Below are 57671 nucleotides of genomic sequence, written 5' to 3'. Positions count from 1 at the left end.
ACGAACCAAACGTATAGTGATATTTACCAGTACGACATCAACAGTCATAAAAATATAAAAATAACCAACCACAGTAGGATTCTATCCTTCGATCACCATCCAGCAACTGGACAGTTCGCAGCTGTTCTAGGAGATGAAAGGGGAGAGAATCAACTTGTACTCCTCGATGCAAACGGTGAAAAACAGGATACGCTATTACAAATACCAGGTGCAATAATGGCCTATCCCAGTTTTAATGATTCTGGAGACAAGATAGTTTTTACTGTTCGCCGAGAAGGCAGAATGTCATTGCAAACATATGACCTTCGGAGTCGAGAACTCAATTCAATCATACCGCCAATTGATGCCACAATTGCCCGCCCCTACCACCATAAGGAGGGGGTATTGTTTTCCTCATCCATTTCGGGCAGAGACCAGATATATTATTATAGATTTTCAGAGAAACAAATATACAGCATCAGCCAATCTCCTACTGGAGATTACAATCCCACCTATAATCGAGAAAAGGACATGATCTATTTTAGCCGTAAAACTGCTTATGGGCAAAGGCTGTATTCCTCAGCCATGAATTTAGAAACTTCAGCCAACGCATTGTTTGTATCTCAAAAAACAGAAAATAATCACAGCTTTTTAAATCAACAAACTAAGCAAAGAAAGCTAGATCTATCTAATCAAGCTATGGTAACAGAAAGTGATTACAAGCCTCTTAAACACATGTTTAAATTTCATTCCCTGTATTTGAATCCATCCTTATCCACTCCAAAACTCTCCATTATTTCCAATGATTATCTCAACACTACAGAAGCAGAAATTTTTGGACAATACTACGATAGCGATGGCACTTATGCTTTAGGTGGCCAAGTAACTTATGGACAGAGTTTTACACAGTTTTCTCTGGAAGCACAACATCGTCTTAATAGAAAGTTATATATCAGGTACAATAATGAAATCCTGAGTTTGCCAAAGTCAGAGACCACATTGGAAGGGTCCATCATTTTGCCATTGAATTTTTCAAAAAGAAATTATGGTGAATACTTAACCACAGAATTAACGCATTCTATAGTCCAAGAACATTTCGATCCATCATCATTAGAACTGCCAAGTAATGTGATTTTGGAGCCTAGCCAATTTCAAAAAACCAATCTCAGCATTCAATGGCAGAGATCAGCTATGATGGCCTATCGGGATATTATACCGCGTTGGGGCTGGAACACCTACCACAATTACTTTCGCAGCTGGGATGATAGTCAGCCCTATTTATATTATAATTATACCCATATTTATCTGCCAGGCTTCTTTAAAAACGATGGATTCAAAATCAATCTTCAAAGTCAATGGAATTCCAGACTGGCGAATAATTATCTGCCATTCTATATCCAATCCGCCATATTGCCGGATTACGATGTGACGACTTTTACTCGAGGTGGAGTCTTGGCTGCCAACTATATATTTCCGATATGCTATCCCGAAGTATCGATTCCCCACATCATGTACACCAAAAGACTGGCTGGCAATCTGTTTGGTGAATATTTCATTCACAATCCCAATACAAAAATCTGGCAATACGGGGCTGACTTATTGTTGACAGCGCGGTATTTAAACTTATTCGAATTCACCATTGGATTAAGGGGGTATTACCGACATAATACCAAACAATTCAATATGAATCTAGTGTTTTTGTCCGACTTATAGGGCTGAATGTCTTCCAAACTTAAGAAAAACACCTATGATAAAACCAAATAGATTCGCTTCCCAGACGGTCTATTTTTCTACGGCTGCAAAATTATCGACAATGGTTCCCAAAGCTTCTCCGTTGACTATTTTTTGTAGGTTGCCTTTTTCATAAATATTGAAAACAATAATGGGCAGATTGTTCTCTTGACAAAGGGTAAAGGCAGTTCTATCCATTACTTTTAGTCCTTTATCAATAGCTTCCTCAAAATTAATTTTATCGTACTTAACTGCTTTTGGATTGATCATGGGATCTTCAGAATAAATGCCGTCAACCTTCGTCCCTTTTAAGATTACATCTGCACTTATTTCATTGGCTCTGAGGGCGGCTGCCGAATCCGTAGTAAAATATGGATTACCGGTACCGGCTGAGAAAAGGACGACCCGCCCTTTTTCCAAATGTCTAATGGCTCTGCGTCTAATATAGGGTTCAGCTATTTCTTTCATTTCTATAGCAGAGATCAATCGCGTATAAACACCGATGGATTCCAATGAAGATTGCAAGGCCATACCATTGATCACAGTAGCCAGCATTCCCATGTAATCACCTTGAACCCTTTCTATAACAGACTGGTCATTGGACACACCTCTATAGATGTTTCCGCCACCGATAACTACGGCTACTTCTGCTCCCAATCTTTGAATAGATTTGATTTCTTCGGCATAATGCAGCAAAATTTGGTTGTCAATACCAAACTCTTTTTTGCCCATCAAAGCTTCCCCACTTAACTTTAATAATACTCTACTATACATCAATGATTTTATATTAAATTCTTTGCAAAAAAAAAGCGACTGAATTTTCAGTCGCTTAATTTAATTAATTTTTATCCAAGCATCAAATGTTTGAAATCTGTAATGGTCAGATTTTTATCAACACTTTGTAGATATTGTTTTACTGTTGAACCGTTGTCTTTCACAAAACCTTGATTTAGTAAGGTATTTTCTTGGAAAAACTTGTTCAATTTCCCTAAGGCAATTTTTTCAATAATTTGTTCTGGCTTACCTTCTTGGCGAGCTTGTTCTTTACCGATTTCAATTTCTTTTTCGATAATAGAAGGATCTACTGCATCTTTATCCAAAGCTATTGGTCTCATAGCAGCTACTTGCATAGCAACATCTTTTCCAGCTTCTTCAACAGAACCACCATCTTGATTCAATCCAACGATAACCCCTGCTCTGTATCCCATATGGATATATGGTACAACGAGTTCGGATTCAAGCAATTCATAATCGGCCAATTCGATTTTTTCGCCAATCACACCTACTTGCTCGATAATCTTATCTTGAATAGTGATAGGTCCAAGAGGAAGAGCTCCCAATTCATCTTTAGTTTTGGGAAGGTTTTCCAATGCAATGCTTGCAATTTGATCAGCAAAGTTGATAAAGTCTTGATTTTTGGCAACAAAGTCGGTCTCACAACTCAAACGAATGACTACGCCACTCTTTTTGTCATCAGATACTTTGGCAATAACCACTCCTTCTTTGGCTTCGCGCTCGGCTCTTTTCAAAGACAATTTTTGTCCTTTAGTTCGAAGGATTTCGATGGCTTTTTCATAATCGCCATCGGCTTCTACCAATGCTTTCTTACAATCCATCATACCGGCACCGGTCTGATCTCTTAATTTCTTAACATCTGCTGCAGTTATATTGCTCATTATGCAATTATTTTTTCTGATTTGATAATAAAACTTAAAAAGGAAAGCTAATTCCTTTGATTAAAACCTAGGCTTCAGTCCCTTCTCCACTTTCAGAATCACCACTACCTGTTCGTCGCTCATCCAATCCTTCTTTGATACAAGCTACCAAATAATCAGTTATGATTTGGATAGATTTGGTTGCATCATCATTAGCAGGAACTGCATAATCTACAGACTTAGGATTACAGTTGGTATCTACGATACCGAATGTTTTAAGACCCAGTTTTTTAGCTTCTGCCAACGCAATATGCTCATGATCTATGTCAACGATAAAGATGGCGTGAGGCAATCGGTTCAACTTAGCAATACCACCAAGTACTCGTTCGATCTTATCTCTTTCTCTGGTCAAAGTCAAACGCTCTTTCTTAGTAACTGAAGTCAATGAACCATCGCTCAACATACGATCGATATTATTCATTTTTTTAACTGAACGTCTTACTGTGGCAAAGTTGGTCATCATACCCCCCAACCAACGATCAGTTACAAAAGGCATATCTACTGATCTGGCAGCATCTGCCACGATATGTCTAGCTTGCTTTTTAGTGGCAACGAAAAGAATTTTCCGACCTGATTTCGCCAACAATTTCATGGCCAAACCAGCGTCTTCCAATCTTTCAGCTGTCCGATGTAAGTCTATTATATGAATACCTTTATGTTCAGTAAAGATATATGGTTTCATTTTAGGGTTCCACTTGCGTTTCAAGTGACCGAAGTGGACTCCGGCATTTAATAACTCATTATATTTTGGTGCATTTATCATTTTGCTCGAAATTTTCTCAATAAAAAATGGAATAAATTAACGCTTACTAAACTGGAAGCTCTTTCTCGCTTTTGGTTTACCGTATTTCTTACGTTCAACAACACGAGAATCTCTAGTAAGATATTTCTTGTCTTTCAACGGCTTCTTAAAGTCTTCATTCAACTTCACTAAAGCTCTTGAAATACCCAATCTTACTGCTTCAGCTTGGCCTTTAAATCCACCACCATCAACATTGATTTTAAAATCAAGCTCTGGACCTAATTCTACGGTTTGGAGTGGTTCCAACACCTTATTCTGAACATGTTTTTGCGGAAAATATACTTCCAATGATTTTCCGTTAATAACCAATTTGCCACTTCCTTTTTTCATAAAGATTCGAGCAACTGATGCTTTTCTTCTGCCAACTGCATTTATGATTTCCATAGATTAAAATTTAAACGCTTGAGGTTTTTGTGCTGAATGAGCGTGCTCAGTACCAGCATAAACAAATAATTTTTTGTACATTTTTCTTCCCAATTTAGTTTTAGGAAGCATCCCTTTCACAGCACTCTCAATGATACGATCTGGAAATTTAGCCAACATTTCTTGAGCTGGTCTTCTTTTTTGACCTCCGGTGTAGCCCGAATAAGTAATATATTCTTTTTGAGCCCATTTGCTCCCTGTGAATTTAACTTTATCGGCGTTCAGTACAATTACAAAGTCCCCAGCATCCATGTGCGGAGAATATGTCGGTTTGTGCTTACCGCGCAATACTGTCGCTATCTTAGTGGCCAACCGACCCACGGTTTCGCCTTCTGCATCCACTACAAACCATTCTCTCTGAATGTTTTCGTTGGTTGGATATTGTGTTTTGTAACTTACTTTACTCATTTTTATACTTTTGATAAAAGGTAATATGCCTTTGTTTTTGCGCTGCAAATGTATTTTTTTATTTTGACAATTTCAAATTATTTGAAAAATATTTTCTACGTCAATCTACATAACAAATTGAAATACAGTATAATTTTCGCACTACTTGCTAGGATACCTGATATTTACATGTCAATACAAAGTGGTAGTTTTGGCCTATTGACACCGTATACATCCTCTATTTACTACTATCTATACTCTTGATTGACAACTACATATTGACAGAGGTCTTAATTTCTTCATTTTACATCCATTGGCTCAAGAAGATAGGACTTCGCTGCGAGGTATTAAAATTAAGTTTTTCCAATATAAATTTGAAATTACAGTACTTTTATCTTTTTTTACCTAATATTATTTAAGTACTGCATTGGAAGACAGAAAAAAAGACCATATCGCCTTAGCCTTCGAATCTCAATTGGGCATTAACCAATTGGACAACAGATTTTATTATGAACCTCTGTTAGCGGCACATCCTGGCGACATAGATTTTCAACTCAATGTAGGAGGTAAAAAAGTTCGCTCCCCATTCTGGGTATCCAGTATGACAGGGGGCACTCAAAAAGCTGGATATATTAATCGAAACCTCGCAAAAGCCTGCGCCCAATACGGTATGGGAATGGGATTGGGCAGTTGTCGAATATTACTGGATAGTCCGGAATATTTTGAAGATTTCAATCTCCGCCCCATCATAGGTAATGACCTCCCTTTGTTTGCCAATATCGGTATAGCCCAATTAGAAAATGCCCTCGAGGAACCCATTTTATCTGATTGGCTGAATTTATTGGACAAGCTGGACGTAGACGGATTAATAGTCCATGTCAACCCATTGCAAGAATGGATGCAACCGGAGGGAGACTTTATAAAACATCCACCGATAGAGACCATTGAAGCAGCACTAGGTCTGTATCCATATCCCATTATTGTTAAGGAAGTAGGTCAGGGTTTTGGTTTACAAAGCATCCAAAAACTGTGTAAACTTCCATTGGAAGCCATTGATTTTGGAGCCAATGGAGGCACAAATTTTACCTTATTAGAACTTTTAAGAGCTGACGAATTGCGGGCTAAAATCTTTGGCCCCGTAGCACAAATAGGGCATAGTGCAGAGGAAATGGTAGATATGGTCAACAGTATTGCCGATCAAGATTCAAATGACATCGCCTTCGATAAAATCATCATTTCCGGTGGGATCAAACATTTTTTGGATGGGTATTATTTACATGAAAAATCCATTCTTCCAGCCCTAATCGGTCAAGCATCAACGATGTTGACCTATGCATTGGATTCTTTTGAAGAACTGGATCGTTTTTTACATCTCCAACACCAAGGTTGGACATTATGTAAAAGTTATCTAACTTTAAAAAAATAACTTAGACTTGACACAAGCTATTCCACATACGGTTCAAGGATTCTCTAAAATGAGTAAAGAGAAAAAACTGAAATGGTTAGAAAACCACTTCTTGTCAGAATATCCTGAATCGATAGAAATATTGAAGAAATACACATTGGCCGATGCCAATGATCAGATAATATACGATCGGATTGCCGAAAATCCTGTGGCCAACTACACACTGCCCTATGGCATAGCTCCCAATTTTGTCATCAATGACAAGGCCTATGCCATTCCCATGGTTACCGAAGAAAGTTCAGTCATAGCGGCGGCTGCAGGTGCGGCCAAATTTTGGATGAACAGGGGTGGGTTTCAGTGCAAGGTAATCGATAGTGTCAAGCTAGGACAGATCCATTTTTATTGGAATGGGGATTATGAGACTCTCTTTTCTTTAAAATCAATCTTTTTAGAAAAATTAAAAACTCTGTCGAAATCCCTGACTGAGAATATGGAGAAAAGAGGAGGTGGTATTCTTGATTTGGAATTAAAACGCTTCCCTGAAGAACCGGGGTATTACCAATTTTTAATACATTTCAATACCTGTAATTCAATGGGAGCTAATTTCATCAACAGTATTTTGGAAAATTATGCTCAAAATCTAAAGGATATTTTTTTGGACTTACTTCCGCAATCGACTTCTTCTCCTGAAATCGTCATGTCAATACTGTCCAACTACACGCCAGATTGCTTGGTTCGAGCAGAAGTATCCTGTCCGATTGACGAGCTGCAGTCGAAACACTTATCGGGGAAAGAATTTTGTGAAAAATTCTCCAGAGCTATTAAAATTGCCGAAATAGATACCTATAGAGCGACCACACATAATAAAGGTATCATGAATGGCATCGACGCCGTAGTGATGGCCACGGGAAACGATTTCCGAGCTATAGAGGCCTCGGCTCATGCCTATGCTGCCAAAGAGGGAAAATACCAAAGTCTCAGCCATTGTAGGATTGAGGATGGACATTTCTATTTCTGGATGGACATTCCCATTGCAGTGGGCACGGTAGGAGGATTGACCAACATCCATCCTTTGGCTCATATTTCCTTGCAAATATTGGGACAACCCAGTGCGGAGAACCTCATGCAAATCATTGCCAGTGCAGGACTTGCCCAAAATTTTGCCGCTGTAAAATCTCTGATTACTACCGGCATTCAACAAGGCCATATGAAGATGCATCTATTAAACATTCTTAACCATATTAAGAGCAGTAACGAAGAAACCCAACAGGCCGTGGCCTATTTCAAAGATAAGGTTGTGTCATTTTCCGCGGTGAGAAATTACATACTCGCTATTCGAAATGATTAAATAAATAGGATATCCCAATAAGTAAGCACAAATTGTCAAAGATCAAAGAATAAATCTTAAATTTGACTACAGTTAATAAATTGGAAACTTTTCCATCAATTTTAGCTCACAATACCGATATTCTAATAAAATAACGGCTAGACTAAAGGAGATTTTTGCAGAAAATAACCATGCAATGGGATTCAATGGACTTAACTTACTTAATAAAACAAATTGAAGTAAAAAGACTTCGATTAAACTAGCGTAATCAAGAGCATTAAGGTATCTTTTTATCTTTACTGTGGAATCGTTTTATCGGATTCACCATATAAAGTTTTATTCAAAGGGTAACTTTTAGATTTTTTTTACGTCTAAATTATAGTATTTTTGCTGGTGATCTTGAATATTAATTTATTGAGTTCGCCGTAAGAAACTGAACAGCCCTGGAAAGTATAAAACAACATAGTGATGAAGAACTAGTTGCTGCCTATATTAAAACTAAGCAGCAAATCTACTTTAATGATATCTACAACAGATACTCTAACAAGATATATGCTAAATGCTTATTCTTGCTAAAAAATGAAGACCTTGCTGAGAATGCAACTCATGATATATTTATTAAATTACTCCTTAAGATATCCAACTTCTCCAACAAATCTCGATTTTCGACTTGGGTATATTCAATAACATACAACTATTGTATTGACCAAATTCGAAAAAAAGACAAAATGAGGACGGTTGAAATTGAGGATTTTATGCTAGACTCTAGCAATGGTAGTGACGACGTAGAAATTTCAGACGCTGAAATTTTGGAATTGGAGATTGAAAAACTGGAAGTACTTCTCGATAAAATTAGTCAAAATGACAAAATAATTTTACTAATGAAATATCAAGATGAAATGTCTGTGAAAGAGATCGCTGAATATTACAATGCCAGTGAGAGTGCAATTAAAATGAGAATCAAAAGAAGTAAAGAGCGTGTGCGGAATATGGCCAAAGATTATGAAAAAGTAAATTTCATAAGTGATGAATAATTTCAAATTACTCGAAAAGAAAACCCTAGAAAATCATAGACCACTGTCTAATGATCTAAAAAGAAAAATTTCATCAGAAATTAGTCTCATGAAATTTATGGCCGAAACTATCGATTTACTATTACCTAAAACCTTACAAACCATCACTACCTTCCTTGTCGGAGAAAAACCACTAGACAAAAAAACAAACGATAAAAAATAATAAATACTCTACCCATGAAAGAAACTAACTTTGGCTTAGGGCAAACTCAAATATTCGACATATTCGGGGAGTCCTTAAGATCTATTGCCGCGATTTTGCCTAGTCTGGCTGCCGTAATCCTCATCCTCCTCTTCGGCTATTTATTTGCAAAAATGTTTTCTAAATTAGTTGCCAAAGCCATCTCTAAATCGGGTATTGACCGACAAGCGGAAAAACTCAATAACATTGAGTTGTTTTCTTCCACCAATATCAAAGTAGTCCCCAGTATCCTGTTGAGCAAGTTGTTTTACTATCTCTGTATGCTTTTTGTAATCATTGCTGCGGCCGACTTAATCAACATGCCCACGATTACCCAGATTATTCGAGATGTAATCAATCTAATCCCTCAGTTGCTGACTGCATTGTTTATTATCTTGTTCGGTATTTTTGTCAGTGATGCCCTCCGAAAAATTGTTCAATCCACCTGTGAGTCATTGGGCATACCGTCTTCAAAATTAATTAGTGGATTTGTATTTTACTTTTTGATCATCAATATTTTGTTGACAGCTCTAGAACAAGCAGGTATTGAGACTCAATCGCTTTCACAAAACATTAGCCTCCTTATCGGTGGTCTAATTTTGGCATTTGCCATTGGTTATGGATTGGCCTCTAAAGATATATTTGCGAATATTCTTAATAGTTATTATAATCGTGAACTTTTTCAAATCGGCGACGTCATTCGTTGGAAAGAATATCAGGGAACTGTTATAGATCTCGATCGATCTCGAATAACTCTCGAAATAGATCAAAGTGAATCTGTAATTATTCCTATGAATAAACTTTCAAGAGAAGAAATCGTCGTTATAAAATCAATAAATTATACAAATGATCTTAAGAATTAGTTTTGCTTTATTATTCTTTGTCGGATTGAGTCAGATTTCGAACGCTCAAATGGACAATGGTAAAAGAATGGCCGAATTACAAAATGCCGTAAATACGAAAAACGATACTATGGGCTGGCTTATTGGTGGGGGTATCGGCCTCGACATTGGACAGCTGGCTTTTGTCAACCCCAAATTGGGTTCTGGAGAAAACAGATTTGGTCTAGGTGGAGCGTTGACCTACTTCGCCAACCTTACCGACAAAAGATTGACATGGTCCAACAATATTTCCTTTAATATGGCCATGCAAAAACTGGGTACCGGACTGATTAGAGCCAATTCAGATGAAAAAATACCATTCCAAAAAAGTATCGATGAATTGAGATTAAATTCGAAATTGGGCTTTTCTGTGTCAGAAAAATCTAAATTTAACTACGCCATCGACTTCGGGTTTTTATCTCAATTAACGCCTACCCACATTAGTTCTGTCGATGGGGGTAATTACGTTAAAAACATAGACATCTTAGAAACCAGACTCAGTGCAAAATTATTTTCTCCAGCCACAATAACCTTAGGGGTAGGTATCGATTACAAACCCAATAAGAGTTGGTCTATCTACCTATCTCCCATCACTTACAAAGGAGTAATCGTAGCCGATGACGAAATCGCAGCCCTAGGTATCCATGGTAACCCTTGGACCAGTGCCACAGATTTCCAAAATGCCGACAATCAAATGGGGGGATTGCTAAAAGTGGGTTATTCCGGTAGCCTAATCCCCAAACGAATATCTTATTCCTCGACTCTGGCCCTGTTCTCCAACTACCTTAACAATCCTCAAAACATTGATGTAGACTGGGTAAATGAATTGTCCTTCAACATCTACAAAGGACTACAACTCAGCGTATTGGCCAACGTATTCTACGATGACGATGTCAATGTACAATTTTCTGACAAGAATGCTGTAGGAGGTATTGAAAGAGATGACGAAGGGAATCCTGTAATCGGTCAAAGAGTGAGTTTTACTCAACAAATTCTGCTAAAATATATTTATACCTTCTAAGATTCAAAATCTATTTTTCAAATCTTATTCCAAAAAAAGGGATGGAAATCTATACTTTCCATCCCTTTTTTCATTTACATTAGTATATTGATAATTCGGTAATACGAAATACATTTTATAATGACGGGTAAGATTTTGAAAATATTTGAAGTTAGACGAGGCTACGACTGAACAAAATTGCTCTTTGAGCAATCAAAGGTCGTAAATCGACCTTTGACGAAGATGACCGAACAAAATGCGCAGCATCATTGATCCTTAATGGATCAATGGTGAGGGAACCGAAACCTCAGTGTTTCGGGTGGGTAGGCCACTGTGCCGAGGCGTGATTGCCCTGGAATTCCTTGTTAAGATACTACTACTGGTATAGCATTACGTCTTAATCCACAATATTTAAGCCGCAATGCATTGCGACTCTACAATAAATCGAAAGATTACCGTTAATTATAAATGTAATTCGTATAAAAAATAGATTTACCAAAATTCACTGTGGACAACACATATTAAGATATAATATCATGAAAAATTCAGGAGACAAAGTTTTATATATTTTAGATGGACATGCATTGGTTTTTAGAGCCCATTACGCCTTTATTAATCGCCCCCTCATCAATTCCAAAGGTCTGAATACTTCGGCCATTACCGGTTTTGTTCGATCACTATGGGATATCATCGTACACAGACAACCCACCCATCTGGCGGTTTCCTTTGATGTGAGTAATGTCACCTTTCGAAACGAACTTTACCCTGAATACAAAGCCAATCGAGATGCCACACCAGAAGATATAAGAATTGCCTTCCCCTATATCAAGGATATAGTAGATGCTTTCAATATTCCCATCCTTTCCCTTGACAACTATGAAGCAGATGACGTCATAGGAACCATCTCTAAACAAGCGGAGAAAGAGGGCTTTCAAGTATATATGGTTACTCCAGATAAAGATTTTGGTCAGTTGGTCAGTGAAAACATTAAAATTTTCAAACCCTCAAGACAAGGCAATGGCGTGGAAATAATGGGTATTCAAGAAGTCCTCGACAAATGGGACATCAATCGAGTAGACCAAGTCATTGATATGATAGGTCTGCAAGGAGATAGCGTGGACAACATTCCAGGAATACCAGGTGTGGGGCCTAAGACCGCAGCAAAACTACTCAAAGAATACGATACCGTTGAAAATCTACTCCAAAGTACCGATCAATTAAAAGGAAAATTGAAGCAAAATCTAGAAAATTTTGCCGAGCAAGGACTGCTTTCCAAAAAATTGGCCGTTATAGACATCAACGCCCCAATTGAATTTAACGCTGAAGCGACTAAAATACAAAACGCCAACAAATCTAAATTGTCTAAGTTATTCGCCGAACTCGAGTTTAGAACCTTGGCCAATTCCGTTCTCGGAGAACAACCGGCCGGTGTACAACAAGCTCTGTTCAACGAAACTACAGCACCAAAGGTATCTGCATCGCCCATCATGCACACCATGGCTCCCAATGACATCAGTAATACCGAACATCAATACGACCTCGTATCAGCAGATGAGATTTCATCATTATTGGAAGTTTTAAATAAAGCGACCATTGTGTGTTTTGATACTGAAACCACATCAGTGAATGCCATGGAGGCCGAAATGGTTGGCTTGAGTTTTTGTGTGGAATCAAATAAGGCCTATTATGTCTCTGCACCTGTAGGATTCAAAGCCTGCCAAGCATTCCTCGCCGCATTTAAACCCATGTTTGAAAACAAAGCCATTTCCAAGATTGGCCAAAACATAAAATACGACCTCCTCATTCTCAAAAAATACGGAATCGAAGTAGAAGGCGTGCTGCTAGATACCATGGTCATGCACTATCTTGTCCATCCTGAACTGAGACACAACATGGATTTTTTAGCCCAAACCTATTTGGCCTATGATACTATTTCCTATGATGAATTAACAGAAAAAAAAGGTAGAAAACAGCTTAAACTAAGAGACGTCGACATCAATAAACTCACCGATTATGCCGCTGAAGATGCCGATATAACCTTTCAATTAGAGGAAAAAATTCGTCCCGAACTCGAAGAATCAGGAATGTTAAAACTATACATGGATATTGAGCAACCCCTCATCCAAGTTTTAGCCCAAATGGAATACAATGGAATCAGGTTGGACGGTCCTTTTTTAAACGAGTATTCAAAAAAATTAAATATTGAAATTTTACAAACCGAAGAAGCCATATACAAAGCGGCTGAAGCCCAGTTTAATATCGGCAGTCCCAAGCAAGTAGGAGAAATTCTATTCGACAAACTTTCCATTCCCTACCGTTGGAAAAAAACCAAAACAGGTCAATATTCTACAGATGAAGACAAATTATCTGAACTGGCCGTAGAACACGACATCGTCAATAAAATACTAGAATACAGAGGATTGGCCAAACTAAAATCCACATATGTAGATGCATTACCCAAATTAATCAACAAACAAACTGGACGTATCCACAGTAGCTTCAACCAAGCCCTAGCGGCCACGGGTAGGCTGAGTTCAAACAATCCCAATCTACAGAATATCCCCATTAAGACTGAAGCGGGCAGAAAAGTCCGTCAAGCCTTTATTCCTCAAAATAAGGACTACGTATTGCTTGCTGCGGATTATTCTCAAATCGAATTGAGACTGATTGCCCATATGAGCAATGATGAAGCCATGTTGGAAGCCTTCCAAAACAATTTGGATATTCACAGAGCAACTGCTGCCAAGGTATATGAAGTGCCCTATGAAGAAGTTACAGCAACCCAAAGAAGAAATGCCAAAACCGTCAATTTTAGTATTATTTATGGAGCCGGAGCCACGAATTTATCTAGACAACTAGGCATTAAAAGAACCGAAGCCACCTCACTGATCAATGCCTATTTCAATCAATATCAAGGGCTAAAAACCTATATGGACAAAACGGTTGAATTCGCTAGAGAACACGGTTATGTGGAAACCTTATTAGGACGTAAAAGAACACTGAGAGATATTAATTCAAAGAATGGCATGGCCAAAAGTGGAGCTGAGCGGGTAGCCATCAACACTCCGATTCAAGGGACGGCAGCCGATATGATCAAAATAGCTATGATAAATATTCATGCTGAAATGGGACGATTAAATTTAAAATCCAAATTGGTCCTTCAGGTGCATGATGAATTGGTATTTGATGTATACAAACCAGAATTGGAAACTTTACAGGCTATGGTTATTGAAAAAATGAAGTCGGCTATCCCCGATCTCAATGTGCCTATTTTGGTAGAAGCTGGTATCGGTGAAAATTGGTTGCAAGCCCATTAGCCTCCCACTTTTACCAAATGAAAATAAATTAGTCGGTTAGATTTCGATGGACCATAACTAAAACAAATCATTTGTAAGCATGTAAACCTATTCGATATTCGAAAGAAAGAGTCATCATATATCCATGACTATTCAACTATTTCCAAAATAGCCCGCCGATAACTGGTCAATGAAGGACTCCCTGAGTCCCTTACCCGCAAAACAACGTGGATGTCACTGCCTTGCTCGGGAATCCAAATCTTTATTGATTTATCATTCTTGGCTATCTTATAACGGATGTTAAGGTGGCCATTAATCTCACTGTATACCTTCCAGTCGAAGAATAAATCCTGACCATCAGGCTCTTTTTCCTTTAATTCTGGGTGAACTTTCAACACCAACTTTGATCCAGCGGCCACCTTTCGACGATATATCTGGCCACCATTGTCATCGTTAAATGAGGCAATAGGATGGCGATTCACTTCATTGGGCAATTTAATACAGCGTTGTAAGCGAACTAAGAAGTCATTTTGAAAATCTAATCTCCATTGGGAAACCGAATGTCTTTCATTAGCTACACCATCCACGAAATCAGGGGCATCGATATATAAATTCGGTCTAATCGAACGGTATCGGCCACCCCAGCCCCCCCAATCAGGACGAATATCAACATTTAACCCATTGGGGATCAAGCCCAAAAATGCAGGACTATCTCCTTCTTTCATCCCAATAGTACCATGTCCATTCACAGGATAAGTCTCACTGAGCGCACCATGACCATGAATATACTTTTTCACCCATTCATTGTCTTGCATGGATTGATCGCCCGTCATATACATCCCTCTAAATGAAGCTAATTCACGAACACCATAAGGGCCCATATAAGCAAATCCATCGGCGACAAAATGAATTTTGGGAAAGTTCTTTAATATGTATTCTCTATGACCATCTTGATCCCCAATAGCATGAACTTGAATTTTATCACAAAAATTATTTAATTCACTTTCACTTCTATTTTCTTTTACCTTCCACAGTGCTTGAGCCAATTCTCGTTGACCTCCCCATATTGCAACATGGATGATGTCATCTGTATTGTCTACCACTTCGATAATATGATTGGAAGCTGGAGTATCGAATCCTTGCCCTAACGGCTGTGGATTGCCTAGCCCATTTCTGACAAGGGACAACAAATGTTCTGGATGTGGATAATCTATAGAATGCTTTAGCAACATTGAATAATCACGGCCATAGGCCTGCAATTGCTTATTTAAAATTTCTGGTTTAACATCGTGACCGTGTCCCAAACGACTGGTAATGCAAAATCCTTTGATGTCTATTACATCGGAATACAACAGAAGTCTCACCATGGATTGTTCATCATCGGTATCTCCTCCAATGTCGGTCAACACTATCAATTGGGGTTTGGATTGACCATTTGCTTGATTAGCAAATACAAGGATCGCAGTCATCCACATCAAAACGAAGATAGACTTTATCATATTTATTGTTATTTATACATCCATACTTCCATTTTGGAAGGTCCATGAGCACCTCGAACCAAAACCTGAGCTATATCAGCCGTTGCAGACGGTCCAGCGATAAATACACCAAATCCATGATTAGCAATATCTAACTGAGCATAGGCTTGATGCATATTGTAGCATAAGTTTGACTGGGGAAGCACCACTATCAACCTAAATCCCAAAAATGGAATAGCTCTATCGGGCAACAAATCGGTGTTGACATAAACCGCTGCATTTTCTGCTACCGCAATTTCTCCTCGAACAATGGTAGTATGTGGTTCTACTTCAGATGTCTGGAGATTAGTATTTGACAAATAAGATCGATTGTTGTTATCCTCTAGGCATTGACCTACTTCTTCGATCACCGAATCGTAATTGGGAAACAATTTTAATTCACCACCTATATTGGACAAGGCTACCCCAAATCTTTCTATTAGATCTTCAGGAAGGTCAAATGATGGAATACCAGGATGAGGACTAGAAATGGGTTGGTTTTTCTTAACCTTATTTAAAATTGCTGTTCTATTATCCATTCTTTTTATTTTTAATATACCATTCTCTAAAACTCTCTTTTGGAGGGTTAGGTAGTTCTCTACCTTTAGTCCATTTAGGGACCATGGCATTAGCGAGTTTGGGAAAATAGTTTAAAAACTTACGTGCCCCCCACCCTGACAAACGATACCATTGACCTTTTGACAAAACAGTACTTCCTATTTTCATAGGCAAGGATTTGGACTTAGCAACTTGACCACTTTCCACAATAACCTCCCTCCATTTAAGCAGTTGGCCATGAATGTCTATTTTTACGGGACAAACATCAGAACATGATCCACACAAAGATGAAGCAAAGGGCAGGTCGTCATATTGAGTTATGTCTCGGGCTGGAGTGATAATACTCCCTATGGGTCCAGGAACGGTGTAACCATAGCTATGTCCTCCTCCAGAACGATACACAGGACAGGTATTCATACAAGCGCCACAACGAATACATTTTAATGCCGTCCAAAAATCTTCCATTCCCAAATGATCGGAGCGCCCATTGTCAACAATGACAATATGCATTTCCCCCTCTGGCTTGGGTTTGTGATAATGACTCGAATAAGTAGTAATGGGTTGACCAGTAGCACTGCGCCCCAACAATCTCAAAAAAACAGAAAGATCATTCAATTTGGGAATTAACTTTTCAATGCCCATACAATGAATCTGAAGCTTGGCTTTATTGACTCCCAAATCTGCATTGCCTTCGTTGGTGACTATGGTAACCGTACCCGTTTCTGCCACACCAAAATTGACCCCGGTTAAGGCAGCTTCAGCATTCATGAACTTCGTTCTAAGATCCTTCCTCGCTGCCAAAGTCAGGTATTTAGCATCTACATTGTCTTTTTCCGTATTCATGGTTTTGTGAAACAAATCCGATATCTCTTCTTTGGTCTTATGCATGGCAGGAACCACAATATGACTTGGTGGCTCTTTGGCCAACTGTACGATTCGTTCTCCCAAATCCGTGTCGTAAACATCAATTCCGCGTTCCTCCAGATATTGATTCATATGACATTCCTCAGTCAACATCGATTTACTTTTGACGAGGTAGGGTACATTGCGTTCATCTAAGAGTTCATAGACTATTTTATTGAGGTCATCACCGGTCTGAGCCCAGTGAATAATTACCCCATTGGCTTTTGCATTGGCTTCGAATTCTTCCAGATATCCATGAAGATTGGACAGGGTATGCAACTTGATTTTCGAGGCTGTCTCTCTAAGCTCTTCCCATTCATCAATGACGGTGACGGCTCTATCTCGCTTATTCCTCAAATGGATGGCGGCCACATGTTGGGCTTTGGGATGGGCTGACTTATGAATATATTGATCGGCTGCTTTTGCGTGTTTTATTCTCTTCATCAAATTACCATTGCTATTAATTCCGCTAAATGTAAAAATTTCAATCCATCTTTTTGTTTCCTAGAAACCCCTTCCAAATGCATTAGACAAGAGCTATCTATAGAGACCAAATATTCCGCACCATGACTTTGGTGATCGGCCAACCGACGCTGTCCCATATTGACTGAAACTGCATCTTCGAATACTGAAAAGGTACCTCCGAAACCACAACATTCATCCACTTGATCCAATGGCACCCATTCTGCTTGGGGGATGGCATCTATGAAGGGTTGGATAACTGAAAAACCTTCGCCTACGAGTTCGCTCGATTTCCCCAATCTCAATCCCCTTAAAGCGTGACATGAAAAATGAAAACCCACTTTATGGGGAAATGGTTTGGTCATGGTAGGCATCACGTCTTGTTCCGATAAAAACGAAAAAAGCTCATATACTTTTGGATCATTTTCTGTCTTTCCGATACCTGCATGATGGATTAAATGGTGAACACAGCTACCGCTGGGACCTACTACGACATCGTAGTCTTGAAAAACCGATCTAAAGTGATCGGTAACCTTTTCGCCTTCTTTTACAAAACCAGAATTGACCATGGGTTGACCACAGCAAGTCTGATTGAGTGGGAAATCAACTTCATAGCCCAGATTTTCCAATATAGCCAAACTGGCTTTGGCTACACCTGGATAAAATTGATCTACATAACAAGGCACAAATAATGCAATTTTCATTTTATGTTTTTCGATGTTGCTAATTAACTCCTTTTTTCAACTATTTGGAGGTGATATTTCCAAACATAGAACTAATTTACACTTATATTCGATATTAGCTTTCCTATACTGACATAATTGACCAATGATAATTCTGAGATTTTCCAGCAAATTGGAGAAGAATTACAATATAATTTAAGAATCTTAATCTACTAACCGAATTAATTCATCGATAAAAACAAGGCACTTATAGTAAATAATCTATATCTATTGATGTTAATGAAACTTTTACACCTATTTTCGTATTTGTATTGATGAATAATTAATAAAACATAAATGAAAAAATCAAGTTTAATCCTCATTGGAATTGTTGTTGTATTAGGTCTTATCATGTATCAAACCTTTTCTGGTAGTTACAATAAGATGGTAACGATGAATGAAGGTGTTGAAGCCGCCTGGTCGACTGTTGAGACTCAGTACCAAAGACGTACCGATCTATACAGTAGCGTAGTAAGCACTATCAAGGGATCAAAAGATTTTGAGCAAGAGACTTTGACCCAGGTGATTGAAGCTCGTAGTAAAGCCAGTAGTGTTCAAGTGGATGCCAGCAATTTAAGTGCTGAAAAATTGGCAGAATTTCAAAATGCACAAACACAATTGAGCAGTGCCTTTAGTCGATTGATGGTTACCGTGGAGAGATATCCAGATCTCAAAACCACCCAAGCATTCAATGATTTCCAGACTCAAATAGAGGGGACTGAAAATAGGATCAACAAAGCGCGTAATGATTTCAACACAGAAGTAAGGGCTTACAACACATACATTAAAAAGTTTCCTACCAATCTAACGGCCAGCATATTTGGTTTCGATGACAAAGCATATTTTGAAGCCGATGCGGGATCAGAAAAGGCACCTGAAATCAAGTTTTAATGAAGAATCCTTTACTTAGCAGCTACTTTAATAAAGAAGAGAAGAAGGACATTGTAGACGCCATTCGAAAAGCGGAGAAAAACACCTCGGGTGAGATTAGGGTTTATTTTGAAAAGTCGACCAAGGGACAACCGGTATTAGACCGGGCTCTGAAAGCATTTCGAAAATTAAAAATGGACCAGACCGAGCTCAAGAACGGTATTTTATTCTATATCGCTTTTCACGATCATCAATGTGCCATTATTGGAGATAGTGGAATACATTCCATAGTTGGTGATGAATTTTGGGAGAAGGAATTAAAGATAATGCAAACCCACTTTAAGGAAGATCAATATGTACTTGGTCTAACTAAAGCCATTATTCTTGCTGGTGATCGTCTGGCAGAGTATTTTCCTTGGCAAAAAGACGATATAAATGAATTAAGTGATGATATATATTTCGAGGAGGACGAGAAGTAACCATGGATGGGGTATAATTTTGGGGAAGGTATTTTCCTTGGCTATGATACTCTGGTTTATTGGACTATCGACTCCTACTTTTGCGCAGATTCCCAGTCCGCCGAATCCCCCTAGACTGGTCAATGATTTTGAGTCGATACTAAATACAGGACAGGTTCAGCAGTTGGAAAATAAATTGCGGCAATATGCTGATACCACGTCGACGCAAATCGTTGTGGTAACCAGTGGTGATTTGGGAGGATATGACATATCGGAATTTGCCATTGAAATCGGTGATCAATGGGGTGTGGGAAGCAATGACCAAGACAATGGTTTGGTCATCGTTATATCAGATCAAATGCGCAAGGTCTTCATCGCCACCGGTTGGGGGCTAGAAGGCAGTATTCCAGATGTATTGGCAAAACGAATCATCGATCAAAAGATGATTCCCCATTTCAGAAATGGTGATTATTATAGCGGTTTGCAATCGGGCACTGATTTTATCATACAGGTGTTATCCGGCGAATTTGATGCCGATGCTTTGAAAAGCGAAGAAAAGGGACTGCCTATAGGAGCCATTATTTTCATTGTTTTTATTATCCTAATCATTCTGAGTTCATCGGGCAATGGCAATAACAGAGGCGGCAATATCAATCGCAGAGGTTGGAGTGGACCTATCATTATCGGCAACGGCGGTTTCGGCGGCGGTGGCGGATTTGGTGGAGGCGGCTTCGGCGGAGGCGGTGGTGGATTTGGCGGCTTCGGTGGAGGTGGCTTCGGTGGAGGCGGTGCTGGAGGGGGATGGTAATAGTCTCCGATATAAAGATTTTTTATAGCGGCATGTTGATGTAGGAATACGATTATAGCAGCCCAGATGAAATCATCTGGGCAGGCTGAATATATAAGGTGAGGTGGTTTTCTGATACACTGAGGAACTTGGGTAAAAATTACGGATTAGGGAGATAGGTGATAATACCCAATGAATATATAATTGACGATCATATTTTGATTTTGTTTGACATTTTACTTCGTTTAAAACAACCATAATTTAAGCTTTTATCAATAGCTAATCTAGCCTCGATGAATGATCAAACAAATTGTGACACTATCAGCCTCGAACCGTAAACAGTATCAATCTCTGGATTTTATATTATCTCATCACACCTCGCTTTTGAAAAGTCCTGAAAGGACGATATATGTCGGACCAAGACAAAGTCCTATTTAAAGATTTGTAATACGAAATGTATGTGATATCAATTATAAATCCATTTTTATGATTTCTTGAATGCTATTTTAGTTCCAATTAAACGTCTGATTTCCGTGATAGCTAACAATATCCTTATAAGTCCTTGGTTTGTGCTCAACCATACGGTTTAATAAATGATCAAATATCTCCTCTCGCATCCTATTTCGATTGAATCGATAACTGTATTCATTTAAATAATACTGAAGTAATTCTGCATGACCATGCATTCCCCGCAACCAAGCCTTTAAGCTCGATAACATTCTTTTTGACAATCCCATTTGATTTTTTTTGCCATGTTTTTTGGAAAACAAGACATCATATTCTAAACGTAAAGGCTTGTAACTCGACCAATTAGGACAAATAATCCTAGATTTACTCCTAATATAATTTTTTACAAACTTCTTAATTTCAAGACTACTCTTATCCTTACCATAGTAAGCATACATATGGGACACCCCTTTACCTTTTTTTTCAATAGCAATGAATACTCGCTTTTTGACATACTCCACCTTCCCTTTCTTTTCAATTTTCAACTTACCCAAGGTAAAATCCAACAATTCTAAATTCCCCTCCAGTCCCACGGTCTGTTTGCTCTCCATAGCCTGTAAAACTTTCAACCGAAATAACCAACAAGTTTTTTGTTGAATTTGAAGTTTTCGACTCAATTCAGTAGATGAAATACCTTTTTTATTCGTCGATACTAAATAGACTATGAAAAATGCATGAACTAAACTAAACTTAACTTTGTGAAATAACGTATTTGCGGTTACCGATTCTTTGTAACGACAGGACGTACACTGCCTCATATAAGGTTTTCCGCCGCTACAATAATGATGATGATTACATCGCCGACATTTATATGCCTTGCCCCACTTTTTTTCGGCCAAATACTTCTTACAACTTTCCACATCTGGAAATCGCTTTTGAAAGTCTGCAAGTGAGAGGCTTTTAAATTTACCCTCCATGACTTTTGATTTACTTATCGTAAGGTACTGATTTTTAGCTTATCATCAAAATACCTAATCCGTAAATCATCACTCACAACCATCTTCCATCCTCATTCTCCTCCCCTCTCTATATATTTACTTTCCTATTAACTCATCTCAGCACCAACATACCTCCTATATCCCATAACTCACTATCCATCCCAATCCAAACAATACGACCAAACCCAAAGTAGACAATGACAATTGCTTCAACAATGGATCCAAATCCCCACCAATTCGCCCCTGAACTGCCTTAATATGCTTAATAAATACCGGCACCATCAAGACAAACAAGAATTGCCATACCCCTACAAAATGTAAAAATGAATATATAATCAAACACATCCATGAAATCAATATTAATGCGTAATGATATTGTTTGGCACGGGAAATTCCAAGGTGTACAGGCAGAGTATTCTTGCCACTCCTTTTATCGGCTTCCAAATCCCTCATGTTGTTCAAATTCAAAACTCCAACTGCAAGACTGCCTATAGCTATAGCCGGCCAAATATTCCGCCACAAAAAACCATCGTATATTAAATAATGTGTGCCCAATACTCCGACTAATCCGAAAAATATAAAAACAAACAAATCTCCTAACCCCCGATATCCATAGGGATTTTTACCCATGGTATATGTAATGGCTGCTACTATAGCTAGAAAACCGATTCCTAAAAGCACATAAAAAGCCGTCTGACTTAAACCGCTCGCCATCAACAAATATATTCCGCTCAGTAGTGAAAGAACTGCCGTAATACCTATGCCCATCTTCATCTGAGATTGATTAATCTGCCCACTTTGCATAGCCCGTTCCGGCCCAATCCTACCTTGTAAATCTACACCAGAAGTATAATCTCCGTAATCATTGGCGAAGTTGGACAAGACCTGTAGCAAAACCGTTGTCAATATGGTCAACAAAAAAACTCTAAAATCGAAGGATTGATCTGCATAGGCCAATATCCCCCCTAGAGAAACACAGGACAAAGAAAGTGCCAATGTCCTCGGTCTAGCCGCATGCAGCCAGGACTTCAAAGTACTCATTATGGAAACTTTGGAAATTTGTCAAAATCGGGATCTCTCTTCTCCATAAAGGCCTGTCTTCCCTCCTGAGCTTCGTCCATTAAATAATACATCAAAGTCGCATCTCCAGCAAATTCCATCAATCCTCGCTGACCGTCCAGTTCAGCATTGAGACCGCGCTTTATCATACGCAATGCCATAGGACTTCTCATCTTCATTATTTCACACCACTCAACTACCGTATCTTCTAATTTTTCCAATGGAACAACCTTGTTGACCATACCCATATCCTCTGCCTCTGCAGCCGAATATTGATTGCACAAAAACCATATCTCACGAGCCTTCTTTTGACCTACCTGTCTAGCTAAATAAGAAGAACCAAATCCCGCATCAAAACTCCCTACCTTCGGTCCAGTTTGACCAAAAATGGCATTCTCAGATGCTATGGTCAAATCACATACTACGTGCAATACATGACCTCCTCCGATAGCATAACCATTGACCATGGCAACTACCGGCTTGGGTAATGACCTAATCTGCTTGTGCACGTCCAATATATTTAATCGAGGTACACCGTCCTTTCCAACATATCCACCCAATCCTTTTACATTTTGATCCCCTCCAGAACAAAACGCCTTATCACCTATTCCCGTCAATACCACAATACGCAAGTCCGTTCTTTCCTTACATATATCCATAGCCTTTATAATCTCATTCACGGTTTGAGGTCTGAAAGCATTGTACACTTCTGGTCGGTTAATGGTAATCTTAGCGATTTGCTGGTATTCTTCAAATAAGATATCCTCAAATTTTTCAATTGTCGTCCAATTTCTAGTGGCCATTACTATGTTTTAGATAGATTATTAAAATATTCTTTCAGTATTTTGTCATTTTCCTTTCGAGGAGTATTGATTTCCAATACTGCTAAGGAAGGACAAAGTACAAAATTTTGAAAAATCTCTTGCAAGTCATCATTAGATCTTGCTTGAAATGTTTTTATTCCAAAAGATTTCACCAATGGGAGAACACTGTTTTCGTGACTCGTCTCCAAGAATTTATCCAATACATCGGTCTTTTGCGGTCCTGGAATAAATCGAAAAATTCCTCCTCCATTATTATTAACAACAACGATTTTTAAATTTTTCGGCCTCGGAGTATGCCAAAAAGCATTGCTATCATACATAAATGATATATCCCCGGTGATTAGAAATACAGGCTCTGAATCAGCCGCTTGACTAAATCCAACCGCAGTACTCGTACACCCATCAATACCACTTACTCCCCTGTTCGAATAAAATAGCTGGTTGGGCTTGCTGTCAAACAACAAACTATATCGAATCGACGCACTATTGCCCAAGTGAATATGACTATTATCGGGCAGGGCATTCATTAAATATGACCAGACCTTTAAATCTGACCAATTTATCTTTTGAACGAATTCATTGTGCTGAACAGCCACAGTAGTCTTGCGTTTTTGCCATCGCTCATAATAACTGCTATCCACTGGATCAAATTTATCGCTATAATCCCACAAGGTGTGAACCGTCGCATCGATAATCTGAGTCAAAGACCCAAAAGTATCTCTCTGCTCTAATTTAGAACCAAAATGCCAATGCTCCTCCACCCGAGTGCGAAGCAAGATCTTCTTAATTTTTTTGGAAACAATCTCCTTTCCAAAAGTTATCAGTAAATCGGGATGGTAATCCAACCATTGCTCATCGGACAATGAATATATAGCTCTGTCAATTTGATGAATAAACTGATTGTAATCAAATAGATTGGAAGTGTGCTCACATAATACAACTACATTTTTATCCTTTGAAAATTGGGATAGTAATCGATTAAATTCATCAGTAGGACTCATTTGACCGACCAGTATCATGACCCTATTCGAACGATTCCATATTTCTGTCAACCTACTTAGGCCGGCTTTATCCAAAACCTTCAACCTCTTGGGATATTCGATTAACCGAACCTCCTCCTCCATTTCGGATTGAAACTGATACAATGGTTCGTCCAATGGTACATTAATATGAACTGGACCTAAGGTTTCTCCATGTGCTTTTTCAATGATTTCATTGATCTTGGAATCCACAAACCAAGGCTGGCTCTGCATGGATTCTGTCAATGTCAAACTCCCGCGGATATAATTATTAAAAACCCCATCCTGTCTCATACTTTGACCGTGACCTTGATCAATATAATAGGCAGGCCTATCGGCGGAAATCACAATCAATGGAATGTTTTGATAATAAGCTTCTACTACCGCTGGCCCATAATTGACTACGGCAGAACCAGAAGTACACAGTAGCACAACCGGCATCTTAGACTTCATAGCCAAGCCCAAGGCAAAAAAACCCGCCACTCTCTCGTCTGGAATTGAGTACATTTCCATATCCCCGACTCCGTAAAAAGTCTGAATTATCGGTGCATTTCTCGATCCAGGACTGGTTACAATTTGAAATATTCCTTTGGCTTGAATAATTTTTACCAGTCTTCTTATGATTGCTTTATCTGAAAACATGAATTTTTTCTATGGTTTTATCTGCATTCTGGTTTGCAAAGTACTGAATTTAAATTGCAACTCCTGCCATTCTTGTTCAGGGTTGGAATCTTTTGTTATCCCCCCGCCGGCATACAATACTATGTCATTTTTCAACACCTCCATACACCGTATATTTATATACAATTGATAATCAGTGTCGGATAATACCGGCCCTAAAAATCCAGAATAATACCTTCTAGGCCGCTTTTCCAGACGTTTTATCCATTCTATAGCATTGGGAACTGGTGTACCACTCAGAGCAGGACCAGGATGTAAGCTAAAAGGTGAAATCTCAACTCGATTGACATTCAACGTATAGGTAGAAGACAAGTGAAAAATAGGTCCTGCATTAATCGGCTTCGGTCCTAGTTTTTGATATTCCTTGCCTTGGAGACATTCTTCAATATAGGCTTCTACGAATCGGTGTTCCTCCAATTCCTTTTCTCCCCAATCTTCTATTGAAGGCGCATCTTTTAATGTTCCGGCGAGTGCGACCGTCGATATTTCATCCTTTGATCTCTGCATCAACAATTCCGGACTAGCTCCTACCCATGTCCCTGTCTCTTCAGCTGAAAACAAATAAACAAATGCTTGTGGATAAGCCTCTCGAAGTTTTTGTAATACTATGGCGTAGTCCTGTCCACTATTGGAACTTATTTTAGAGATTGAAAAAACCAATTTTTGAATCTCTCCCTTTTTAATACTTTGAATAATAGATGTAATGGTATCGCGATACTCTTCCCATTGCATTGCGAATGGAATAACTGATGTATAATGTAAATCATCAGTGGAAAAAGATAAATTAGAAGGTTGGCTTTCCCCAACAATTTTCAGCATAGCCCCATCAACACTGTCAAAAGGGGCAAATACAAATCCGCTAGTCTGACCTATATCTGTGCTTAACACCCATTGAGTGGGTCCACTAATTTCAAAAAAATCCTCTTCTCCAGGCAAAGAATAAAAGACTACTGCCTTTGTCCTGCTCACTGTATTGGTCATTATTACTATTTACTCAATTATTGTATCGACGATTGATTCTCCAAAAAAGTCCGCCGTCTATCCAATTTACCACTTTTTGTAAAAATCATTCTACTTACAAATATAATTTCTTTAGGTCGTTCTAATTTACTTAAATGTTCATAAAGGATATTTTTAAGATTCTTCATATCAAAATTTTCTTTCGACTCCATTACTAATACCAATCGCTGGCCCAGAGTCTGATCAGGAGCACCATAAAAATAGAACGGTTCTTCGATATAGGGATTTAGTTTATCTTCCAATACCTCTGGCGACAATTTCACCCCCCCACTATTGATGACAAAATCAAATCTCCCAATCCAAACAAATCTTGTGTCCGACAACAAATCCACCCTATCATTGGTCAACAAATCGGGCTGATTAATATGTGGCGCATGAATCTTTAATCGCTGATCAACTACAGTAAAATTCACCCCAGGAACTGCTTCAAAATAGGATTGACTACTGGGATAGATGGCTTTGATTGCAACGTGACTATAAGTCTCTGTCATGCCAAAAGTTTCATAAATATTGGCTGAAGATTTTGGGATTTGATCAATGAGTTCTCGAGATACCGGGGCACCTCCGAGTAGAACAACACTCATCGTATGAGGAATCGGAAATTGTCCTGTCGATATCATATTGGAAAACTGATGGGGAGTGAAAGCAGTCAAATCCAATGTTCTATTAGGTAATATGGGACAACTACTGACAGTGGTGGTCAATAGGTTTAGCCCTCCGACAATTGCACGTACTACCATCATTCGACCAGCAATGTATTGAGCTGGCATACTCAATAATGCAGTCTGTCCTTCTTTTAATGAAAAATAGGTTAAAGTAGCCATCGCACTTGCCCTGCAATCCGCCTTGGCTATCTTCATCTTCTTTGGAATCCCTGTTGAGCCCGAAGTCTGCCCCCAAAATGAATCCTCATCATCAAACCACATCTCTATAAAATCTACCAATGCAGTATCCTGAATGGACTTCGATCTGGACAATTCTCCATCTCTTATTGAAGCTCGACTCCAATACAAGTCATTTATTATGATCCCTTTATCAGCATCCTTCATACATTGTGCATTTTCTATCCGGGTAATTCCCCCCATGTTCTTTCGGGATTACAAAATATTTGTCCTCCATTTTCCTGTAACGGAGAGTCTATATTATTGGTAAACAATTGTCCTGTTCCCAAACCCTGTGGCAAGGTTACAGACCAATGATCAGACAATTGAGCCAGGACATTTAAACCGACATTGGACTCGAGTGCCGACGTCATCCACCATCCAATATTATTCTTATTGCATAAATCTATATAGGCAGCCGTCTCTTCAATACCTCCAATAAGGCTGGGTTTAAAAATCAAATATTGGGGTTTTATGGCTTCTACCAAATCCTTTTTTTCTTTATTGCTTCTCCATCCGATCAATTCTTCATCGAGGGCAATAGGAATAATATTCTTTGAACACAATTGAGCCATGATCTCAGACTGTCCCGCTTTGATGGGTTGTTCAATGGAATGAATACCAAAGACAGACAACTGTTTCAATCTTTCTTCTGCTTGATCTGGGGCAAATGATCCGTTGGCATCCAACCTCAATTCCAAATCCTCTACAGAAAAAGACTGTCGAATGTATTTCAACAAATCCAATTCTTGCGCAAAATCAATTCCTCCTATCTTCAACTTAAGACAGCGATTCCCCAATTCCAATTTCGATTTAATTCGATCGTACATCTCTTGTTTAGTCCCCATCCATATCAGACCATTGATAGCGATGGACTGATTGCCGCGAGCGAACTCTCCGTCATACCAAATTCGACGACCACCATTTTCCCAATCCAATAGTGCAGATTCCAAGGCAAAACGAGTAGATGGGTACTTTTGAAATTCATCGATTACGGATGCTAAGGCTTGCTTCTCAGTTTGTGACGACATCCATTGGTGAAACGAATCGTCCTCAATACTCAGTCCATCTAAAGGCCCTGCTTCACCCCAACCACAACGCTGATCTTCTTCATCAGATGAAGTCAGAATCATAAAATAGGTCTTTCGTTGGTGTAATACGGAACGAGATGTACCGGCTGGAAATTTAAAGATTAGCTGGTGGGGGATGATCTTAACTTTTATATCTTTGTCCAAAGTCAAATTTAAATTTATGCGTTTTAAAATATTCCTATTTATACCGCTCTTATTCATTATGTTTTGCAGCTGTAATTCAGAAAATTCAAAACAAAATGGATCCAATACTGATACTGATTCCAAGGTCAACTACCAAAACATAGTGGGTCAATATAAAGCTGATATCATTACCGACAGCAATGACCCTGAAATATTAACGATGTCCAAGTCGGCAAACATCAAATTTACATTTAATGATGATAAGACTGTGGTTTATGAGGCAAAAATAATGACAAATGATATCCAAACCACGGGAAAGTTTAGATTGAGTAACGACAGTATTTTCCTTTATGAATTGGGCAATGTCCCCGATGGTTACTTTAAAGTAACCCCATTAGACCAAGGCAAATGGCAACTCAATGGAAGTGGTAATTTCATACTAAATCCAGTGAATTAAAGATAAAAAAAGTTGTAGCCCGATAAACCGGATTCTGTCGTGCCCTATCATTTATCTAGTCCCATCGTCACCAATGGGATCAAGCTGCCTACCCCTTGCGACCCGAAGCCCCAGCGAGCAGCCAGGTATGTTCCAAAGAACAAATCACAATATATTTGGCATTTCAACCCACAAGGTTTACCTCAAAATATTATTACTAATATTCTGCGTGCGCTCTTACCGCACGTTTTCACCCTTACTCCAGTCTTCTGATTTGACTCAAGACGACGGAAGCGGTATATTTTCTGTGGCACTATTCTGTATCTGAATTCCAAAGAAATCAAACCCCACCCGTTAGGTGGTGTGGTGCTCTACGTTGTCCGGATTTTCCTTTCCATATACAGTGATTGCTCACTATGGAACGATAGAGTGGACTACAACTTAATCTTTGTTCTCGTTTGCTTTTAAACAAGATTTATATTTTTTATACGTTGACTCAATGACTCAAAATCCTTGCAGTCATATAAAATATATTAATTATTTTAATGATATCTTTACCGCAAAACCAGACTATTGAAAGTTCAAAAAAGTAATATATTCATCGGTTCCTTGGCTGCCGTATTTTTTTTACTGGCTTTAGTAGTATCCTTATACAAAGGTAGTCATTTCCTTTTTGAAAATAAGATAAATTTAGCTCAAAGCAAAGTAGCCAGAGCTCACAACGAATTGCTAAAACTCATTGATTCCGATGAAGTCTGGAAAGAACTCCAGTATCGACAACCAGACGTCAATCTGCAGTTTATTGAAACACTGAATAAGGAATATGATTTAGGTGAAAATTTCGACCTTCGTATATGGCAGGATGGTCGACAAGTATATTGGCAAAATAATTTACAATACCCACTTTTTGAAGTTCAACCCGAGGAATCTAAGGTCGACATTGTTTTTCGTCAACAAAGCCCTTATCTCAAAGTCCAAATTTTAGGAAGTCAAAACAGGGCTTTAGAATATACTTGTGCTATTGACAACCTCCCATTGTCGGCACTAAAATCTACAGAGAATCAAGTTCCTATCCTAGAACATCATTTCGAAGAAGAACTCAACCAATGGATGGATTGGAAATCCACCCAAAGTAGAGATAGTTTCAAAGCTTGGCTTTTTCTCTTTGGTTATATATTTACCATCCTATTTGTATTCAATACTGCAAGGGCCATGCTTCCAGCATTCGGTCCCCAAATCGTCTACCCCATTCTTACCTTCGTCCTCATTGCCCTGCGATTACCCAGCATTTTCTACCCGTTGATTTCTTCATCGGAAACCCTACTCTTTCAACCCCATTTTTTAGACATAGGAAGTCCCATTAGCATGGCCGACATCTTGATCAACATATTTACCTTCCTTATTTTTGCGATTTTTTACTTTCGCGATTTTAAGGATCAAAAAATTGCTGGATTCTCCTTGCCCAAAAAATATCTTTACACCTTGTTGGGATATTTAATTTTCACCCTGTTCTGTTTATTCTACTTATTCTATATCAAGGCCATCATCGGCAATCGATTTATCGCTCTCAATATCAAGGTAATTCCCAATTTAAGTGCCACCCACTTCCTAGTATTATTGGCTACCTTCCTACTGTTAATCGGTATTTTCATAGTGACCATTAAGATATTTCTGTCCATCAGAACCTTTAATTTGGACTGGGCCAAAAAACTAGGACTCTTTACCATTGCCGTACTCACCAGCTTGATTTTTTTCTTTTTCACCCATATTGAAGTCAATATATGGTTGTGGATCTTGAGCTTATTTATCATAATGTTGCTCTTTGACCTATTTCTGGATTCCACCATGAGGGACTTTACTTGGATATCAGTGTGGCTTCTTATTCTCTGCCTATTTACCACCGTATTATTCTATCATTTTTACAAAGTCAAGGTACATAAAATGGCTATCGATGTGCTTTCTCAAAAAATTGCCTATCCCGACACAGCCTTGTTAAATCTCCTTGATGTTGATCCAAATAACACCACCATAGATTCTTCGAATCAAATAAAAACACAACTCAACAACCTCGTATTTGAACACCCCGACATCCTCGACAAATATCAGATATCCCTAACCCATACCCTACCTCAAAAAATAGAAATTAGTCAACCGAACCTATATAAAACCCTTGAATATTATAGTCCTGTTGCCCTGCCCAAGACCTATTATATCAATTATCCACCAATGGATACCTCTTTAGTAACCTTTTTACAATTTAAAGAGAGAAACAGTGGGCTGTACTTTCAGAATCCCGGCAATTTTGAAAAACAAAAAATCTTCGAAGCCGGTGATTGGACCATCTATCACGGACTTAACAATTTGAATAAAGATGACTTGTTTTTCCCTGAAAAACTGCAAAGTCAAAAAGATGAATCCGACCATCTGGGTTTTGTCAACTCCGAATTGATTCAATATACCATAGCCAAGAAAAACGAACTAACCATTATCGGTAGACAAGAGTTCGACGGTTTACTTCAGCCGCTATCTTTTTTCTCATTTTTATTTATACTCGCCCTCCTCATCCTTTTATTTATTATAGGACTTCACAGTATCTACAGTTTTCTTCCCGAGGAGTTTAACAATTACTTCCTCGAAAGTCTAACCATCAGAAATAAAATTCAATTTTCTGTATTGAGTTTACTTGTAGTTGCCTTTACTATAGTAGGGATAGTCAGTGCCAATTTTTACAAGCGTACCTTCAAGGAAAGTTTGAAAGATTCGGTAAATGACTACTATCAATCCATCCACAAAACCCCACACCAGGCCGGCGATCTGGCCAATCTATTGGCTGAACTACCCAGCCCCTACATACTATATGATGAAGACGGCAAATACATCGCTTCTTCTGCCATCTCTCAAAAACTGCCACAACGCATAGATTATCAACGCTTAATAGAGCTGAGAACTACTACAAAACCAATAGACAGTTATTCATGGAATTACGACCAATTGTATTTCCCTTTGTTTACTGCAGATGAAAAAAAGGTTTATTTATCCTATTACCAATTTGAACCCGTTCCTGCTGGTTTTTATAATTTCTTAAATCTGTTGCTCAATGCCTTTGTATTTTTATTATTGATCTCATCGGCCTTATCGTTCTCGATTTCCAATTCCATCATTAGTCCTTTAACCGAATTGGGGATGAAATTAAAGGAATTTGCCTTGGGTCAACAAAACGAACCATTAAAATGGAATCAAAGTGATGAGTTAGGCGCACTGATACAGGCCTACAATGAAATGGTCGAAAAACTGGAACAAAGCGCAGAATTATTGGCTCGTACCGAACGCGAAGTGGCTTGGCGCGAAATGGCCAAACAAGTAGCTCACGAAATCAAGAATCCCCTCACTCCCATGAAACTCAGTATTCAACATATGGATATGAGGATCCAAAGAACCGAGGAAGAAGAAGCCAAAGCCATTGTAAAAGATGTCTCAAAGGTATTGATTGAACAAATCGACAACTTAAGTCGAATCGCTAGTGAATTTTCATCCTTTGCCAAATTGCCCAAACCCGAATACGAAGAAATCCTACTCAACGATTTGGTGACTTCTGTTCACGATCTTTTTCGAACTCGATCTGATATCAAATTCAACTTATACGTTCCAATCGATGAAATCGTGGTACTTGCAGACCGCAGCCATTTGGTAAGGGTCTTAAATAATTTGGTAAAAAATGCGGTCCAATCCATTCCCGATGACACTTCTGGCTATATTTTTATTCGGCTAAAAGAAGAAGACAATAGGGCTATTGTCCAGATCGAAGACAATGGGAAAGGTATTCCCGACGAACTTAAAGAAAAGGTATTCTTCCCCAATTTCACTACAAAAACGTCAGGAACCGGTCTCGGCTTGGCCATTTGTAAAAATATTATTGGCACCTTTAATGGAAACATTTACTTCAGTTCCAAAAAACCCCATGGCACCATATTCACATTTGAATTGCCAATTTTAAATAAAAATGAAAATTAAAAGGTTTTTGACAACTTTTTGCCCTGTGCATTATTCTTATAAAATCAAACAAATAATAGAATTATGAAACCACTAGAAAACAAAGTTGCCTATATCACAGGCGGAAGCAAAGGCATAGGTCTTGGAGTAGCGAAATCTTTACTCAATTTGGGAATGAGAGTAGCCATTTCTGGTAGGGATTATGCGGCAGTTAGTAAAACCGCCGAATCTTTAGCCGAGGGCGATGACCGGGTTTTGCCCATTGCTTCAGACGTCAGAAAATATGAAGATGAGACAGCTGCTATTCAAACTATTTTAGACAAATGGGGGCAATTGGATGTATTGATCGCCAATGCTGGTGTGGGGAAATTTAGCAATATCAGCGATATGTCATTAGAAGATTGGAATGCTACTATAGACACCAATCTCACTGGTGTTTTCCACAGTCTAAAAGCTGCGATTCCATCACTTAAGATCAGCAAGGGCTATATTTTCACCATAGCCAGTTTAGCGGGCACCAATTTCTTCCCTCACGGAACGGCCTACAACGCCAGCAAATTTGGTCTTGTAGGATTTACTCAAGCCGCCATGTTGGACTTGCGACAAGACGACATCAAAGTTTCCACCATTATGCCTGGATCGGTGGCTACCTATTTCAACGACCACATACCTAGCGATGCCGACGACTGGAAAATTCAACCAGAAGATATCGGACAAATTATAGCCGATATGCTACAACTCAATCCTAGAACCCTACCGAGCAAGGTAGAAGTGAGACCGTCCAAACCCCCTAGTAAATAAAAAAACTAAAAAAGAGCCCTAAACATGAAATGATAATGTTTGGGCTCTTTTAGCTTTGACTTATTGCAAAGTTTATTGATAGAAGTGGCCTTAAATTGGAAAAGAATAATTATATTTTCATAAAATATTTTTAAATCTTTGACATGTCTACAGCGACCTTATCACAAAACAGCCAAATATATATTCCATTTCTTTATTTGATATGGGCCGATGGTCTTTTGACCCATTCTGAGCTAGCTATCGTAAGGCGAGTAGTCATGGCAGACTCAGAATTGCCCGAGGTTGAAAAAGAACAACTATTGCTTTGGCTAGATGCCGACCAACCTCCTACAGAAGATATATTCGAAGAGTGGAAACAGTGGTTGTATAATCATCCAGTAAAAATCAATCCTCAATCCAATTTCCCCTTAACCGAATACGCTACCGGCCTTATTTCGACTCAAAAAGAGATAAACACCACCGGACTACAAGATATCGAATACAATCTAGGCATGCAGGTGCAACAATACAAACACCTGTTCAAAATTCAAACCATTGAAAAACAGGCAGGCCCTAGTTTTGATATAGAGGTAATGAAGACAATAGTCAATGGAGATACTTCTGAAATACAGCCCAAACTCGATCACCTATGGCAAGAATCCCTTCTCGATTGGCAATACTTACCAGACAACAAGGCCCATCGCAGAAAGGTAAAAGCCCAATTGGATTTTATCGCTCAACAAGGACTGGGTGCCCTAGCTTATCCAAAATCCTATGGTGGAGAAAATAGTATCAAGACCTATGGGCAAATATTTGAACAATTAATCTATGCCGATCCCAGTTTATCGATAAAATTCGGGGTTCAATTCGGTCTCTTTGGTGGCAGCATTGCCAATCTAGGCAGTAAAAAACACCACGATCGATGGCTTACCGACATCGGCAAGGGAAAAATTCTAGGTTGTTTTGCCATGACGGAAGAAAACCATGGCTCCAATGTAAGAGGACTTAAAACGACGGCCACCTATATCCCTGAGTCCGACACTATAGAAATCAACACCCCCAGCGATGTCGATTACAAAGTCTATATAGGCAACACCTTAGATGCCCAACTGGCTACGGTTTTTGCTCAATTGTTAGTCAACGGCAACAATTGTGGTGTTCATGCTATTGTCGTTCCTTTACGCGATACCACTGGCAACTTACTCCCTGGTATTCAAGTAGCCGACAATGGCTACAAAGGAGGACTAAACGGAGTAGACAATGGCAAAATATGGTTCCACCAAGTACAAGTTCCCGCCTTTAATCTACTGGATCGCTTTGGAGGAATCGACCAAAACGGTGAATACCAATCAGAGATTAAAAACAGATCCAAAAGATTCTTTGTCACCTTGAGTACTTTGATAGGAGGAAGAATTTGTGTGGGCCAAGCTGCCAATGCCAGCAATAAACTCGGGCTTTCAATCGCCATCCAATATGGTCATAGTCGACGTCAGTTTGGTGCGGAAAATCAAATAGCGGAAACTATATTAATGGATTACCCCAGCCATCAAATGAGACTAATCCCTAGACTGGCCAAAACCTACGCCCTACACTTTGCACTCAAAGATTTAATGGAAGAATATAGTACTTCTCTTGAACAACTAGATAAAAGAAAAATAGAAACCCAGGCGGCGGCATTAAAAGTTATGGCCAGCAACCACGCCAATGACAGTCTTCAAGAATGTAGAGAAGCTTGTGGAGGGAAAGGCTTTATGAGCGAAAATCGATTGACCCAACTGCGATCTGATATCGATATATTTTCCACCTTTGAAGGGGACAATCACGTCTTATTGCAACTGGCCGCCAAAGGGATCTTATCCGAATTTCAAACCGAATTTAATGCCAATAGCTTTCTAGGTGTCATCAAATACCTAAAAAGTAATTGGACCGACTCCATAGTCAACTACAACCCACTGTTTACCAACAAAATAGACGCCAACCATCTGTTTAGTCGTGAATTTCACAGAGAGGCATTCACCTACCGTCGTAGGCGATTAACCTTTTCATTAGCTGGACGGATGCAGCGTTTATTTAAAAAGAGAATCAAACCCTATCAAGCTTTCTTAAAAACCCAAACTCATATGCTAACCTTGGCAGAGGCCTACGCTGAAGAACTGGTGCTAAATGCCATTCAAAGAGCCATTGCCAATACCAGCCAAGAAAAAGAGAAAATGATGCTCAAAAAAATCAGTGCTATGTATGCCCTACATACGATTTTGGAACACAAGGCTTGGTATTTAGAACAAGGTTATATCAGTGCCAACAAATCAAAAGCCATTAGACAATTGGTGCATCGACAAGCTCAGTTATTGACACCAGATGCATTGGCATTAATCGAAGTTTTTGATATCCCCAAAAAATATCTAGATCTACCCATTCTCCAATCTTAGTCTGTCATAATGACTCATAGACCATGGGGATAATCATTGAATGTAAACAGAGGTAAAAGATTGCTTTACGACTTAACCTTTATTCAATCTATAAGAATTATAATTCCCCATAATAAAAATTACATTTGCGATTTTTAATCCATATCATTTCGATCTTATTTTATGAAACCACTCTCCTTTTACTACCAGCGCTACAAGACTATTTCTCGAGGACTCACTTTCCTTATTATAATGTATTTATACACCATGGCTACCATTAGTGCTCAACCTAAGATATCACAAGAAGATGAGGATTTATTTACCATCCAATTGGATCGGACCTCATCTCCCATAGTAATATTACAGGTAACCGATATGCACCTTGGCAGTACAGAGGAGGGAAAATGGAAACGCGATATGGAGACATTTCGCAGAATAAAAAAGTTAGTAGATACCTACGATGTCGATATGATAGCTGTCACTGGTGACTTGTTTACTGGAGAAAAACCCTTTGGTGCTTTACTGGTAGCCCATGCCGTTCAGTTTTTCGATCACCTAGAACGTCCTTGGCTCTATGTATTTGGCAATCATGACCCTCAAGGTGGCTTTGGCAGAGCAGCTATTGCCGAAGTAATGGCCGAATCCAAATGGGCAATTCTCGGCAAACACAGTGTGGATAACGAATGGAAAGAAAAATACGACTACCTAGTAAATATCAATTTTAAAAATGAACCCAAACCAGCTTGGCAAATATTTGGATTTGACTCTGGTTCCGAAAAAGGCTACAAATCAATAAAAGACGATCAGCTCGACTGGTATAAAGAGCGATCCTCTCAATCCTTTAAAAAATATAAAGAATCCACTAGAGCCATTTCTATATTTCATATACCACTGATTCAATACCAATACCTTCAAGATGACAAAACTTATTCCTACCAAGGGATAGCCGACGAAAAAGTATACTATGAAGAGGATGATGGTCGGGTATATGATACTTTTTTAGAGGTCGGCAATATTGAAGCCACCTTTTGTGGCCATGACCATTACAACAACTATTGGGGAAAATACAAAGGAGGTATTATTTTGGGCTATGGATTCATTAGTGGAGTATCCACCAAATATGCATGGCCTCCAGGCGGCAAACTCATTACCCTACCCATCGATGGAGGAGAAATAAAAATTGAAAATGTTTCTCCCAAGATGGATTAAAAAAATAGAAGGGAGGCCAATGAGCTTCCCTTTACTTATGGATGGTTTTACACTTTCTAATTCTATCAATTGACTTCTACCAAAGGCATTTGGTATTACTTTTGTTCTATCTATAACAAAATGAAAACATCTTTGAATCTTTCCATAAAAACAAATATTGGTATAATAGTAATACTGAGATGTAAATCATAAAGGACTGCGCCTTTTACGGTCACAGCCCTTTATGTATCAATATATAGCGAACAAAAACTCACTTCTCTATTTCATATATTTCTTATATCTTTTTATATCCAATAATACGATTTACATTTTATGATGACGGAAAAGATTTCGAAAATATTTGGAGTTAGACGAGGCTAAAAACACAGACATAGCCGTAGCTACGGCGAGTATTTTAAACGATGTAAAACTTCAAATAAATCGAAAGATTTCCGTTAATTATAAATGTAATTCGTATAAATAGATATTGTTTCAATCTATGGTAAAAGACAATCTCGCAAAGGCAAACCGACCATTGGTTCCAAATTGAGGAGATCTTCTTGAATAAATAAATCGACCATCTGACAAATATTCATCTCGAGACTTATCTGGGTATACATCGAGTAAGTTATTAGCCCCTACGGTCAAATTTACATTTGCTGCTATGGCATAACCAATACTGAGGTCTGTGACCACTTTCCCTGAATACACTTGAGGATTTTCCTCATTCGTCGCTTCGGTTGTCTCACCAAAGAAGGTGTTTCTCAAATAGAAATGCCATTTATCCACAGATAGACCATTGTTCAATGAAAGTTTCACTCTAGGCACTGCTTCCTCTAGGTATATCCGACTCGCTTCATCAAAATAAGTAGATACTAAGCCCTTTTCTCTTAACAATTCGGAAGCCTTAATATCTCCCTCTTGGGTAGTTTTACTAAAAGTGGCAGCCAAGTCATTGGACAGTGAAACACCTGACGGAAAGTACACTTTATGAGATACTACTACATCCAATCCAGTAGTTTTGGTATCGATAGCATTGGTAAAGAATGCTGCTCTATCCGCCCCTGCTTGAGCAAATATAGAACGCAGTTCTTCATCATCACCTGCCGAAAACTGACCGGTGTATACTACCCGATCATCAATATTGATGAGATAACCATCTACGGTAAATTTCAATCCAAGATCTGGTGCCTTAGCGGTAAAGCCCAAACTAAAATTCTGAGAAGTTTCTTCTTTCAATTCGGGAATTCCCAAAAGCTTAGCAGCCCGCGAAGTATTGGCAAAAGTCCCGACTTCCTGTGCAGTATTCACACCTCCTACTTGTTCGAAAATAGTAGAAGTTCTACTAAAATAGATTTGGTGAAGGGATGGAGCTCTAAAACCAGTTGATATTGCACCGCGAATACTTATATTATCAGATGCCTTCAATCGTGAGGCCACCTTGTAGTTGAAGGTCGAACCAAAATCACTATAATCCTCTGTCCGGATAGCACCAGTAATCAAGAACGCATCTGACACATCCAATTCAACATCTACATATCCCGCAACAGAAGAACGGTTGGCATCAATAAAATTGTCGGGCAAAAAGCCGGCAAAGCATTGACATCCCGCAGATCTAGTGGATCCAAAAAAATTAGTAACCAATAATGAATTGTCAGTAGTAGGATTCACTAAATTTCCATTGACATCGTAATTGCCCCAAGACAATTCAGTACCAGAATTTAACAGGTAATTTTCCCATCGATACTCCGCACCTATGGCAATATTGATACCCTTCATACTTTCTAACTCCAAGTATCGGGACAAATCTATATTGGCGGTATTTTGGCTAAAGGTATGACCTCCAGCATTAAATTCAGATGGAGAACCCGATTCCAAAGTTGCGTTGTGGGTATTGGTTATCTCGTACTCAAAAGTATTGGCTCCATAAGTATTAGAGATATCAACATTCCACCCTCCAGTAACTCCTCGAATTCCTGTGGATATGGATTTATCAATGATATTGGAATTGATCAATGGCAAATATCCATTGACAAAAGATGGAGTGTAAACATTGACATTATTGGGTAGCCTAAAAAAACAGCCAGACTCTCCTCTTCTATATCCGATCCCTCCAAAGGAATAAAAGGCAAAATCGTCACCTACCGGCAATTCCAAATTGGCAAAGAACTTTCCTCCTCTCAAAGCCGACTGACCGACTCTCATATTGTAATCACTGCGTACCTGGCCTCTAGTTGCCAATTCTGCGTCCGTCACATCTGCACTCAACAGTGATTGTAAATCGCCAATAGAGGTTGCAGAACTAATTCCATTTTTAAGAACGGTACTAAAATGACTGACCTGACTTCCAAACTGCTGAATAGCAGATATATCATTGGGCAATTGGGTCAAATCATATCCATCGTTGTATGCTTGCCATTCGATAGCATTGTAAGCATTTAATATATTCCCCTCAAATTCTTGCATTCTATTCGTCCATCCTCTTTGATCAAAACTTCCGGTAAAATTTATAAATCCTCCATCCTTTGTCAGTGGTACACCATAGTTGATCCCAATCCCAAATGTTTCTCCATCTATGTCCTTTGCAGGACTAGATTCACTGGTAAAATTAGCTCCGGTATTCACCCGAACTGCCAATTTATTAACTGTGCGCTTTAGATTTAAATTGATCACTCCTGCGATGGCATCCGACCCATATTGAGCAGCTGCTCCATCTCGCAGCACCTCTATGGTACTGAGGGCATCAGAGGGAATGGCATTCAAATCGGTGCCTACGTTCCCTCGTCCAAAGGTTCCGTTGACATTGATCAGCGATGAGGTATGTCTCCTTTTTCCGTTGAGCAAAACCAATACCTGATCCGGCCCCAATCCTCGCAGGGAAGCTGGGTCTACATGATCTGTTCCATCGGAAATGGTTTGAGTATTGGAATTGAATGAAGGCGCGGAATAGTGTAACAATTGATTGAGTTCAGATTGAGGTGCAGATAAGGAAAGATCTGCTACATTTAAAATATCTACTGGGACTGGAGACTCAGTATTGGTTCGAGCAGGTGCTCTAGTACCGAGGACTACTATCTGATCCAGGGTTTGACCTTGAACCATGACCACATCTATATTCGCATTTCCATCAATAGCCACTTCTTGCATTTGATAGCCGATATAACTAAAGACGAGAACTCCTTGCAAGCTTTCCACCTCGATGGAAAATTTACCATCAAAGTCTGTAGTACTTCCCTTCGATGTACCTTTTAACTGAACCGTGGCTCCAATCAATGGGCCATCTTCTACAGAACTGACACTTCCAGATACGGTCACCTGGGCTTGTGCATAGGTAATCATCGTAATCATACTAATTAAAAGTATCCATTTTTTCATATCCTATCTTTTTTAAGTTAAATAAATTTGATCTATAACAAGACCTCAGAAAAACTAATTAGCCCCATCAAAAAAGACCTAATTAGCGAGTTAATAGTTAGATTATATGTAATATAGTAAATTTATATTGAAAATAGCAACATATAATTAGCATAACAAACTACAACCTTTTGTATTTATTAACAATTAATCATATTTAAACAGAAATAATCGGCCACTTACAACCTCTATATTGCGCTATCACTACCAGTATTGTAACAACTAACCGCTTAAAATTACAGCCATGGATATCAATTTAATTAATACTAAATACATAAATACAGGGGTATAAAAATATGATATTTAGACCAATACACATTTCATCAATCCTCTCCCTTAAAATATCCACTTCAATAAGATACCGCAGTAAAACAAGGAACATACTTTTAATTATCAGAAATACTTATTCAACTCTATTGATTTAATTATTCATTTATGTAAATTAATTTACACTTTAATGTAATTAATTCCATAACATAATGTATTTTCACTAAAAATATAACTACATTCAGCTATTCTTACAGATGCTGAACATGAATTCACGATACAACAAACGACTATAATGAAACCATTATACATCACTGCCATTCTTTTGATCAGTTGTAAGCTAGACAATCTACAAGGTCAAATCATCAACGTTGAAAATGCCCGAAAAACAACTGATACTACAGGACTCGCTGGAGGAGCTAGTGTAATGGGATCGTATTTTAACAATACCAATGCGGTTTGGAATATTAAGACGGCCACCGACATTCAATGGAAAACTGATAAAAAAATCTATTACTTCCTCACGGATTGGACCATGTTAAAAACGGACCAAACCGACCTCCAAAATCTTCTATATCTACATTTGCGGTATAATTACAAGTTCAATCAGAGGTGGCGATTAGAATCCTTTCTACAATATCAATACAACAAGATCCAGCTCATCAACAATCGAATACTGTCGGGCATAGGACCGAGAATTAAATTGTTAGAAAATGAAACGTCAAAAATTTACTTTGGCAGTCTCCTTATGGCCGAGTGGGAGGATCAAGACGACGAAATAGATGATTGGGTATACCATACGAGGCTGAGTAATTATTTATCCTTTACCATTGGCCAATCCGATGTTTTTTCCTTTCGAAGTACCACATATTACCAACCGAGTTTACACCTATGGAAAAACTTTAGGATTCACAACGAAGAGAAATTTGAATTTTATATGACAGAAATTCTCAGTTTAATCTCCACACTTAGATATAGCTACGATCGCTTCCCTGTTCTCGATGCACCAAAGTTTACTTTTCAGATGGTATTCGGTTTAAAATTTAGTTTTTAACTCGACAACAGCAGTCAAACTATCGCAGAATACGAGCTTTACACTTCTACCACAAAGACATTTTGAGTAAATTTTTCAGAGACTCGATGCACCTTAGAGTTCACTTCTATCTCCATAGAATTGTCAAAATCTTGCTTGCTAATTATTTTTATCCGTGTTTTCAAATTCATTCCCAACTCACTTACATATTGTAAGAATGCTGCCGAATTATCCAACACCGATATAATTTTACACAGTTTACCTTCCTCCATTTTGGCCAAGGTTGTCTTTTTAATCATAGGCACATTGCCTTCTTTATCGGGAATGGGATCACCGTGGGGATCTACAGTAGGCTGTCCCAAATATTGATCTAGCTTCACAATCAATTTATCGGAGTGAATATGTTCCAATTGTTCAGCCACTTCATGAACCTCATCCCATTTAAAATCCAACTTTTCATAGAGAAAAGTTTCCCAAAGTCTGTGTTTGCGTATTAAATAAATTGCTATTTTTTTACCTTCAGAAGTTAGACTTAAACTTCCATATTTTTGATAATTCACCCAATTCTTTTCTTTTAACTTCTTCAGCATGCTATTGGCGGTTGCTGGTGTAACCCCCACACTATCAGCCAATTGATTGGTTCCAATTTTTGAATCTGGGTTTTGCCACAACAGGTACATCAATCCTTTCAAATAATCCTCCTCTTTTTTTGTAATCTTTTTTTCCATTGTACCTTTATATTAGAAAGATGAAATTATATAAAAATTTAAAATTGTAGGCCAGTTGGATTAAACTATTCCCATTTTTATGCATCTAAAATCGACTGGTTCTTTGTCGAGGTCATAGATTAAGCTTGATTTGCTTATTTTCACACCTTATTCGAACACGCGCCAAACTATAATATTAAAACTTAGAGACAATACTTTATTAAATGAAAAAGACTTTAATTTTGTTTTCCCTGTTGTGCTTTCTTTCGATTAGCTATAGTCAAAATCAATTAGAAACTCTAGTAGTCGATGGAGCCGTGCTTGATCCAGACTCAGAACCCTTGCCCTTTGCCGCATTAATGGTTTATGAAAATGATTCCGTCATGATCAAGGGCTTGACCACTGATGAGAATGGATTATTCGAGACCGAACTACCCAAAGGCAAGTATTTTATTAAAATTCAATATTTGTCCTTCAGCGATTACACTACTCCAGTTTTTGACTTAACCGAAAAAAATGTATCCCTAGGTCAACTTAAAATGGAGACGGGAGATTTGGTATTACAAGAAATTGAAATCACCGCCCAGAAGAGCCAAATGGAATTTAAACTCGACAAACGCGTAGTCAATGTCGGCTCAGATTTGGCCAATTCATCTACCAATGTCTCGGAATTGCTAGACAATATCCCATCGGTATCACTCGACATAGAAGGAAATGTTGAATTGAGAGGTAGTCAGAATGTACGAATACTTATCGATGGCAAACCTTCCGGTTTATTGGGCAACAATGTAGCTGATGCGTTGAGACAATTGCAGAGCTCTATGGTTGAAAAAGTAGAAATCATCACCAATCCATCGGCCCGATACGATGCAGAAGGGGAAGTTGGGATTATCAATATCGTCATGAAAAAAGAAAGCCAAAAGGGCTTCAACGGATCTATAAATTCTAGGATAGGCCATCCTCAAGACTACGGCTTGGGAATCAATTTCAACCTACGCCGAAACTGGATCAACTTCTTTTTAAATAGCGGGATTTACTACCAAAAATCACCAGGAGAAGGAGGCGAATACCAAGAATATTATGGAGCAAATGGATTGGAGATATACGAAAGTGAATCGGAGAGATCTAGAGGTGGATTATCTAATAAACACCAATTTGGTGCCGACTTCTTTCTCAATGATTACAACACCATTACTGTATCGGGAATTTACCGATTTGCCGACGGAAAAAATCGTTCAGAAATAAACTATACCGATTACGACAGCAATCATGAATTTATAAAATCTAGTAGACGTATCGACATGGAAAATGAGGACGGAGAAGATATTGAAACATCGATCAGTTACGTCAAAACATTTGACAAAAAAGATCGAAAATTCACAGCTGATTTTAAATGGTTAAAAAACGAAGACCTTGAACTTTCTGACATTTCAGAATTCGATTTACAATCCAGCGCATCACCCAGCCTTCAAAATTCTAGAAACAGAGAAGGAGAAGAGAACTTTCTTTTTCAGGTAGATTATGTTGATCCTATTGGGGAGGACGGTATGTTTGAAGCAGGATTGAAATCCAACATACGAGATGTCAATAACGACTACCTCGTAGAAGAATTAATAGACAATGAATGGACGGCATTAGAAGATTTCGACGACAATCTAATCTATTTAGAAAACATTCACGCCGCCTATGCCATCTATGGCAATAAATTCAGTAAAATCTCCTACCAACTCGGTATGAGAGCTGAATATTCTGATATAACCACCGAATTGGTTAAAGAAGAATTGGAAAATAACCGTTCGTATTTAAATTTCTTTCCTACCGCTCACTTTTCCTATGAATTAAACCCAGAAAATCAATTTCAAGTAAGTTATAGTCGCCGATTGAGTAGACCGTGGTTTAGAATGTTGTTGCCCTTTTCCAATTTTAGTGACAGTAGATCGCGTCGTGTAGGTAATCCTGACTTAGATCCAGAATATTCCAATTCCTTTGAAACAGGTTACTTGAGATATTTTCCCAATGGATCTCTGCTTTCCAGTATTTACTACCGACATAGAACTGGGGTTATATCGAGGATAAGCGAAGTAGATACCGATGGAATTGAATATGAAATCCCCATTAATCTAGGTAATCAACACGCCTACGGGGTAGAAATGAGTTTTAACTACGACTTTACCAAGTGGTGGCAGTCTAGCATCAATTTGAATTTCTATCAAGCCGATACAGATGGCCAATACGAAGATCAAGTCTTCGATTTTTCCACACAGACCATGCAAGCCCAGGCCAGTTCTAAATTCAAACTCCCTGCCAACATCAATATGCAAGCTTCTTTTAGATATGGTGCTCCTCGAGAAACTACTCAAGGAAGAAGAGACGCCATTTACTCTGTAGATGCCGGTCTATCTAGAGATGTGCTCAAAGGTAATGGTACTTTGATCCTAAGTGCTACAGACTTGCTCAATAGCAGAAAATATTCAGGTTATTCTGAAGGGGACAACTTTTACAATGAAGAATGGGGTCGACGAAGAGTCCGTCAAATCATCCTCAATTTTAACTATCGCATCAATCAGAATAAATCTAGAAAAGATGAAGGCCTTCCAAGAGAAGGAGGAGGAGGAGATGATGATTTTGGATAAACAACTCCGACTAATATAGTACATTCAGTTTGACGATAATCATTACGGCTGAAAAAGATATATAGTGAAATAAAAAGAATAGGTCTACTCTTGGTGGTAGGCCTATTCTTTTTTCAACAAATTGAGAAGAAGTATATTTTTTAAAGAATCAACCTATAATAAGGTCATTTGCCTTGTTCAAAAATAATTGCTTTCTTTGTCTCTTATTATCACAACGAAACTTGAGAATATGCGACTGATTACATGGAACGTTAATGGCATAAGAGCCGGCATGAAAAAAGGATTTGAAGAAAAATTATCTCAACTTCAGCCAGATATTATGTGTTTACAAGAAACCAAGGCTCAAGACGACCAAGTAATGGAAGCCCTTGCTCCAATTTCAGGTTATCATATATACTGCAATTCCGCTGAGCGAAAGGGCTATTCAGGGACAGCCATACTCTCAAAAACTGAACCCATCAAGGTGGAGCCAGATATCCAAATTGCGGAACACGACACAGAAGGCAGAGTTTTACAAGCCGAATACGAAGATTTTCATTTGGTTAACGTCTATGTACCCAATAGTGGAGGTCAATTAAAGCGATTGGACTACAGAGGGGAATGGGATATTGCCTTTGCCGAATATTTAAAAAATCTTACTTTAAACAAACCTGTTATCCTCACCGGAGACCTCAATGTAGCTCACCAACCCATTGATCTTTCCAGACCAGACGAAAACTACAACAAGACGGCTGGATATACTCAAGTGGAAATCGATGGCTTCAATCGTTTTCTAGATATTGATTTGCGCGATATTTATCGCGAACGCTACCCGGACAAACAAGAATTTACTTTCTGGAATCAGCGGTTCAAAGCGAGAGAGAGAAACGTTGGCTGGAGAATAGATTATTTTCTTATCTCTTCATCACTTGTTGATTCTGTAGAAGATGTAGCAATATTGGGTGATGTAATGGGCAGCGATCATTGTCCTGTATTATTGAAACTCAAGTAATCTTTCCATTTTATACAAATTCACAGTATATTTAACCAGGATTTGGACACTTTCTCCACAAAGCTATGCGTTTTGTGGCTGTATATTTAAAAAAGGTTAATAAATGGCTGATCGAAAGATTATTTTATACTCCGCTGTTTCACTAGATGGATTCATTGCTCGTGAAGACGGCAGCTATGATTGGTTACACGATGAAGATTATGCAGACGGCAAAGAAGACTATGGCTATGATAGCTTCTTGGAAAACATAGACACCATCTTAATGGGTTTTAATACCTATAAAGACATCATGTCTCATGGTGATGTATTTCCTTACCATCGAACCAAAAATTATGTATTTACCCAACGTCTGGATTTGCCAGATGATCCCGATGTAGAATTCATACAAGACGATATACACGAATTTATAAAAGATCTCAAGTCTCAACCCGGAAAAGATATATGGTTGGTTGGAGGTGGCCAAATAAACAGTATACTGACAGAACATAACTATGTCGATGAATTCATCCTCACCTATATCCCTATTACCTTAGGCAGGGGAATTAGACTCCTTCACGGCAATGCATTTGACCATAGATACAAAGTATATCATACTGTAGCCTATCCCAATGGATTTGTGCAGTTGTACTTAAAATAAAGTTGTAGTAAAACACATTCCATAAATTATTGATATATTTGCGGCGTCAATCATATGTCCGCCATAAAAATTTATAAGCTAATAGTATAGTCACGTAAGTCAGATGTTAAAGTATTTGGATTCACTATGTCATTGAATAATAAATCTAGACATTTGAGGTTTTCAATTCATTAGTTTAAATCATCAATCAATCAATTATGAATAAAGTTTATTTACTCCTATTCTCCATTTTCTTCATTGCCAAAGCCGAAGCCCAATACAGTCCAATGTTTGGAAACACAGAAACTGCATGGTTTGAATATTCCGACCTCAAAGAACTGGGAGGTCGATCTACTTTCAACTATTATACTGTTGGCGATAGTATCGTAGATGGTAAAGTATATTGGGTAATCAACTACGATTGGGTCTCCGAATTAGATACAATACGCAATGATAGAGCGGGGTTGTATAGAGAAGATGTCATCAATAAAAAGGTTTATCAATTAAACGCTCCCACATCTATCAAAAGAGAAAATCTGATGTATGATTTCTCAAAATCAGCAGGTGATACTATAAAGCTAGGTGTCAATGTCCAATTTATAGTAGACTCTGTCAGCAATTCGATTAACTTATGTGATAAAAAAATAGCAACAGATAGAAATGTTTTTTACTTATCTTATATTGACAAAGATCCTTCTTTTCAAGTCATTTGGGTAGAAGGTGTCGGAAATCTCGCCAGCTTTGGCCTTTATGAAACCCCTGTTGTTTGTGACAAAAAAGAAGCTCTTTTAATTTGCAAAATGTCAGATTCCAATATCGATTATCACAATAATGAAGTCGAAGGGTTTGAAGATTGCCCTTTTGAGATAACAACATCAGTTAAAAATTTACCTCAACCATTGGAAATAAAACTCTACCCCAATCCGAGTAGAGCAGATATTTACATCTCAGGTAATGCCATAGAATTGGGCAATGCTCAATACAAAGTATTCGACATTACAGGAAGAACAATGCTCCAAGGGAAATTACCCATAGCTACGACAACAAAAATCAATACCGGTCAACTCGAAACAGGTGTTTACTTCTTAGAAGTATTCAACCCCGATCAAAACCTTCTGACCAATAAGAAGTTTATAATAACCCAATAATATTATACTCTAAATGATTTTTATAAAGACGGTCAATATTGCAAGACTATTACAAATGAAAAAAAATCATATTAAATCGAAAGATTACAGATGAATATAAATTCATAAAGTACAATGAGGCAGTTCTAAAGAGCTGCCTCTTTTTTATTCCCAATCCTTATCTTCCAATACAAAAAGATCGCTGACTTGTATTTCAAAAATATGTGCAAGTCTCAATGCCAATATCGTAGAAGGCACATATTTCCCCAGTTCCATTGCATTTATTGTCTGCCTGCTTACCTTGGCCTGTTGAGCCAATTCTGCCTGCGTAATACTCTTTCGGGCTCGCGCCACTTTTATGTTATTCTTCATGACTCTTGATTTTTATTTATGCGCCATACCAAATAGTGAAATCGCACAATAAAAAACAATAATATGGTAAACATATTAAAAATCATGACCCAGAAAAAGGAAAAATCATAAACGAAAATTACTGCGAGTAATAAAATACCGTAATTGACATAGGTTGCCCAAACCAATGACTCCAATCTTATTTTAGCGATATACTCATCTTCATACTTCTCCTTTGAAAAGGCTACGAGAAGACCGGATACAATGACTAAAACTGCCATGATTTCATTCAAAATATTATTAGTCAAGACGCCCATAAACCGCTCTTCATCCCAATCATCAATAAATAATGCAAAAACACTTCGATCCAGAAAATCGGGCTCAATCTCCTTTATCAAAACCCATAATCCAATCAGGACAGAAGGTATAAATACTATCCAACCAATGATCTTGAAGGAATGCGGAAACAAATACTTAGTTTTCATAATGAATGTATTTTATACCAATTGCGGTTATAATTGTCGGTTATATTTCGATCTATTGTAGAGATGCAATGCATTGCATCTAAATTATTTTGAATAGAGACATAATGAAGACAGCTGCACTGGTGCTATGCCGGCTTACCCACCCTCGGCTGTCAGGCCTCGGTTCCTTCACCAAAGGTCGATTTACGACCTTTGATTGCTCAAAGAGCAATTTTGTTCAGTCGTAGCCTCGTCTAACTTCAAATATTTTCAAAATCGTAACCGACATCATAAAACGCATTTGGTATTAATTATCAATGTAATATTATAACATCATTATGTAAAGTTTGTTTTACTTTTTGTAAAGTTTATTTTACATTTTTACAAAAAACACCACTATAGAATGCCCCAATCTATACCTAGTGTAGAGACATCCCACCAACCTTAATAGAACTATAATGTAGGATCAAAACTACCTCCTTCCCAGCCTATATTTTGCTCTAAATTGGGATTTCTCTCAATCTCGCTCAAGGCTATAGGAAAAAAGTAATAGGATTCGGGCATCACCATTTCTTTGGGTCCATTGGTAATCAATTCTACTATATTGTATTCAAAATCCTCAGGCAACAACTGATATGTATTGGCCAATGCAATATCATCAGGGGTCACTTCTTCTTGACTTCGTCCGTTTACTTTAACGGCCATCACTCCGTACTTACGCATTCCATCTAATTTATCTAACATCCGATGTCGGCGCAAGTCAAAGAATCGAAACCCTTCAAATGACATTTCAATATATTTTTCGTGTAGAATCAATTCGCGGGTTTCTTCCCGGGAAAGTCCGCTGCCTATTCCGTAACTATTGTCATCACCAGCTTCAATACCTGCCCGCTCTCTAATCCGTTTCACCACTTCTATAGCTTCTTCACTCCTTCCCGTTTCATTGGCGGCCTCTGCAAAATTGAACAACACCTCTGCAAATCGAATCTCTGGCCAATCGTAATCATTAGTGGTTACCAACTCAGTAGCCAGTGATTCATCAATGCCTTTTCTACAGAACAATCCAGTCCTATAATGACTTTCACCTTGGACTACATTGGCAAATGCATCCACAGATAGTGCCACATTGGCCATAGTGTACTGCCTTCTAGATGTTTTCCCACTCAGTGGATATATAGCACCATTCCAAACCAGATTATACTCAAATCGAGGATCTCTATTTTCCCAAAAATTAGTTTCAGAATAATTGTATTTGGATTCGCCTGGCATTTTCCCGTCCAGCATGGTATGGGCTTCAGCAAACTGCCATATCGGTTGATCTCCCCCAGTAGCATTTTTAGACTCAGACAATGGTCTCACAGCATCTTCTCTTCTCCCATTGGTTTTTACCGGATCACTGTAAATCACGGGAAATATCACCTCATTATTGCCATCGGTCTCAAACACATCGACATAGTTCGACAACAATCCAAATCCTTGATTTTCCAAAAAATCTATAGCTTCCTTGTTGGCCTCATAAGCATTGGACCAATAACTATTGTCGTAGGGATTGTCGGGATTAAACTGAGGAGAAGCCTTCAACAACAACACTTTACCCTTAAAAGCAAGAGCTATTGATTTATCAATCTTGCCTAAATCATCACCGACATTTCTATCCGCAAGAAGGGCTATCGCATCGTCCAAATCAGATTCAATAAAGGCAAAGCATTCCGCCGTAGAATTTCGAGAAACCAATAAATCATCTGTCAATTCTTGTGGTTCTTCCAATATGGGAACTCCACCATAATAGAGCACCATATTGTAATAGAGATAAGCCCTCACGAATTTCGCTTGTCCGATAGCATCATTTTTATCCTCTGTTTCAAGGATACTGTTTTCCATTTCAGCCAATAGGATATTAATTTTACGAATGGTCGAATACGGCCAAAATTTAAAAGTTCCATTACTCGGTGTAAGATAACCATCGGCAATAATGCCTCCCGTTTCGTCTGCCAAATTACCATTATTTACAGGCCAGCCACCAAAAGAATTGTTATAGATAGAGGCCAGATAAGCATTGACTATTTGTTTATCGTTGAAAACCCCTTCTGCCGGGTAATTGCCCAAATCTTCCACCTGATTGAGTACATTGCCACAACCCATAACAAAAATCAAGGCCAAAAAGCAAGTAGTTTGACGAATTTTACGATATATTGAAATATTGTTTTTCATTTTCAATCTATTTAAAATTTCAAAATTAGACCACCGGTAAATGTTTTCATTATAGGGTAAGAATCCAGGGTAAATTGCTCGGGATCGTGTTCCTTTAAAGCAGAAATCACAAACAAATTAGTACTATTAAAATACACCTGAATGGCATCAATAGATTTATCTCCCAATAATTTTACGGGAATTTTATAGGCGAGATCTACATTTTTTAGACGAAAATAAGCCCCGTTTCTCAACCAAAACGTCGATCCTTCCCCTCCGTATTCTGCCTGCCTCCAGGTATTCCCTACCCGCGGATATTTCGCATTGGGAGTTTCGGGAGTCCAATAGTCCCGAGCCCATATTTCAAAATAGGGTCGATCCACTTGAAATACCCCATCGCCATTTCTCGTAGTGATCATTCGATCATAAGCCGAAACACCTTGACCGTGAACATTCATTGAAAACCCCTTCCACGACCACTTAAATCCTACTCCAAAGTTTATTCTCGGACTTCCATTATCGCTGAGGTAAGTCCAATCATTGCCATCGATTTTGCCGTCGGGACCTTCTGAAAAATTAGCCCCTCTTATATCTTCAAAAAGCAATGTGCCTAATATCGGCTTGCGACCAAATTGTGTAAAATCTTCCGGTATTTCATCCAATTGTGCTTGAGTTCTAATCAACCCTTTGGAAATATATCCACCGATTCGACTGCTGGATTTTCCAACCACACTTCTCCAATTATTGGCGTAAGTACCATCAGTAAAAGCAGGGGCCTCGTCAATCACATCCCATTGATCCACCGCATACCCCATGTTGCCATAGACACTATAAGAGACATCTCCAAAATCGGAATTCCAACTCAAGGACAACTCATATCCCTTCCAAGATCTTTCTGCATAGTTAACTGCTGGCAGAGAAGCTCCCAAAGTAGTAGGCGTCGACCCGATCCGCGTCCCCAATATGTCTGATTCTGTTTTTCCCCAGACATCAAACTCTCCTGTCAATCGATTATTTAGGAAACCAAATTCTAAACCAAGATCCCACATTTCAATAGTAGACCAGGTCAAGTCTGGATTAGGTAGGGCCCCGGGTTGAATTCCATCAATAAGAGAGGAACCGAAAACGTAGCCAGTAGTCTTTTGATATACCTCACCCCATCTCCATGCATTAATATTGCTATCGCTACCAGTCTGACCAAATGATGCTCTCAGTTTCAAGTGATCTAACCAAGATATTCCCTTTAAGAATTCCTCTTCCGACAATCTCCATCCTGCCGAGAATGAAGGAAAAAATCCCCATTGATTACCCTCTGCAAATTTGTAATTGCCATCATATCTAAATGAAAATTCCGCATAATATCGTTCCATAAGGGCATAGCTGGCTCTTCCTATCCATGAAGCTCTGGCAACGGCATCTTCATATCCATTAAACCATCGGCGCTCAGTATCCCCAGAGGCATTGTATATTTGATCTATAGAAGTTGATAACAATTGATCGGCCTGCCCATTTAGTAATTTAAATTCAGATTCCGATTGTTCATACACGGCCAATAGAGATATATCATTGGCGCCAAATTTTCGATGATAATTGACAAACCAATTGTATTGATAATTGCTGGCAATCTGCACTTCTTCCCTTATATTATCGTAATTGGAACTCAAGTTGTGAGACCCTGTCTGAGTCAAATCAACAGGACCGGGCAAAAAAGGATTGGAAGTACTACCTGGTTGAAAAATATAAAATCGATTTTGAATAACAAATGATTTCAAATTTCTATCATAAATACCATACTGTCCTTGAACACTAGTAGACAATCCACGAACAAGGGAACTTAAATCCAAATCAAATCTCAATATCCCATCTATGGTTCGCTGAATATTATTTCGATACCCACCTTCATTGAGCATCAATTGAGGTGGATGCCATCCACCAGACGGTTTTACTGGAATATCATTGGGGTCATTGGTCGGATTTCCAACTTCATCTTGATAGAAGGGATAGAGTCTGGTCCAGTTAAAAGTAGCCCGATAAAAATCACTTACATTGATATCATCATAACCGTCATAAGGCCAATACCACCGATCGTAATTGCGTTGATTACCACTTAAATTAAGAGTAGCCTTCAATTCTTTTGTAATATTTACACCGACATCCGATCTAAAATTATAACGTTTAAATCCCAAATTTTTATAGGAGCCTCTTTCATCGTGATAACCCAAAGAAAGATAATAATTAGCAAATTCACTCCCCCCTGATACGGCTAAAGTATGCTTATTCACGGAGGGATCTTGCCAGATTAAATCGTTGATACTATAGGATTTATCTGAAAAATAATCCAAGATTTCTTGCCCGTAAGGCTCGGGTTGTCCACGGGTAACAGCCACATTATTGGCATATAGAATTTCTTCCACTGCCGAAAAATTTTGAATTGGTTTGGTCGTTCTTCCGGTTGAATAGGAGGCCTGATATTCTATCACTGGTGCCTGAACAAGTCCTTTCTTCGTAGTCACCAAAACCACTCCATTACCTGCACTGGAACCATAGATAGCTGCACTGGCAGCATCTTTAAGAAAGCTAATAGACTCCACTTCATTGGCATTCAAAGCATCGAAGTCATCTTTTGATTTAATGATTCCATTGATGACGTATAAAGGTTCGCCAAAACTACCGCGAATTCTAATATTGGAACTCGCACCCGACAATCCCGACGTCCCCACGATTTGCACTCCAGGTGCCCGCCCAGCCAAAGTATTGGACAAATTGGAGGCCGGTATATTCTGAAGTTCTTCAGATTTTAAGGCCACAATGGCCCCGGTAACATTTACTTTTTTCTGACTGCCATAGCCCACGACCACTATTTCGTCTAACAATGCAGCATCGCCTTTTAGAACGATTTCCCATGACTGACTGGCATTTTCGGCCGTCACGACCTCAACCATCTCCATATATCCTATATAGGAAAAAACCAATTCCGCACCAATTTCTACATTGGACAAGGTAAATCTACCGTCAATATCAGTTGTCGTACCCATATTTTGTCCCCGCACTTGAATATTGACCCCGATAAGTGGAGAATCACTTTCATCCACGACCCTTCCATTAATGGTCTCTTGAGCTTTCTCCACATCACGATAGTCAAGAGCCCTAACTTGAAGTGGGGCAACGACAGATCCAATAAAAAATAAAATAAACAAAAAGATTGACTGGATTACGTAAGGGGGAAAAGATATAATTTTATAGATCCCATCAACCATTTTTCTTGATACACTAATTGTAATCTCCTTCATGTTTTACATTTAAAATTATTAAGAAAACATAAACAACTCCGTTTGCTATTTCAATAAAGTCAATAAAATCTGGGGATAATGCAATAATATACTAGTACTAGTCAGATACAATTCTTAAATGTACAAAAAATAAATTTATTTACACAAAAACACAGGCAACAAAGTTTAACTTACAATAAATTCATAAAAGAAATTTACATTAAGATACAAACATTACATCATTACAAAATTAAAAAGAAATATTGGCCAAATCTCAATTTAAAGAAAACCTTCCTTTTCCCTCACTGCTATCCAACATTTCCATCATTAGAGATTCGCTATCGGAATTATTGCCAGCGATGACCAAGATTAAATCGTGGTCCCCCTTTTCTAATTCGGCTGACCATTGATGAGACTGCAATATCGTTTTTTGACCATCAATCCATATTTCACCGCCATTCGAGTTGATATAAAAATCAAATCGCCCCAATTGATCGACCTTTATATTGACCTTGACAATCTTAAACGATTGACCTTTAATATCGGTTACGGGCACCTCGGACAAGGGCAGACTTCCCGACACCATACTATGGATGGGTAGCCACGCCCAATCATCATTTCCTTCTATTATTTTAGACCATTGGCCGGAGTTGATTTCGATACTAGTATTATCGGATACCGACAAAGATTCCCAATAGCGAACCAGATTTTTATTGGAAATTCGATAAGGTCCTGGCTCCCCAATTTTAGATAAAAAACCCACCAAATCCACAAATTCCTCTCTCTCCAATCCCGCTGTCAACCCAGGCGGCATCAGTGAACCCGACACGTTCTCGTGACTGTCAATTTGATAATTTGGAATGACTTCTTCAGACCCCGAAACCGTCCTCAACACCAATTCATTGTTGGTCTTACGGACTAAATATCCCATGACTACCATTCCATTTTTCTTGACCACTTTATTGAGCTCATAACCATCTTTGATTTCAGCTCCAGGATCCAATATACTCCCGATAATATAATCAGTAGGTGCATTGGCTCCGATACTACTCAAGTCGGTTCCCAGCATTCCACCTACCCCTCCTATAGCATGACAGCTGGCACAGCCCAGTTTTCTATATATGAGTTCACCTTTGGCTGGATCGGCATTTGATTTTACATCCAACTCCAATCGACCGGCCGCAATAGGATTTAGTTTTTGAGGCATCTTGGGTTCTACAACCTCTACACCCGATTTTTCAAATATCTGTTTTAATGCTATTACATCTGGGTTTTCTTGACGTCGGCTATTCATGCGGTATATTTTTGCTAAACCTTCCGCTGCAACATTTTCCGGTATGGCTACACTCTGCCATGCTGAGGCCAAAGCGGATAGTCCATTCTGATTCGAATAAAAAGCTTGAATCAAATCACTTAAATTTTCTTCGTCTGGCAAAGTTTCCAAAATTTGGGCTGCCATAACTGCCCCCTCTTCAATATCCACGGTAATCCACTGTCTAATGGCTTCTCGTCGAACATCCAGTTCATTTTCTACCGTTGTAAAACTCCGCAACAACTCTCGACTATCAACATCAGTCAACATGGCCAGCGAGGTAAGAGCGGTTTTTCCCAAATTCTTATTTTCAGATTCAATATAGGGCGTCAACTTCGACCGATAATCTGACAACTGCCACAATCCGATCAGCTGCAGTGCCTTCTCAACCACGGCTTCGTCCTCGACTTTCAACAATTCTTCAAATCTCTCAATCCCTTGATTGGGAACCTGTTGTTGACTTTGTGCCCCCATAATCAACACATCCAGATATTGAGTTTTATCTACTTGACTCTTGACCGCCATCTGCAACATAGCATTCATCTCATTCACCCCGCCGTACTTACCGATGGAGCGCAATACTTCATCGGTATAGACACTATCGACTTGACCTTGAACAAACATGGTCGTCAAGACTGACATCGCATAAGGGTCTTGAACAGCTTTGAGAGCATAAACCGTCTTTTGATGATTGCCCAAAAACGAAGGATTGCGTTTAATAGCAGACAACCATTCCGGCTCGAGAATTCGGATAGTCTGCCAGAGGGCAAAATCTATATTCTCATCTATTTCCCGATCCAAAGCGGCCAAGGCCCATCGACCGGCTTCTGCAGATTTGACATTTCTTAGGGCAATCGCTGCTTCCAAACGCACCATTGGATGGTCATCGACAATGGCTTTTTGAAAATAGGAAAATGCTTCGGGATATCTCTCATAGTCTAAATGTAGTATTCTTACTGCGGCAGCTCTCACCTTGTGTTCCTCGGCGACCAACAATTGTTCCAATAAACTATTCTTGGTAAGATCTAAAGATTGTATAATCCAAGCTGCCTCAAGTAAACATCGCTCATAGTCCTCATCTTGAGATGAAAGTGAAGCAAGCCATCTTTCCACCTCGGGCAAAACCTCATCCTTCCCTCTCTCTTTCAGCAACCTCCGCGCTTGGTTCCGAGACCAAGGTTCAGGCAATTTCAACGCGGCCAACAAGTCACTCACCGAACCACCCTTTAGGACTGGAGGTTGAACCAATGCTCTATCTTTAGCCGTAATCCTCCAGATTCGTCCATGAACGTGATCTCTTCGAGGATCCCTAAAATCAACTTCGCCATGTTGAATGATGGGATTATACCAATCGGCAATATAAATCGCTCCATCCGGACCAATAGACACATCTACCGGTCTAAATGCCACATTATCTGAATACAATAAATCTTCTACTTGTTTGGATTCATATCCACTACCCAACTCCTCCAAAACATATCGATTCACCCTATTGGCTCTAAAATCATTGGTCACAATATTGCCCTCCATTTCATCTGGGAGATGACTACTATTTAAAAAATCAACCCCAGTCATTTTGGGCTTTCCCGGATTCAATCCGTGAATAATGCGCTCCGCTCCTGGCGTGGCCTGAAAAACAACATCGGGAAAACCGTAATTGATTCCTTCAAAACCAGCACCATCGGTCAAAAATGTCTGACCGTATTCTGTAAACTGCAAGCCCCAAGGATTCCACAATCCGCGAGCAAACACCTCCAACTTCAAGGTAGAAGGCTGAAAACGCCAAACACCTCCACCTTCTAGCTCTTTTACTCCCCAGGGAGTCTCCACATGACTATAGATATACACCGCTTGATTGAAATACATCCAGCCATC

Annotated in this window: 44 protein-coding genes and 1 other RNA gene (2 of these 45 cut by a window edge); 21 read left to right on the top strand and 24 right to left on the bottom strand. The window is 38.8% G+C overall.

The features are described 5' to 3' along the window. Window positions 1-1692, top strand: partial view of a TolB family protein gene (locus LVD51_RS05145; protein ID WP_236970125.1) — the 3' portion only. Its footprint begins 1128 nt before the window's first position; 1692 of the gene's 2820 nt are visible here — the last part of the coding sequence; its start codon lies off the left edge, out of view; the stop codon is at window positions 1690-1692. Window positions 1693-1761: 69 nt separating this feature from the next. Here the strand turns inward: LVD51_RS05145 and pyrH are convergent, their stop codons facing one another. The 5 genes from pyrH to rplM form a co-directional block, all read right to left on the bottom strand. After that, window positions 1762-2487 (bottom strand): UMP kinase, encoded by a 726-nt coding sequence (pyrH, locus tag LVD51_RS05140; protein ID WP_449566873.1) that lies wholly within the window; start codon window positions 2485-2487, stop codon window positions 1762-1764. A 68-nt stretch (window positions 2488-2555) separates the two neighbouring features. After that, the gene (gene tsf, locus LVD51_RS05135) at window positions 2556-3386 is read right to left on the bottom strand and encodes a translation elongation factor Ts (RefSeq protein ID WP_236970123.1); all 831 of its coding nucleotides are present in this window, start codon (window positions 3384-3386) and stop codon (window positions 2556-2558) included. 67 nt (window positions 3387-3453) lie between these two features. Then, window positions 3454-4188, bottom strand: a complete 735-nt coding sequence (gene rpsB, locus LVD51_RS05130; protein ID WP_236970122.1) for a 30S ribosomal protein S2 — start codon at window positions 4186-4188, stop codon at window positions 3454-3456. 36 nt (window positions 4189-4224) lie between these two features. After that, window positions 4225-4611 (bottom strand): 30S ribosomal protein S9, encoded by a 387-nt coding sequence (gene rpsI, locus LVD51_RS05125; RefSeq protein ID WP_236970121.1) that lies wholly within the window; start codon window positions 4609-4611, stop codon window positions 4225-4227. A gap of 3 nt (window positions 4612-4614) precedes the next feature. After that, on the bottom strand, window positions 4615-5058 hold the full coding sequence (gene rplM / locus LVD51_RS05120; protein ID WP_236970120.1) for a 50S ribosomal protein L13: 444 nt from the start codon (window positions 5056-5058) through the stop codon (window positions 4615-4617). 406 nt (window positions 5059-5464) lie between these two features. Between rplM and LVD51_RS05115 the strand changes: the two genes are divergently transcribed. The 7 genes from LVD51_RS05115 to polA all read left to right on the top strand — a co-directional run bounded on the left by LVD51_RS05115 (window position 5465) and on the right by polA (window position 14221). Then, a complete protein-coding gene (locus LVD51_RS05115) occupies window positions 5465-6463 on the top strand; it encodes a beta/alpha barrel domain-containing protein (protein WP_236970119.1) in 999 nt (332 codons plus the stop codon). 7 nt (window positions 6464-6470) lie between these two features. Next, a complete protein-coding gene (locus LVD51_RS05110; protein ID WP_236970118.1) occupies window positions 6471-7790 on the top strand; it encodes a hydroxymethylglutaryl-CoA reductase, degradative in 1320 nt (439 codons plus the stop codon). A 422-nt stretch (window positions 7791-8212) separates the two neighbouring features. Then, window positions 8213-8803 (top strand): RNA polymerase sigma factor, encoded by a 591-nt coding sequence (locus LVD51_RS05105; RefSeq protein WP_262912724.1) that lies wholly within the window; start codon window positions 8213-8215, stop codon window positions 8801-8803. Continuing rightward, window positions 8796-9005, top strand: a complete 210-nt coding sequence (locus tag LVD51_RS05100; protein WP_236970116.1) for a hypothetical protein — start codon at window positions 8796-8798, stop codon at window positions 9003-9005. Before LVD51_RS05105 ends, LVD51_RS05100 begins: the two co-directional genes overlap by 8 nt. Window positions 9006-9019: 14 nt before the next feature. Next, complete coding sequence (locus tag LVD51_RS05095; protein ID WP_236970115.1) at window positions 9020-9886, top strand: mechanosensitive ion channel family protein; 867 nt, start codon at window positions 9020-9022, stop codon at window positions 9884-9886. Further along, on the top strand, window positions 9870-10925 hold the full coding sequence (locus LVD51_RS05090; RefSeq protein WP_236970114.1) for a DUF3078 domain-containing protein: 1056 nt from the start codon (window positions 9870-9872) through the stop codon (window positions 10923-10925). Before LVD51_RS05095 ends, LVD51_RS05090 begins: the two co-directional genes overlap by 17 nt. A 515-nt stretch (window positions 10926-11440) precedes the next feature. Further along, window positions 11441-14221, top strand: coding sequence for a DNA polymerase I (gene polA / locus LVD51_RS05085; RefSeq protein ID WP_236970113.1), 2781 nt, complete (start codon window positions 11441-11443; stop codon window positions 14219-14221). A 128-nt stretch (window positions 14222-14349) separates the two neighbouring features. Here polA and LVD51_RS05080 read toward each other — a convergent pair whose 3' ends face one another. From LVD51_RS05080 to LVD51_RS05065, 4 genes are read right to left on the bottom strand one after another with little or no spacing between them, the layout of a single operon-like run. Continuing rightward, window positions 14350-15699 carry a DUF1593 domain-containing protein gene (locus tag LVD51_RS05080; protein WP_236970112.1) on the bottom strand — a complete coding sequence of 450 codons (1350 nt, stop codon included), beginning with the start codon at window positions 15697-15699 and terminating at the stop codon, window positions 14350-14352. Window positions 15700-15707: 8 nt separating this feature from the next. Next, entirely contained in the window at window positions 15708-16256 is a 549-nt protein-coding gene (locus LVD51_RS05075) for a LutC/YkgG family protein (protein WP_236970111.1), read from the bottom strand. Then, window positions 16249-17622 (bottom strand): lactate utilization protein B, encoded by a 1374-nt coding sequence (locus LVD51_RS05070; RefSeq protein ID WP_236970110.1) that lies wholly within the window; start codon window positions 17620-17622, stop codon window positions 16249-16251. Before LVD51_RS05070 ends, LVD51_RS05075 begins: the two co-directional genes overlap by 8 nt. Then, window positions 17622-18344, bottom strand: a complete 723-nt coding sequence (locus LVD51_RS05065) for a (Fe-S)-binding protein (RefSeq protein ID WP_236970109.1) — start codon at window positions 18342-18344, stop codon at window positions 17622-17624. Before LVD51_RS05065 ends, LVD51_RS05070 begins: the two co-directional genes overlap by 1 nt. Before the next feature lie 315 nt (window positions 18345-18659). Here LVD51_RS05065 and LVD51_RS05060 point away from each other — a divergent pair, with 315 nt between their 5' ends. Genes LVD51_RS05060 through LVD51_RS05050 form a run of 3 tightly spaced genes read left to right on the top strand, consistent with a single transcriptional unit; the run spans window position 18660 to window position 20498 of the window. Continuing rightward, window positions 18660-19253 (top strand): LemA family protein, encoded by a 594-nt coding sequence (locus LVD51_RS05060; RefSeq protein ID WP_236970108.1) that lies wholly within the window; start codon window positions 18660-18662, stop codon window positions 19251-19253. Next, window positions 19253-19711, top strand: a complete 459-nt coding sequence (locus tag LVD51_RS05055; protein ID WP_236970107.1) for a TPM domain-containing protein — start codon at window positions 19253-19255, stop codon at window positions 19709-19711. Before LVD51_RS05060 ends, LVD51_RS05055 begins: the two co-directional genes overlap by 1 nt. Then, a complete protein-coding gene (locus tag LVD51_RS05050; RefSeq protein WP_236970219.1) occupies window positions 19680-20498 on the top strand; it encodes a TPM domain-containing protein in 819 nt (272 codons plus the stop codon). The genes LVD51_RS05055 and LVD51_RS05050 overlap by 32 nt, the downstream gene beginning before the upstream one ends. Window positions 20499-20983: 485 nt before the next feature. Here LVD51_RS05050 and LVD51_RS05045 read toward each other — a convergent pair whose 3' ends face one another. The 7 genes from LVD51_RS05045 to LVD51_RS05015 all read right to left on the bottom strand — a co-directional run bounded on the left by LVD51_RS05045 (window position 20984) and on the right by LVD51_RS05015 (window position 28641). Beyond that, complete coding sequence (locus LVD51_RS05045) at window positions 20984-21901, bottom strand: IS1595 family transposase (protein ID WP_236970106.1); 918 nt, start codon at window positions 21899-21901, stop codon at window positions 20984-20986. 156 nt (window positions 21902-22057) lie between these two features. Then, on the bottom strand, window positions 22058-22963 hold the full coding sequence (gene menA / locus LVD51_RS05040) for a 1,4-dihydroxy-2-naphthoate octaprenyltransferase (protein ID WP_236970105.1): 906 nt from the start codon (window positions 22961-22963) through the stop codon (window positions 22058-22060). After that, on the bottom strand, window positions 22963-23784 hold the full coding sequence (gene menB, locus LVD51_RS05035) for a 1,4-dihydroxy-2-naphthoyl-CoA synthase (RefSeq protein WP_236970104.1): 822 nt from the start codon (window positions 23782-23784) through the stop codon (window positions 22963-22965). Before menB ends, menA begins: the two co-directional genes overlap by 1 nt. A 2-nt stretch (window positions 23785-23786) precedes the next feature. Continuing rightward, on the bottom strand, window positions 23787-25466 hold the full coding sequence (gene menD, locus LVD51_RS05030) for a 2-succinyl-5-enolpyruvyl-6-hydroxy-3-cyclohexene-1-carboxylic-acid synthase (protein ID WP_236970103.1): 1680 nt from the start codon (window positions 25464-25466) through the stop codon (window positions 23787-23789). A gap of 9 nt (window positions 25467-25475) precedes the next feature. Continuing rightward, window positions 25476-26486, bottom strand: a complete 1011-nt coding sequence (locus tag LVD51_RS05025) for a chorismate-binding protein (protein WP_236970102.1) — start codon at window positions 26484-26486, stop codon at window positions 25476-25478. A 17-nt stretch (window positions 26487-26503) separates the two neighbouring features. Beyond that, the gene (locus tag LVD51_RS05020) at window positions 26504-27574 is read right to left on the bottom strand and encodes an AMP-binding protein (RefSeq protein ID WP_236970101.1); all 1071 of its coding nucleotides are present in this window, start codon (window positions 27572-27574) and stop codon (window positions 26504-26506) included. A 14-nt stretch (window positions 27575-27588) separates the two neighbouring features. Further along, complete coding sequence (locus LVD51_RS05015; protein ID WP_236970100.1) at window positions 27589-28641, bottom strand: o-succinylbenzoate synthase; 1053 nt, start codon at window positions 28639-28641, stop codon at window positions 27589-27591. 16 nt (window positions 28642-28657) lie between these two features. Here LVD51_RS05015 and LVD51_RS05010 point away from each other — a divergent pair, with 16 nt between their 5' ends. Then, entirely contained in the window at window positions 28658-29077 is a 420-nt protein-coding gene (locus tag LVD51_RS05010) for a hypothetical protein (RefSeq protein ID WP_236970099.1), read from the top strand. Between the two features lie 7 nt (window positions 29078-29084). Here the strand turns inward: LVD51_RS05010 and rnpB are convergent. Beyond that, window positions 29085-29497: RNase P RNA component class A (rnpB, locus tag LVD51_RS05005), an RNA gene on the bottom strand. Window positions 29498-29629: 132 nt separating this feature from the next. Here rnpB and LVD51_RS05000 point away from each other — a divergent pair. The 4 genes from LVD51_RS05000 (at window position 29630) to LVD51_RS04985 (ending at window position 37443) form a co-directional block, all read left to right on the top strand. After that, on the top strand, window positions 29630-33067 hold the full coding sequence (locus LVD51_RS05000) for a sensor histidine kinase (protein WP_236970098.1): 3438 nt from the start codon (window positions 29630-29632) through the stop codon (window positions 33065-33067). A gap of 63 nt (window positions 33068-33130) precedes the next feature. Further along, window positions 33131-33847 carry an SDR family oxidoreductase gene (locus tag LVD51_RS04995; protein WP_236970097.1) on the top strand — a complete coding sequence of 239 codons (717 nt, stop codon included), beginning with the start codon at window positions 33131-33133 and terminating at the stop codon, window positions 33845-33847. A gap of 143 nt (window positions 33848-33990) precedes the next feature. Beyond that, the gene (locus tag LVD51_RS04990) at window positions 33991-36255 is read left to right on the top strand and encodes an acyl-CoA dehydrogenase family protein (protein ID WP_236970096.1); all 2265 of its coding nucleotides are present in this window, start codon (window positions 33991-33993) and stop codon (window positions 36253-36255) included. 162 nt (window positions 36256-36417) lie between these two features. Beyond that, a complete protein-coding gene (locus LVD51_RS04985; protein WP_236970095.1) occupies window positions 36418-37443 on the top strand; it encodes a metallophosphoesterase in 1026 nt (341 codons plus the stop codon). Window positions 37444-37914: 471 nt separating this feature from the next. On the opposite strand, the gene LVD51_RS04980 is transcribed toward LVD51_RS04985, so the two are convergent. Beyond that, window positions 37915-40797 carry a TonB-dependent receptor gene (locus LVD51_RS04980; RefSeq protein ID WP_236970094.1) on the bottom strand — a complete coding sequence of 961 codons (2883 nt, stop codon included), beginning with the start codon at window positions 40795-40797 and terminating at the stop codon, window positions 37915-37917. Window positions 40798-41398: 601 nt separating this feature from the next. On the opposite strand from LVD51_RS04980, the gene LVD51_RS04975 reads away from it, so the two are divergent. Next, window positions 41399-42157 (top strand): DUF481 domain-containing protein, encoded by a 759-nt coding sequence (locus LVD51_RS04975; protein WP_236970093.1) that lies wholly within the window; start codon window positions 41399-41401, stop codon window positions 42155-42157. 38 nt (window positions 42158-42195) lie between these two features. On the opposite strand, the gene LVD51_RS04970 is transcribed toward LVD51_RS04975, so the two are convergent. Continuing rightward, the gene (locus LVD51_RS04970; protein ID WP_236970092.1) at window positions 42196-42864 is read right to left on the bottom strand and encodes a metal-dependent transcriptional regulator; all 669 of its coding nucleotides are present in this window, start codon (window positions 42862-42864) and stop codon (window positions 42196-42198) included. Between the two features lie 203 nt (window positions 42865-43067). On the opposite strand from LVD51_RS04970, the gene LVD51_RS04965 reads away from it, so the two are divergent. The 4 genes from LVD51_RS04965 to LVD51_RS04950 all read left to right on the top strand — a co-directional run bounded on the left by LVD51_RS04965 (window position 43068) and on the right by LVD51_RS04950 (window position 48231). Further along, window positions 43068-45476: a TonB-dependent receptor gene (locus tag LVD51_RS04965; RefSeq protein WP_236970091.1), complete on the top strand. Its 2409-nt coding sequence runs from the start codon at window positions 43068-43070 to the stop codon at window positions 45474-45476. Window positions 45477-45705: 229 nt separating this feature from the next. Beyond that, entirely contained in the window at window positions 45706-46467 is a 762-nt protein-coding gene (locus LVD51_RS04960) for an exodeoxyribonuclease III (protein WP_236970090.1), read from the top strand. Window positions 46468-46570: 103 nt separating this feature from the next. Continuing rightward, window positions 46571-47104, top strand: coding sequence for a dihydrofolate reductase family protein (locus LVD51_RS04955; RefSeq protein WP_236970089.1), 534 nt, complete (start codon window positions 46571-46573; stop codon window positions 47102-47104). Window positions 47105-47301: 197 nt separating this feature from the next. Then, window positions 47302-48231, top strand: coding sequence for a T9SS type A sorting domain-containing protein (locus tag LVD51_RS04950; protein ID WP_236970088.1), 930 nt, complete (start codon window positions 47302-47304; stop codon window positions 48229-48231). 144 nt (window positions 48232-48375) lie between these two features. Here the strand turns inward: LVD51_RS04950 and LVD51_RS04945 are convergent, their stop codons facing one another. The 5 genes from LVD51_RS04945 to LVD51_RS04925 all read right to left on the bottom strand — a co-directional run. Beyond that, entirely contained in the window at window positions 48376-48582 is a 207-nt protein-coding gene (locus LVD51_RS04945; RefSeq protein WP_236970087.1) for a helix-turn-helix transcriptional regulator, read from the bottom strand. After that, complete coding sequence (locus LVD51_RS04940) at window positions 48579-49046, bottom strand: hypothetical protein (RefSeq protein WP_236970086.1); 468 nt, start codon at window positions 49044-49046, stop codon at window positions 48579-48581. The genes LVD51_RS04945 and LVD51_RS04940 overlap by 4 nt, the downstream gene beginning before the upstream one ends. 432 nt (window positions 49047-49478) lie before the next feature. Then, window positions 49479-51236: a RagB/SusD family nutrient uptake outer membrane protein gene (locus LVD51_RS04935; protein WP_236970085.1), complete on the bottom strand. Its 1758-nt coding sequence runs from the start codon at window positions 51234-51236 to the stop codon at window positions 49479-49481. Window positions 51237-51247: 11 nt separating this feature from the next. After that, window positions 51248-54505: a SusC/RagA family TonB-linked outer membrane protein gene (locus tag LVD51_RS04930; RefSeq protein ID WP_236970084.1), complete on the bottom strand. Its 3258-nt coding sequence runs from the start codon at window positions 54503-54505 to the stop codon at window positions 51248-51250. Between the two features lie 253 nt (window positions 54506-54758). Next, window positions 54759-57671, bottom strand: partial view of a PVC-type heme-binding CxxCH protein gene (locus LVD51_RS04925; protein ID WP_236970083.1) — the 3' portion only. The gene runs 603 nt beyond the window's last position; only the last 2913 of its 3516 coding nucleotides appear in the window; its start codon lies beyond the right edge, outside the window; its stop codon occupies window positions 54759-54761.

It is taken from the genome of Membranihabitans marinus, assembly GCF_021729155.1.
Taxonomy (GTDB): domain Bacteria; phylum Bacteroidota; class Bacteroidia; order Chitinophagales; family Saprospiraceae; genus Membranihabitans; species Membranihabitans marinus.
This window is presented reverse-complemented; position numbering and strand designations above follow the sequence as displayed.

What these genes read in the sequence shown, in the direction of transcription:
- tsf (WP_236970123.1), bottom strand. Translation starts at nt 3,386, where the DNA reads ATGAGCAATATAACTGCAGCAGATGTTAAGAAATTAAGAGATCAGACC.
- rpsB (WP_236970122.1), bottom strand. Translation starts at nt 4,188, where the DNA reads ATGATAAATGCACCAAAATATAATGAGTTATTAAATGCCGGAGTCCAC.
- rpsI (WP_236970121.1), bottom strand. Translation starts at nt 4,611, where the DNA reads ATGGAAATCATAAATGCAGTTGGCAGAAGAAAAGCATCAGTTGCTCGA.
- rplM (WP_236970120.1), bottom strand. Translation starts at nt 5,058, where the DNA reads ATGAGTAAAGTAAGTTACAAAACACAATATCCAACCAACGAAAACATT.
- LVD51_RS05100 (WP_236970116.1), top strand. Translation starts at nt 8,796, where the DNA reads ATGAATAATTTCAAATTACTCGAAAAGAAAACCCTAGAAAATCATAGA.
- LVD51_RS05095 (WP_236970115.1), top strand. Translation starts at nt 9,020, where the DNA reads ATGAAAGAAACTAACTTTGGCTTAGGGCAAACTCAAATATTCGACATA.
- LVD51_RS05090 (WP_236970114.1), top strand. Translation starts at nt 9,870, where the DNA reads ATGATCTTAAGAATTAGTTTTGCTTTATTATTCTTTGTCGGATTGAGT.
- polA (WP_236970113.1), top strand. Translation starts at nt 11,441, where the DNA reads ATGAAAAATTCAGGAGACAAAGTTTTATATATTTTAGATGGACATGCA.
- LVD51_RS05080 (WP_236970112.1), bottom strand. Translation starts at nt 15,699, where the DNA reads ATGATAAAGTCTATCTTCGTTTTGATGTGGATGACTGCGATCCTTGTA.
- LVD51_RS05075 (WP_236970111.1), bottom strand. Translation starts at nt 16,256, where the DNA reads ATGGATAATAGAACAGCAATTTTAAATAAGGTTAAGAAAAACCAACCC.
- LVD51_RS05070 (WP_236970110.1), bottom strand. Translation starts at nt 17,622, where the DNA reads ATGAAGAGAATAAAACACGCAAAAGCAGCCGATCAATATATTCATAAG.
- LVD51_RS05065 (WP_236970109.1), bottom strand. Translation starts at nt 18,344, where the DNA reads ATGAAAATTGCATTATTTGTGCCTTGTTATGTAGATCAATTTTATCCA.
- LVD51_RS05060 (WP_236970108.1), top strand. Translation starts at nt 18,660, where the DNA reads ATGAAAAAATCAAGTTTAATCCTCATTGGAATTGTTGTTGTATTAGGT.
- LVD51_RS05055 (WP_236970107.1), top strand. Translation starts at nt 19,253, where the DNA reads ATGAAGAATCCTTTACTTAGCAGCTACTTTAATAAAGAAGAGAAGAAG.
- LVD51_RS05050 (WP_236970219.1), top strand. Translation starts at nt 19,680, where the DNA reads ATGATATATATTTCGAGGAGGACGAGAAGTAACCATGGATGGGGTATA.
- LVD51_RS05045 (WP_236970106.1), bottom strand. Translation starts at nt 21,901, where the DNA reads ATGGAGGGTAAATTTAAAAGCCTCTCACTTGCAGACTTTCAAAAGCGA.
- menA (WP_236970105.1), bottom strand. Translation starts at nt 22,963, where the DNA reads ATGAGTACTTTGAAGTCCTGGCTGCATGCGGCTAGACCGAGGACATTG.
- menB (WP_236970104.1), bottom strand. Translation starts at nt 23,784, where the DNA reads ATGGCCACTAGAAATTGGACGACAATTGAAAAATTTGAGGATATCTTA.
- menD (WP_236970103.1), bottom strand. Translation starts at nt 25,466, where the DNA reads ATGTTTTCAGATAAAGCAATCATAAGAAGACTGGTAAAAATTATTCAA.
- LVD51_RS05025 (WP_236970102.1), bottom strand. Translation starts at nt 26,486, where the DNA reads ATGACCAATACAGTGAGCAGGACAAAGGCAGTAGTCTTTTATTCTTTG.
- LVD51_RS05020 (WP_236970101.1), bottom strand. Translation starts at nt 27,574, where the DNA reads ATGAAGGATGCTGATAAAGGGATCATAATAAATGACTTGTATTGGAGT.
- LVD51_RS05010 (WP_236970099.1), top strand. Translation starts at nt 28,658, where the DNA reads ATGCGTTTTAAAATATTCCTATTTATACCGCTCTTATTCATTATGTTT.
- LVD51_RS04995 (WP_236970097.1), top strand. Translation starts at nt 33,131, where the DNA reads ATGAAACCACTAGAAAACAAAGTTGCCTATATCACAGGCGGAAGCAAA.
- LVD51_RS04990 (WP_236970096.1), top strand. Translation starts at nt 33,991, where the DNA reads ATGTCTACAGCGACCTTATCACAAAACAGCCAAATATATATTCCATTT.
- LVD51_RS04985 (WP_236970095.1), top strand. Translation starts at nt 36,418, where the DNA reads ATGAAACCACTCTCCTTTTACTACCAGCGCTACAAGACTATTTCTCGA.
- LVD51_RS04980 (WP_236970094.1), bottom strand. Translation starts at nt 40,797, where the DNA reads ATGAAAAAATGGATACTTTTAATTAGTATGATTACGATGATTACCTAT.
- LVD51_RS04975 (WP_236970093.1), top strand. Translation starts at nt 41,399, where the DNA reads ATGAAACCATTATACATCACTGCCATTCTTTTGATCAGTTGTAAGCTA.
- LVD51_RS04970 (WP_236970092.1), bottom strand. Translation starts at nt 42,864, where the DNA reads ATGGAAAAAAAGATTACAAAAAAAGAGGAGGATTATTTGAAAGGATTG.
- LVD51_RS04965 (WP_236970091.1), top strand. Translation starts at nt 43,068, where the DNA reads ATGAAAAAGACTTTAATTTTGTTTTCCCTGTTGTGCTTTCTTTCGATT.
- LVD51_RS04960 (WP_236970090.1), top strand. Translation starts at nt 45,706, where the DNA reads ATGCGACTGATTACATGGAACGTTAATGGCATAAGAGCCGGCATGAAA.
- LVD51_RS04955 (WP_236970089.1), top strand. Translation starts at nt 46,571, where the DNA reads ATGGCTGATCGAAAGATTATTTTATACTCCGCTGTTTCACTAGATGGA.
- LVD51_RS04950 (WP_236970088.1), top strand. Translation starts at nt 47,302, where the DNA reads ATGAATAAAGTTTATTTACTCCTATTCTCCATTTTCTTCATTGCCAAA.
- LVD51_RS04945 (WP_236970087.1), bottom strand. Translation starts at nt 48,582, where the DNA reads ATGAAGAATAACATAAAAGTGGCGCGAGCCCGAAAGAGTATTACGCAG.
- LVD51_RS04940 (WP_236970086.1), bottom strand. Translation starts at nt 49,046, where the DNA reads ATGAAAACTAAGTATTTGTTTCCGCATTCCTTCAAGATCATTGGTTGG.
- LVD51_RS04935 (WP_236970085.1), bottom strand. Translation starts at nt 51,236, where the DNA reads ATGAAAAACAATATTTCAATATATCGTAAAATTCGTCAAACTACTTGC.
- LVD51_RS04930 (WP_236970084.1), bottom strand. Translation starts at nt 54,505, where the DNA reads ATGAAGGAGATTACAATTAGTGTATCAAGAAAAATGGTTGATGGGATC.